This window comes from Enterobacter cloacae complex sp. P13B, from assembly GCF_014895915.1.
In the GTDB taxonomy this organism is placed as follows: Bacteria; Pseudomonadota; Gammaproteobacteria; order Enterobacterales; family Enterobacteriaceae; genus Enterobacter; species Enterobacter bugandensis.
This window is the reverse complement of the sequence record NZ_JADBQN010000001.1, coordinates 1-57,671: the sequence shown is the minus strand read 5'-3', so window position 1 is coordinate 57,671 and position 57,671 is coordinate 1. Positions and strand designations below refer to the sequence as shown.

Here is a 57,671-nt window from a genome sequence, read left to right as displayed (position 1 = left end):
TCAGGAACAAATCAAGGATATTCATGTCAGTCACTGCTTAAACTCCGCGACAATAGACTTAGGAAGCGCACGAGGCTTCATTATGGTTGGATCAACACAAACAATCAGTACTTCAGCTGAGTTCAGTACGGTGTTCTCTGCGTTGACTATCCGCTGCGTGAAAACCAGTGAGGTCCCGCGCATTGATGTAATTTCAGTTTGGACTTCGAGCATATCGTCGAGTCTGGCAGGCGCAAAATACTCAAGCGTCATCTTGCGTACCACGAAGGCAACTCGCTCAGCCAACAGCACCTGTTGACTAAAGTGATGATGGCGCAGCATCTCTGTGCGTGCCCGTTCATAAAAAGCAACGTAGCTGGCGTGGTAAACCACACCACCGGCATCGGTATCTTCGTAATAGACACGAACCGGCCATCGAAACAGCGTTGTATTCACTTTACATCCCAGTAATGCAACAAAAGTTAGAGCTTTTAAACTTCGCTACTATACGCGCGGGAAAGATGGTTTGGAATGGGGGAAAGTAAACGGAGAGTAAATTTTTATGGGCTCGGGTAAGCCCATAACGTTAACGGACATTTCTTATTCAGAAGAAGAAGAAAATCAAACCGGCGAGAAGCACCAGATCGGCAATCAGCGGGCAAAAAATTCCCTGCCAGTGAACGGCTTTCGGACGAAAGCCCACGCCGTGGATCACCCCGGCACACACTGCCCACATGATGAGGAAGCCGTGCCAAATCTCAAGCTCGCTGGTCTTTGCCGCAAAGCGCGACGGGTCCCAGAAGATACAGCCTGCCAGCAGTAATGCCATCACTAAAGAAAGCGCCCGTAACGGGCGCTTATCCATTACCGCGTAAAGCTTCGCGATAATATTCATCAGTGTTTTTCTTCACCCGCTTTGGTCGCTTCGACGTGCTCAAGCGCCAGGGCAGTGATGACACCAAATGCACAGGCAAGAAGCGTCCCTAAAATCCATGCGAAATACCACATATTCAGCTCCTTACTTAGTACATAGAGTGGGTGTTGCTTTCGATATGTTCTTTGGTGATACGACCGAACATTTTCCAGTAACACCAGATGGTGTAGGCCAGAACGATCGGAACGAACACGCAAGCAACATACGTCATCAGGTTCAGCGTCATATGGCTGGACGTTGCATCCCACATGGTCAGGCTAGCATTCAGCATGGTGCTGGATGGCATGACGAATGGGAACATGGCAATACCCGCCGTCAGGATGATGCACGCCAGCGTCAGTGAAGAGAACACGAATGCCAGAGCACCTTTCTCCAGACGAGACGTCAGCACGGTCAGCAGCGGCAGCAGCACGCCCAGAGCCGGGATCGCCCACAGCACAGGGGTAGTGTTGAAGTTCACCAGCCATGCACCAGCCTGACGCGCCACTTCTTTGGTCAGCGGGTTAGACGGTGCCGAGTGGTTAATCGCAGACGTCACCACGTAGCCATCAATACCGTACACCACCCACACGCCTGCCAGAGCGAAGCAAACCAGCGTCACCAGTGCCGCCACCTGAGCAGTAGCACGGGAACGCAGGTGCAGTTCACCCACAGTACGCATCTGCAGGTAAGTTGCGCCCTGAGTGATGATCATCGCCACGCTCACCACACCGGCCAGCAGGCCAAACGGATTCAGCAGCTGGAAGAAGTTGCCGGTGTAGTAAAGACGCATGTATTCATCGAGGTGGAACGGTACGCCCTGCAGCAGGTTACCGAATGCCACACCAATCACCAGCGGTGGAACGAAGCTACCAATGAAGATGCCCCAGTCCCACATGTTGCGCCAGCGGGTATCTTCAATCTTGGAACGGTAGTCGAAACCGACCGGACGGAAGAATAAAGAGGCCAGCACCAGAATCATCGCCACATAGAAGCCGGAGAACGCAGCCGCGTAGACCATCGGCCAGGCAGCGAACAGCGCGCCGCCTGCGGTGATCAGCCACACCTGGTTACCGTCCCAGTGAGGGGCGATGGAGTTAATCATGATTCGACGCTCGGTGTCATTACGACCGAGGAAACGGGTGAGCATCCCCACCCCCATGTCGAAACCATCCGTGACGGCGAAACCGATCAGCAGAACGCCAACCAGCAGCCACCAGATAAAACGCAATACTTCATAATCGATCATTTGATGACTCCTGTCTTAGCGTGCCGGCTGAGTAGTCGCAGTGGACTGCTCGTAGTGATAGCGACCGGTTTTCAGGCTGCTTGGGCCAAGGCGCGCGAACTTGAACATCAGGAACAGTTCAGCCACCAGGAATAGGGTGTACAGACCACAGATCAGCAGCATGGAGAAGATCAGGTCGCCTGCCGTCAGGGAAGAGTTCGCTACCGCCGTTGGCAGTACCTCACCAATCGCCCATGGCTGACGGCCATACTCCGCTACAAACCAGCCGGATTCAATCGCGATCCACGGCAGTGGAATACCGTACAGCGCGGTGCGCAGCAGCCATTTTTTCTCGCCGATGCGGTTACGAATCACGGACCAGAAGGACGCCGCAATGATCAGCAGCATGATGATGCCGCAGCCCACCATGATGCGGAATGCGAAGTACAGTGGCGCAACGCGTGGAATCGAGTCTTTGGTCGCCATCTGAATCTGTGCTTCCGTCGCATCAGAAACGTTCGGGGTATAACGTTTCAGCAACAAACCGTAGCCCAGGTCTTTCTTCACGTCGTTAAATTGATCGCGAACGGCCTGATCGGTAGAGCCGGCACGCAGCTGTTCCAGCAGCGAGTAAGCCTTCATACCGTTACGGATACGCTCTTCGTGCTGAACCATCAGCTCCTTCAGACCCGTTACCTGCTTATCGACAGAACGGGTTGCGATGATACCCAGCGCGTAAGGAATTTGGATGGCGAAGCGGTTTTCCTGCGCGTCCTGATCGGGAATACCGAACAGCGTAAAGGCAGCAGGCGCCGGTTGGGTTTCCCATTCGGCTTCGATAGCGGCCAGTTTGGTTTTCTGCACGTCACCCATTTCGTAACCGGATTCATCACCCAGAACGATAACGGAGAGGATTGCAGCCATACCGAAGCTTGCAGCGATAGCAAAGGAGCGCTTGGCAAACGCGAAGTCACGACCGCGCAGCATATAGTAGGAGCTGATACCCAACACGAACATCGCGCCGCACACGTAGCCAGATGCCACGGTGTGAACAAATTTAACCTGAGCAACCGGGTTCAGGACCAGCTCGGCAAAGCTGACCATCTCCATACGCATGGTTTCGAAGTTGAAGTCAGACGCGATCGGGTTCTGCATCCAGCCGTTCGCCACCAGGATCCACAGCGCGGACAGGTTCGAACCTAATGCCACCAGCCAGGTTACGGCCATGTGCTGGACTTTACCCAGACGGTCCCAACCGAAGAAGAACAGACCTACAAAGGTGGATTCGAGGAAGAAGGCCATCAGGCCTTCAATGGCCAGCGGCGCACCGAAGATATCCCCTACATAGTGGGAATAGTAAGACCAGTTAGTCCCGAACTGGAACTCCATGGTCAAACCGGTTGCCACGCCCAGCGCGAAGTTGATACCGAACAACTTGCCCCAGAACTTGGTCATATCTTTATAAATCTGTTTGCCGGAGAGGACGTAAACCGTTTCCATAATTGCCAGCAGGAACGCCATACCGAGCGTCAGCGGCACAAACAGGAAGTGGTACATCGCGGTCAAGGCAAACTGTAAGCGCGACAGTTCGACTACGTCTAACATTATGACTCCTTGCTCATCGCATGAAGACTCCGAGAGTGAACCCCGTCAGAAAGAGATTCACACGCATGCCCCAATACAAATTATTCGCATCCTGGTCGTCGTTATTACCCTGGAGAAGGATAAAAACGATGACGACAGGTTACAAATAGGTTAATAAAAAACTCAAATTGATCCCGCAAATATAATACGCTGCAAAACCCTTACAATAAACAGGTTTTTATTGAATCACATTTACGTTTTTCGACGGCGATCAATTTATAGCAAAATTACCACTTTTCGGCCATTTTGATCGGGGACAATTTAGCGCTTTTCGGCATCTTTTTCCAAGCATTAAACTTTGATTTAAATCAAAAACCAGTCTTGATGTTAATCATGTTTAGCTGCGGTGAGAATGGTAAAAACCATGTTAATGATATGTGCATGCAAAGATGCGATTGGTTATCGAAGACCAAAAAAAATATAAACAGAAGTGATTTTAATTAACGCGAGAGAAAAATGCCCTGTCGAAGCGGGACAAACAATAAGCGTAGCTGGGCCAGTTTATTTTTCCATTCTGTTTTTGCAACCCTTAGAAATTACATTTAATTTACTTTTATTATCCTGGAAGTTAACACCGAAGCGTGACTATTTAATGAAAAAAGGCCGCAAACTCTGCGGCCTTTTGATCGTGTCAGCGGTTTTCAGGCAAGAAGAATGCTGAAGGTTCGTGACTGTCCCGGTCTGAACGCCCCGACGATGCCCTCTTCTTCACGATTGTCTATTATCCGTTCATTCATGTCCGTTTCGCAGCACCGTTTCACGGTCGGATCCACGGATAACGTCGCGTCACATGCGCTGGACTCGGAAGGGTTGAACAGACGAAGAATGAGCTCGTCTCGATCTTCAGCCTTTTTGAGCGTACTGAGTACGCATCCCGTGGGCGAAAGCGCCAGCAGGCTGTAACTTTCCGGCGTGGTAAACGACGAGCGATTGAGCTTCATCGCGTCCCAGGGAATTTTGTTATAGCACTGCACCGGCGTTAACCACGATTTAGCCTGCTGCGCGACGCCCGCGTTTTCCGGCGTTCCACTGAAGCTGAAAAGGCTAAAGCGACAGCTTAACGAACCGCGCACCTGGGAGTCAGGAACAGGCATTTTGATTCCTGAAGGCCTACCGGGGCGCAACAGCAAATCTTCTTTGCCGAGTAACCCCACGCCGCGCAGCAGGGTCAGGGCAAAGGCTTTTTTATCCTCGCCTACTACTTCAAACTCGCGTAGTCCTTCGGTGAACAGCGCAAGCCCGTTTCGTTTTTCCTGCAGGACGGCATAGTTGAGTAAATTCCAGACGGGAACCGGCGCTTCTTTCCACCCCTCCTCCTGCCAGTTTTCCATCGCCGCGTCCTGCACCGGACGAGTGAGGGTGCCAAACTGGGTATCCGCTAACACGTCCTCTGTCATAAACGGCGTAGGGATCAGCACGCGGACGCGGTGGTCGTCAGCCTGATTATCCAGACGCACCGCCACATCAATACGCCTGCTGTGGTGGCTAAGCGTGATTTCAACCTCAGCGCCGAGAGACCCGCTTCGCTGACGCGCCGCGCGTTCGGCCAGATTAGCCGGTACCGCGATCTGATGGCGAATCACCGCCCTGCTCTGCCAGCCTTCGTGTATAACCTCGACCTGATGCTCGCCCTGCGCTGAAGTGAGTCTCCACTCTTCCCGCGAAGGCGAGTAGTCGTACTCATCGCCATCATCCGAACTCTCTTCGATTTCCAGCACCCGGTCATAAATCAGCCCGGTTTCTTTGTCGCGCAGGCGCAGCGTACCGTCGTTATTTAAATCAATCTGCCAGAAGGCGTTTTCGAGCAAGGATTCGGTGTTTATCACCGGAGAGATCACCTTCCCGGCCACGTTTGGCTCGATAAACAGCGTACGGTAGCCCATCGACGGCAGTATCTGGCTGAGCTGAATATCAAACTCCATAAACGGCTCATAATTACCGTAATGGACAATCTGCCGGTCAATGAGACCAGGGTCCAGCTCGCGCGCGCTGCGAATGAAATACGGGATTTCGTTGCCTTTATCATCCAACAGACGGAACTGGCTGGCGCGCAGTCGAATCGTGGTGTTCAACACCTCTTCACGCGGCCAGGGCATCAGGTTGAACACCACCAGTTTATCGGCGTCGCTTTGCGGCATGTTGTCGACAATCTTGCGCATATAGAAACGCACCAGGTTATCTGCCATGTCTTCAGCCAGTTCAAAACGAGAGACAATCTCACGATGCACCTTGTCGCTGCAGCAGCAGCCGATGCTGTCGTGAGCGTGGTTTTTAAGGATCTCTTTCCACATCTTCTCCAGCAGGCCGTGGTGATAATCGAAGCCCAGCGTCCATGCAAGCGTCGCCAGCGGTTCGAGGATGTTGACAATTTTGTTTTCAATACGCGCATGGGCAATTTTGATATCCATGCGCGTGGAGCCGATTGTCCGGTGCACGCGCATGTATTTCCCGTCGATAAACTCCCCTTTCAGGGTCGCCAGTTCATCGCGGCGTGCCTCAATGTGGTCAAACACCTCTTCAAAGCGGCTCATTACAAATTGACGCTGCGGATAGATTTCACGCAGCTTATCCATCACGGAGAAAATGTTCTGCTGCAGCGGCATCTGATCGTGACCGTTGGGCAGCAAAATCTCTTTGGTCACGGAGGCCTTTTCCAGAACGTCGAAATAGCTGTCGAGCCGTTTTCGCAGCCCGGCTTCGTCCTCCGGTAAGTACTTACCAATCGCGTAGCCCAGCGGCAGCACCTGCGCCGTGACTTCACTGCCGTCCTGGCTCTGCCAGAGAAATTCGGTTTTATCGGTCCCGTGTCGTTCCGAGCAGCCGCGCCAGAACATCGTCCGGGTAATGCCAAATCCGTTATAGATATGCGGAAGCTGGCCGGACATACCAAACGAATCCGGCAGATAGCCGATCTTCATCGGCTCGCCGAACGCCATACAGTCCCGGATGCCGTACATCAGGTTGCGGACAATCGACTCGCCGCTGACAATCGTGGTATCGGTCTGGGTATACCAGGGGCCGATAATCAGTTTTCCGCGCTCCACAAGCGCCTTTACCCGCGCGCGGTTTTCGGGCACGACGGCAAAATAATCTTCCAGCACCGCCGTCTGGCCATCAAGGACGTAATATTTATACTCGTCGTCCTGCTCCAGACGGGTCAGGATCTCTTCCATATTATTGACCAGAAGAATGCGCGACTCTTCAGTGGTGAAGTACCACTCACGGTCCCAGTGCATATGCGGCGTGATATGAACGCGAGATACAGCTTTCATCTTCGTTTCCTGTTTTGTGAGTTTTTACGGTATGGCGTCTTCTGTGAGGTACTTGCCCTTTTTTACCGCCTGACGTCGCCAGAGCAGCAGAACAAACGTGGAGACAGCGGTCCCCGCCAGCGCCGCGCCAAACCAGCCCGCCGCCGCAACCACACCGCCCAACCCGGCATCGTGAAGTAAAAAGAGAGAGAAAATCCCGGCCCCCGGGGTAGACAAACCGATTCCCATCGCACCGACAGCCGCGCCTGTTACCATGGAGCCGAGCACAAATGAGCCAATGACGCGAAGCGGATCTTCAATCGCCATCGGGATCGCCCCTTCGGTAATGCCCGCCAGGCCGAGCAGCCACGTTGATTTACCGGTTTCAATTTCAAACGGTTTAAACAGCTTCGGCGCCAGCATCGTCGACGCCGTGACGGTGAAGGCTGAGACCATTTTGACGGAGGCAAAGATTGCGTAAGGACCATAAACGCCGTTCGCCATCGCCCCCAGGCAAAACGCGTAAGAGGCTTTGTTGACCGGGCCACCCAAATCGAATGAGCACATAAACCCGAGGATTGCCCCCAGAAGCAGCGCATTCGCGCCGGAGAGACCGTTAAGCCAGACGGTGAGCGTGTTATTGAGCCAGGCCACCGGTTCGCCAATCACAAACAGCATCAGGCTGCCCGCGCCGAGCACGCCAATCACCGGATAGAGATAAAAGGTCAGAAAGCCGTTGTAGCGGCTACTGAGCCGGATGTGGTTTTTCACCCAGCGCATCAGATAGCCCGCGATCAGCCCACCGACAATAGCGCCAAGAAAACCGGAGCCGATCATATTGGCAGCAAGACCGGCCGCAAAGCCCGGCGTCAGCGCAGGTTTATCCGCCAGCGAATACGCGGTATAGGCCGCCAGAACAGGTACCATCAGAATGCCGAGCATGCCACCGCCAAGCTTGCGGTACATCCACAGCCACGAGTTTTCCTGGTCAAACAGGTGCTGCAGACCCAGGATTTGCGCCAGCAGTACCGACACGGCCAGCACCGTACCGCCAGCGACGATCAGCGGCACCGCAAAAGAGATACCGCTGAGAAGTGCCTGCTTGAGTTCAGTTTTAACGCTCTTTTTCGTTTCGGTATCGACATGCGCAGGACGCGCATCGGATGCAGGCTGCAGCGCCAGCGCGCGCTCAATCAGCGCTTCAGCATGGCGCAGAGGCTCCGCGACGGGCACGGAGATAGCGGGGATCCCCTGAAAACGCTCGCTCTCTTTGATCGCCACTTCTGCGGCAAAAATGCACGCTTTGGCCTCACGAAGCTGCTGCGCGGTGATGCGCCCCTCAATGCCGTTCGCCCCCTGCTTTTCGACCACCACGTTGACGCCAAGCTTGCGTCCCGCTTTTTCCAGGTACTCTGCGGCCATATAGGTATGCGCGATCCCGGCCGGACAGGCGGTCACACAGACGATTGTCGGGGCATTCAGCGCGACGGCTGTCTCTTCCGTGTCAGGGGCAGCTTCAAGCGCAGCAAGCACGTCTTCCGCCGTGGTAGCAGCCATCACGCGCGCCCTGAGATCGTCATCCGCCAGGCGAGACGTCAGCTCCGTCAGCACCTGAATATGGGTCGAACCCGCTTCTGCTGGCGGAATGGCGAGCAGAAAAACCAGCTCAACCTCTTCCGGCCCGTCCACGCCTTCCCATGCAAGCGGTTCTCGCAGAGTTGCCACGGCAAAAGCCGCCTCCTTCACGACGGCTGATTTACCGTGAGGAACGGCCAGTCCTTCACCCAGCGCGGTCGGCCCAAGCGATTCCCGATGAAACACCTCCTCCAGAAACGCATCGGCATCAGCGATTTTGCCCAGCGCCACCAGCCGCGCCGTAAGCTGACGGATTGCCTCATCCCGGCGGGTAAACTGCGCCTGAACGCAAACAGCACGCGGATCGGTCAGAGTCGTCAGGTTCATAAAGATCCTCACCTATACAGAGTTATTGTCTGGGGAGGATTCTGGCAGACCTAATAATACATTTATGTGATCACTTTCACTAAAAGCCAAATTTGTATTTTAATTGTATTATTTACAAATCATCAGTTGAATGCATAATTCCCTGAAAAGGTATTAAGCAGGCGCGATATAATGGGCAACAAACCAATGTACCGGCAGATAGCCGATGCGTTCCGCGAGAAAATCAACGCCGGGGAATTAAAACCCGGAGACGCGCTGCCGACGGAGTCCAGTCTTCAGGAGGCGTTTCGCGTCAGCCGCGTCACCGTGCGGCAGGCCCTGAAACTGCTCGCCGATGAGCAGATCATCGAAAGTATTCAGGGCAGCGGCTCTTATGTAAAAAAAGAGGAGCGCGTCAATTACGATATTTATCAGCTCACCGGCTTTTACGAAAAGCTGGCGGATCGTCATGTCGATACGCACAGTGATGTCAAAATCTTTGAAGTGGTGAAAGCCGATGCGCGGCTGGCGGCAACATTAGCGGTTGGCTTGGAAGATAAGGTCTGGCACGTTAAGCGCGTGCGTTTCATCAAGCAGAAGCCGGTGAACCTGGAGGAGACATGGATGCCGCTGGCCATGTTTCCCGACCTCACCTGGGAAGTGATGGAGAATTCGAAATATCACTACGTTGAGCAGATCAAAAAACTAGTTATCGATCGCAGCGAGCAGGAGCTGATGCCGATCATGCCGTCAGAGGAGGCGATCGCCGCGCTGTCGCTCGATCCGGCAAAGCCGATCCTGGAAAAAGTCTCCCGCGGGTTCCTGAAGGACGGACGGGTGTTTGAATACAGCCGCAACGTGTTCAATACCGACGACTACAAGTTCACTCTCGTCGCCAGACGCAGGCAATAAAAAAGGCCGCTTTACAGCGGCCAACCATGTCGAAACGGACATTTTTATACTTCATCGCTCCCCATCCGGGGAGCAGAGAGGACTTACTTAATGATGGATTTCAGTGCTTCGCCGATATCCGCCAGGCTGCGAACGGTCTTCACGCCTGCGGCTTCCAGCGCAGCAAACTTCTCATCAGCCGTACCTTTACCACCGGCGATGATCGCGCCCGCGTGGCCCATACGCTTGCCTTTCGGCGCAGTCACACCCGCGATGTAGCCGACAACAGGCTTGGTTACGTGTTCTTTGATATAAGCAGCCGCTTCTTCTTCCGCGCTACCGCCGATCTCACCGATCATCACGATCGCTTCGGTCTGCGGATCTTCCTGGAACAGCTTCAGGATGTCGATGAAGTTAGATCCCGGGATTGGGTCACCGCCGATGCCCACGCAGGTGGACTGGCCGAAGCCGTAGTCGGTGGTCTGCTTAACCGCTTCATAGGTCAGGGTACCGGAACGGGAAACGATGCCCACTTTGCCCGGCTTGTGAATGTGGCCAGGCATGATGCCGATTTTGCATTCGCCCGGAGTGATCACGCCTGGGCAGTTCGGGCCGATCATGCGCACGCCTGCTTCGTCCAGCTTCACCTTCACGGTCAGCATATCCAGGGTCGGGATGCCTTCGGTGATAGTGATGATCAGCTTGATGCCTGCGTCGATCGCTTCCAGAATGGAGTCTTTGCAGAACGGTGCCGGAACGTAGATCACGGTCGCGGTTGCGCCCGTCGCTTCTACCGCTTCACGCACGGTGTTGAACACCGGCAGGCCGAGGTGCGTGGTGCCGCCTTTACCTGGCGTTACGCCGCCAACCATCTGCGTGCCGTAGGCAATCGCCTGTTCGGAGTGGAAAGTCCCCTGGCTACCGGTGAAGCCCTGGCAGATAACCTTGGTATCTTTATTAATTAAAACTGACATTATTTCCCCTCCACTGCGGCAACAACCTGCTGAGCTGCATCCGTCAGACTTTTCGCTGCAATAATATTCAGGCCGCTGTCAGCCAGTTTTTTCGCGCCGAGTTCAGCGTTGTTACCTTCCAGACGCACAACCACCGGAACGTTAACACCCACTTCTTCTACCGCACCGATGATGCCGTCTGCAATCAGGTCGCAACGGACGATGCCGCCGAAGATGTTAACCAGTACCGCTTTAACGTTGTCGTCAGAGAGGATGATTTTGAACGCTTCGGTTACGCGCTCTTTGGTTGCGCCACCGCCCACGTCGAGGAAGTTTGCCGGCTCACCGCCGTGCAGCTTAACGATGTCCATGGTGCCCATCGCCAGGCCCGCACCGTTAACCATGCAGCCGATGTTGCCATCCAGCGCCACGTAGTTCAGCTCCCACTGAGCAGCCTGTGCTTCACGCGGATCTTCCTGAGACTGGTCGCGCATTTCGCGCAGATCCGGCTGGCGGAACAGGGCATTGCCGTCAGCGCCCAGCTTGCCGTCGAGGCAGATCAGGTCGCCCTGGGTGGTGATCACCAGCGGGTTGATCTCGATCAGCGCCAGATCGCGCTCAAGGAAGATAGTCGCCAGGCCCATGAAGATCTTGGTGAACTGCTGAACCAGCTTGCCTTCCAGACCCAGCTTGAACGCCAGCTCGCGACCCTGATAAGGCATTGGACCCGCCAGCGGATCGATAGCCACTTTGTGGATCAGGTGCGGGGTCTCTTCCGCCACTTTTTCAATTTCCACGCCGCCTTCGGTAGACGCCATGAACACCACGCGACGGGAGCTACGGTCAACCACCGCGCCCAGGTACAGCTCTTTCGCGATGTCGGTCGCCGCTTCGACCAGGATCTGGTTGACCGGCTGGCCATTCGCATCTGTTTGGTAGGTCACCAGACGCTTGCCGAGCCAATGTTCAGCAAACGCACGAATCTCTTCTTTGCTCTTAACAACCTTCACACCGCCCGCTTTACCACGGCCACCAGCGTGAACCTGACATTTAACTACCCACGGGCCGGAACCGATTTTAGATGCGGCTTCTTCTGCTTCACGCGGGGTAGTACAGGCATAACCCACCGGAGCCGGTAAGCCATACCGGGCAAACAGCTGTTTGGCCTGATATTCATGTAAGTTCATGTGTTCTATCCATCCTTCAGGGTAATCGTTATCTTCAAACCTGTAGACCGGCGCAGCGTGTGCCGGTCCACGGGGCAGGTGATGCTAAATCGTTACTAGACGTCCAGCAGCAGACGCGTTGGATCTTCCAGCAGCTCTTTAATAGCTACCAGGAAGCCCACGGACTCGCGGCCGTCGATCAGGCGGTGATCGTAAGAGAGCGCCAGGTACATCATCGGCAGGATCTCAACTTTACCGTCAACCGCCATCGGGCGATCTTTAATGGCATGCATACCCAGGATCGCGCTCTGCGGCGGGTTAATGATCGGGGTAGACATCAGCGAGCCGAATACGCCGCCGTTGGTAATGGTGAAGTTACCGCCGGTCAGATCGTCTACGGTCAGCTTGCCGTCGCGGCCTTTCACGGCCAGCTCTTTAATGTTCTTCTCGATGTCAGCCATACCCAGGGTATCCACATCACGCAGAACCGGGGTCACCAGGCCGCGTGGGGTAGAAACCGCCATGCTGACGTCGAAGTAGTTGTGGTAAACCACGTCATCGCCATCGATAGACGCGTTCACTTCCGGGTAGCGTTTCAGCGCTTCAACCACCGCCTTCACGTAGAAGGACATAAAGCCCAGACGGATACCGTGACGTTTTTCAAACGCGTCACCGTACTGCTTACGCAGATCCATGATTGGCTTCATGTTCACTTCGTTGAAGGTGGTCAGCATCGCGGTGGAGTTTTTCGCTTCCAGCAGACGCTCGGCCACGCGCTTGCGCAGGCGGGTCATTGGCACGCGTTTTTCGCTGCGGGCACCCAGCGCAGGCTGAGCTGCCGGAGCTGCCGCAGGGGCTTTCGCTTCTGCCTGAGCAGGCGCTTTCGCCAGGTGCTTGTCAATGTCTTCGCGGGTCAGACGACCGCCCACACCGGTGCCTTTGATGGCTGCCGGGTCAAGGCTGTGTTCAGCCAGCAGGCGACGGATCGCCGGGCTGAGGGCGTCGTTAGACTGTTCTTCCAGAGAAGCCTGCTGGCGCTGAGCCGGCGTAGAAGCTTTCTCTTCAGACTTCGCGCTGGACTCTTTGCCCGCGCTGTTGCCTTCACGCAGGCGCCCCAGGATCTGACGAGAGGTGACGGTGGTGCCTTCATCTTCCAGCACCGCGTCCAGAACGCCATCCGCCGAAGCCGGTACTTCCAGTACCACTTTGTCAGTTTCGATTTCTACCAGCACTTCATCGCGCTTAACGGCATCGCCTGGTTTTTTGTGCCAGGTAGCGACGGTCGCATCTGCTACGGATTCAGGCAGGTCGGGAACAAGAATATCTACGCTACTCATTATGTATCCTTTAATTAATCGACGTTCAGCGCGTCATTGACCAGATCTTGTTGCTGCTTCTGGTGAACGGACATATACCCTACCGCCGGAGAGGCGGAGGCCGGGCGACCTGCATAGCGCAGGGCTGACCCAAATGGAATCACTTCACGGAAATGATGCTGGCTGCAGTACCATGCGCCCTGGTTGAGCGGCTCTTCCTGGCACCAGACAAAATCATGTACGTGAGCGTACTGTTTCAGCACTTCCTGCATCGCCTGATGCGGGAACGGATAAAGCTGTTCGATACGCACGATGGCGACATCTTTCTGATCGTTCTTGCGGCGCTGTTCCAGCAGGTCGTAATAAACCTTACCAGAACACATTACGACACGCTTAACGGCCTGCGGATCCAGCTCGTCAATTTCACCGATGGCCGGCAGGAAGGTACCGTTCGCCAGCTCTTCCAGGCTGGAGACCGCCAGCGGATGACGCAGCAGGGATTTCGGCGACATCACCACCAGCGGACGGCGCATACCGCGCAGCGCCTGACGACGCAGCATGTGGTACACCTGAGCCGGGGTGGACGGCACGCAGACCTGCATGTTCTGCTCGGCGCAGAGCTGCAGATAACGTTCCAGACGCGCGGAGGAGTGCTCCGGACCCTGGCCTTCATAACCGTGCGGCAGGAGCATCACCAGGCCACACATGCGGCCCCACTTCTGCTCGCCGGAGGAGATGAACTGGTCGATAACGACCTGCGCACCGTTGGCGAAGTCACCGAACTGCGCTTCCCAGATGGTCAGGGTGCGCGGTTCCGCCGTGGCGTAGCCGTATTCGAATGCCAGGACCGCTTCTTCAGACAGCACGGAGTCCCAGACCTTGAACTGGCCCTGACCGTTATGCACGTGCTGCAGCGGAGTGTAGGTTGAACCGTTAGACTGGTTGTGAACCACTGCGTGACGGTGGAAGAAGGTCCCACGGCCCGCATCTTCACCGGACAGACGAACAGGGATCCCTTCGTCAACCAGCGTTGCGTAGGCCAGCGTTTCCGCCCCGCCCCAGTCGAACAGCTTCTCGCCTGCCGCCATGGACTGACGGTCGGCGTAGATTTTCGCCACGCGAGACTGCATCTCGATAGCGTCCGGCACGGTGCTGATGCGTTTAGCCAGCTCCTGCAGGCGCTTCATCTCAACCTTGTTCGGGTAGCTCTCATCCCACTCGTGGTTGAGGTACGGCGACCAGGTAAAGGAGTGCATGTTCATCGGACGCAGCTCTTTCACCACGCATTCACCCGCGTCCAGCGCGTCGCGGTAGAGGTTGACCATTTCGGTCGCATCTTCCAGCGTCGCCACCTTGTCGCTTTCCAGCTTGTCAGCATAGATTTTGCGCGGGGTCGGGTGTTTTTTGATTTTCTGGTACATCAGCGGCTGGGTTGCACTTGGCTCATCCGCTTCGTTGTGGCCGTGACGGCGGTAGCAGAAGAGGTCAATGAACACATCGCGCTTAAAGGTATTACGGAAGTCCAGCGCCAGACGGGTCACGAAAGCCACGGCTTCCGGGTCATCCGCATTAACGTGGAAGATCGGCGCCTGGACCATCTTACCGATGTCGGTGCAGTACGGGGTAGAACGGGCATCCAGCGGGTTAGAGGTGGTGAAGCCCACCTGATTGTTGATCACGATGCGAACGGTACCGCCCACTTCATAACCACGCGCTTTCGACATGTTCAGGGTTTCCTGAACCACGCCCTGCCCTGTGACCGCCGCATCACCGTGGATGGTGATTGGCAGCACTTTATTGCTGCTCGGCTCGTCCAGACGATCCAGACGCGCGCGCACGGAACCGATAACCACCGGGCTGACGATTTCCAGGTGTGACGGGTTAAACGCCAGCGCCAGGTGAACCAGACCGCCTTCGGTTTCGATATCTGACGAGAAGCCCATGTGGTACTTCACGTCGCCGGTGCCGAGGTGTTCTTTATGTTTTCCCGCGAATTCGTCGAACAGGTCCTGCGGTTTTTTACCCAGCACGTTGACCAGCACGTTCAGACGACCACGGTGCGCCATGCCGAGCACCACTTCACGGGTGCCGCTCTTGCCTGCGTGGCGAATCAGCTCTTTCAGCATCGGCACCAGCGCGTCGCCGCCTTCCAGCGAGAAGCGTTTTGCGCCCGGGAACTTCGCGCCCAGATAGCGCTCAAGCCCTTCCGCTGCGGTCAGTTCACTGAGGAAGCGTTTCTTCTCGTCGGCCGAGAAGGTCGCGTGGCCCGCTACGGATTCGATGCGCTGCTGGATCCAGCGTTTCTCTTCGGTAGAGGTAATGTGCATATATTCCGCGCCGATGGAGCCGCAGTAGGTTTGCTTGAGCGCGTCAATCAGATCGCCCAGCTTCATCGTGTCTTTGCCGATGGCAAAGGAACCTACGTTAAAGCTTTCCTGGAAATCGGCCTCGGTCAGATCGTGATACGCCGGATCGAGATCGGCCACACGTTCCTGCTGCCACAGTCCCAGCGGATCGAGATTCGCATGCTGGTGACCGCGGAAGCGATAAGCGTTGATAAGCTGCAGGACTTTAACCTGCTTCGCATTGGTGTCAGGGTCGGAAATCGCAGAAGAGTAACGTGAGGCATCCTTCGCCAGACGACGGAAATAATCACGTGTTTTGGAATGGAATTGATCCGGTTTGACCCCTGTACCAGGCAACTGCTGGAACATGGAACGCCAGTTTGCGTCCACTGAGTCAGGATCGGTTAAGAAGTCTTCATAGAGCTGTTCTATCCAGCTCTGGTTGGCACCAGAGAGGTAAGAAGAGTCCAGCCAGGCTTTCATTGCGCCGTTCTGCATCGTGATCCCTTAAGCATTTTTATGCTTACTTTCGCCGTAGAAACTACCACGCACACCGCGTGTACGTGCCGGGGTTCACCTGCGAGCTCTTTTCATTTGGCCCGCGAAGGAACCTTTAGAAACTGTCTAGACTTCAGGGCAGTTTTTAAAGGTTTCTGCAATTTATTCCCTCTCCCTTTGGGAGAGGGTTAGGGTGAGAGGAACAGCGCTCCCCTCTCACTACTTACGCACTGCGCTGCAGCAGCATCGACTTAATATGGCCGATGGCGCGCGTCGGGTTCAGCCCCTTCGGACACACACTGACGCAGTTCATGATGCTATGGCAGCGGAATACGCTGAAAGCGTCACTTAATCCTTCCAGACGGCTGTCGGTTTCGGTGTCGCGGCTGTCGATCAGGAAGCGATAGGCAGCCAGCAGACCCGCAGGGCCGATAAACTTGTCCGGGTTCCACCAGAACGACGGGCAGGACGTTGAACAGCATGCGCAGAGAATACACTCGTACAGACCATCGAGTTTTTCACGCTGCTCAGGAGACTGTAAGTGCTCACGAGCGGGTGGATTTTGCCCATTATTCAATAAGTAAGGCTTAATCTTCTCATATTGTGCATAGAATTGCCCCATGTCTACCACCAAATCACGCACGACCGGCAGGCCTGGCAGAGGACGGATAACAATTTTTTGACCAGGACGCTGCAGCGCTGAAATTGGCGTGATGCAGGCCAGGCCGTTTTTGCCGTTCATGTTCACACCGTCAGAGCCACATACCCCTTCACGGCAGGAGCGGCGGAACGACAGCGTAGGATCTTTCTCTTTCAGCTGGATTAAGGCATCCAGCAGCATCATGTCACGACCTTCTTCCGCTTCGAGGGTGTAGTCCTGCATGCGCGGAGCGTCATCAACATCCGGGTTATAACGATAAACTGAGAATTCGAGTTTCATTATCCTGTCTCCGCATTAGTAAGTACGAATCTTCGGCGGGAACGCCGGACGCAGTTTCGGTTCCATGTTGACGTTACGACGCGTCATGGTTTCCGACTCTGGCAGATACAGGGAATGGCACAGCCAGTTTTCATCGTCACGATCCGGGAAGTCGAAGCGGCTATGGGCGCCACGGCTTTCGGTACGGAAGTTTGCCGACATGGCGGTTGCGAATGCGGTTTCCATCAGGTTATCCAGCTCCAGGCACTCAACGCGCTGGGTGTTGAACTCGCTGGAGGTGTCGTCCAGACGGGCATTTTTCAGACGCTCGCGGATCGCCTTCAACTGCTCAAGGCCTTTGGCCATCGCATCGCCTTCGCGGAATACCGAGAAGTTGTGCTGCATGCACTCCTGCAGCGCTTTACGAATTTCCACCGGATCTTCGCCGTTACGGTTACCGTTCCAGCGGTTGAGGCGTTCAAGAGAGGCGTCGATTTCGTCGTCGGTTGCATCACGCAGCGCGCCCTGCTCGGCAATGGACTCCTGCAGATGCAGACCCACCGCACGACCAAATACCACCAGGTCCAGCAGCGAGTTGCCGCCCAGACGGTTGGCGCCGTGTACGGATACGCAGGCGATTTCGCCTACCGCGAACAGGCCAGGAATGACCACGTCTTCGCCCTGCTCGTTCACGGTCAGCGCCTGACCGGTCACTTTGGTCGGAATACCGCCCATCATATAGTGGCAGGTTGGGATAACCGGGATCGGCTCTTTCACCGGATCGACGTGCGCGAAGGTACGGGACAGTTCCAGGATGCCCGGCAGACGGGATTCCAGCACTTCTTTACCCAGATGGTCGAGCTTCAGCTTCGCGTGTGGACCCCATGGGCCATCGCAGCCGCGGCCTTCACGGATTTCGATCATGATGGAACGCGCCACCACGTCACGACCCGCCAGGTCTTTCGCATTCGGGGCATAACGCTCCATGAAGCGCTCGCCGTGTTTGTTCAGCAGGTAGCCACCTTCACCGCGGCAGCCTTCGGTGACCAGCACGCCCGCACCGGCGATACCGGTTGGGTGGAACTGCCACATCTCCATGTCCTGCACCGGTACGCCGGCGCGAATAGCCATACCGACGCCGTCACCGGTGTTGATGTGGGCGTTGGTGGTGGATTGGTAAATACGGCCTGCACCGCCGGTCGCCAGCACGGTCGCGCGGGCTTTGAAGTAAACCACTTCACCGGTTTCGATGCACAGCGCGGTACAGCCAACAATTGCGCCATCGGCGTTTTTCACCAGATCCAGCGCATACCACTCGGAGAAGATGGTGGTATGGTTTTTCAGGTTCTGCTGATACAGGGTGTGCAGCAGCGCGTGACCAGTACGGTCAGCCGCCGCCGCGGTGCGTGCCGCCTGCTCGCCGCCGAAGTTTTTCGACTGGCCGCCAAACGGACGCTGATAGATGGTGCCATTTTCCAGACGGGAGAACGGCAGACCCATGTGATCCAGCTCCAGAATCGCTTCCGGGCCGGTTTTACACATATATTCGATGGCATCCTGGTCGCCGATGTAATCGGAACCTTTTACCGTGTCGTACATGTGCCATTCCCAGTTATCTTCATGGGAGTTACCCAGCGCAACGGTAATACCGCCCTGCGCGGACACAGTGTGGGAACGGGTCGGGAATACTTTAGAGAGCAGCGCACAGGTCTGGCCGCTCTGGGAAATTTGCAGTGCGGCGCGCATACCTGCGCCACCCGCACCAATCACAACAGCATCAAATTCTCTGACTGGCAGTTTCATTACACACCCCACACCACAACAAATCCATAAATGACGTAAACCAGCAGCGCAACAACAATAATCAGTTGCAGCGGAAGGCGAATCGCCAGCGGTTTAACGTAATCGGTCAACACCTGCCACATGCCGATCCAGGCATGGATAAGGATGGAGAACAGGGCCAGCAGGGTGAACACTTTGGTGAAGGCCGATCCGAAGAAACCACTCCAGATTTCCCACGTCAGCGTGCCGCTGGTCGCGAAGAAACCGATCATATAGATGATGTAAAGCGTGAGGACGATGGCGGTAGCGCGGACCAGAATGAAGTCATGTACGCCGTTGCGTCCTAATGCGGAGGCGTTGCTTACCATACGAGAACTCCTGCGAGAAGTGAAAGCACGACAGTGATCACAAATGAAATGTTCGCGGTACGTTTCCCGGCCTCGAACGTCTCTTCCAGATAGCCAAAGTCCATCAGCATGTGGCGTACGCCGCCAACAACGTGATAGGCCAGCGCGGTGAGAATGCCCCACATGATAAATTTCACGAAGAAGCTATTCATGATGGCCGAGGCCTGGAGGAATCCTTCAGGGGAAGAGAGGCTGGTGCCCAGTAACCACAGCAAAATACCGACCGCCACAAACGTAATCACACCAGAAACACGGTGCAGAATGGACGCTATTGCTGTTACGGGGAACCGGATCGTTTTGAGATCCAGATTGACAGGTCTTTGTTTTTTCACATTTCTTATCATGAATAACGCCCACATGCTGTTCTTATTGTTTCCTTCCTCCGGACTGCGATGCGGGTCAAGCAGCGTTCCTTTTCTATAACTGCGCGTCATGCAAAACATTGCTTCCAAATGCTAAAACGACACGTTACAACGCTGGGTGGCTCGGGATTGCAGGGTGTTCCGGAGACCTGGCGGCAGTATAGGCCGTTCACAAAATCATTACAATTAACCTACATACAGTTTGTTGGGTTTTCTCTGGAACAGTGATCAGGGTCACGATAACAACATCTTTTTAATTTTTAATCATCTGATTTGACAAATGTTAAACAATATTGTTACAAACGTCATCAGAAAAGGCATATAATGCGCAAAAGTTATGAGGTCTCTCTTTCACCTGACAAATAGTTATGTAACAGTGTGATGGTATTGACCGAAGTTATCAGGACAGTTATTAGTGATATACAGGTTTGAATAATTCGGACTGCAAAAACGCTGATTTGCTGTTGTTTCACTGATATTTCATTCGTTTACCTGCAAGGCGCCATAGCTCTGTACCCTGGTTACTCCTCGTGAGCTGAGCGGTAAGCCAAATAACAATCTGGTAACGGTGATTAACAGCTGAAGGCAAATCCGGTAAAAGCAGTCTTAAGCATAAGGCGCTAAGGAGACCGTAAATGGCTGATACAAAGGCAAAACTCACCCTAAATGGTGATGATGCTATTGAACTGGATGTGCTAAAAGGCACGCTCGGTCAGGATGTTATTGATATCCGTACGCTGGGTTCCAAAGGAGTATTTACCTTTGACCCTGGATTTACCTCTACCGCATCTTGCGAATCCAAAATCACCTACATTGACGGTGACGAAGGTATCCTGCTCCATCGCGGCTTCCCCATCGATCAGTTAGCCACCGAATCCAACTACCTGGAAGTGTGCTACATCCTGCTGAACGGCGAAAAGCCGACGCAGGCACAGTACGATGAATTCAAAACCACCGTCACCCGTCACACCATGATCCATGAGCAGATTACCCGTCTGTTCCATGCGTTCCGTCGTGACTCTCACCCAATGGCGGTGATGTGCGGGATTACCGGTGCGCTGGCGGCGTTCTACCACGACTCACTTGACGTGAATAACCCGCGTCACCGTGATATCGCGGCGTTCCGCCTGCTGTCCAAAATGCCGACCATGGCGGCGATGTGCTACAAATACTCCATCGGCCAGCCGTTTGTGTACCCACGTAACGACCTCTCCTACGCCGGCAACTTCCTGCGCATGATGTTCTCCACGCCGTGCGAAGAGTATGAAGTAAATCCGGTGCTGGAACGCGCGATGGACCGTATTTTGATCCTGCACGCTGACCACGAGCAGAACGCCTCTACCTCTACTGTCCGTACCGCAGGCTCTTCAGGCGCGAACCCGTTCGCCTGTATCGCTGCGGGCATCGCCTCCCTGTGGGGACCGGCGCACGGCGGCGCGAACGAAGCGGCGCTGAAGATGCTGGAAGAGATCAGCACCGTTGAGCACATTCCAGAGTTCGTGCGTCGTGCGAAAGACAAGAATGACTCCTTCCGCCTGATGGGCTTCGGTCATCGTGTTTACAAAAACTACGACCCGCGCGCAACCGTTATGCGTGAGACCTGCCACGAAGTGCTGAAAGAGCTGGGCACCAAAGACGATCTGCTGGAAGTGGCGATGGAGCTGGAACACATCGCGCTGAACGACCCGTACTTCATCGAGAAGAAACTCTACCCGAACGTCGATTTCTACTCTGGCATTATTCTGAAAGCGATGGGCATTCCGTCTTCCATGTTCACCGTGATCTTCGCCATGGCGCGTACCGTGGGCTGGATTGCGCACTGGAACGAAATGCACAGCGAAGGCATGAAAATCGCTCGTCCTCGTCAGCTGTACACCGGCTACGAGCAGCGTGATTTTAAGTCTGACCTGAAGCGCTAAAAAACGTTGGGTGCGGCCTGATGCCCTCCCCCACAGGGAGAGGGTGAAAACATTAAAAACGGCAACTTTCGTTGCCGTTTTGCTTTTACCTCCGCCACCCGGCTTTTTTACATCTGGCACCGAGGGCACCAGTAAAACGGTCTGGAAGAGATCGTAGCCTTCTCAATCAACCCACCACAACGCTCGCACTTTTTCCCCGCCCGATGGAATACCTTAAAGCGGAACAGTGCCCCATGATGTTTGTTCTCATCCACCAGGCCGCGCGTGTTGTACGACAGCCGCGGAATGTCCAGCAGCGCGTGCGACAGCGCGTCCAGCTGTTCCTCGCTAAGCTGAGAGGCCTTGCGCTGCGGCGCCAGCCCCACTTGCCAAAGGATTTCCACCCGCAGATAGTTGCCTAATCCCGCAAGAAAAGCCTGATCGAGCAACAATCCGGAAAACTGGCGGTTGCGGAATTTGGGCGATAACAGTCGGGCCTTCACATCGCTCGCCGTCAGGCGCATGTCCAGCACATCCGGCCCGACGCGCTGTAAGAACGGATGCGTCAGCAGCTGCTCCGGCGTTAACATTTCGATATCAGAGGCACTGTAGAGCAGGATCGCCTTATCCGCCGTTTGTAACCGGACGCGCAGCACGCGCGTCGTTTGCGGCTGCTCGTCCGCATCGACGACGCGCCACACACCGTAGAGCTGGTTATGGCTATATAACGTCAGGTTATGGGAAAAATGCGTGAGCAACGCTTTGCCGCGCGTTTCAATATGGGTCACCGTCTGTCCCACCAGCTCTGTTTCAAACGGCTTAAGTTGAGGAAAGGCAAACCAGACATCGGTCAGGGGTTTGCCCTTTATCGCCGCCTCCAGGCTATCCGCCGCGCGGCGGATCTCCGGACCTTCAGGCATGTCATTGTCCTTTTATAATCAATCTGCGCTGACGAGAATGCCCTCTTCAGAGAACGCCGCCCGCAGGCGTCGCGCAAACTGGAGCGCATGCTCCCCGTCGCCGTGTAAACACACCGTATCGGCCTGAACATTTGCGGATGTTCCATCCACGGCGGTCACCCGCCCGAAGCGCACCATCGCCAGCGTCTGCGCCAGCGCTTTATTTTCGTCAGTGATCAGCGCACCGGCCTGCGTGCGCGGCACCAGGCTGCCGTCCGGCATGTATCCCCGATCGGCAAAGACTTCCTGCCGCGTCGTCAGCCCCAGCCGTTCTCCGGCACGAATAAGCTCGCTACCCGCCAGGCCAACCAGAATCAGCTGCGGATTGCAGTCCCGCACCGCGCGGGCAATCGCCTCCGCCAGCGCCGGATCTTTCGCTGCCTGGTTATAGAGCATGCCGTGCGGTTTGACGTGACGCAGCACGCCATGCTCAGCGCGCACTATCGCCTCCAGCGCGCCGATCTGGTAGAGCACCTGAGCGTAGACCGTCTCAGGGGGCAGATCCATCGCCGTACGGCCAAAGTTGTCCCGGTCCGGGAAGCTCGGGTGAGCGCCAATCGCCACGCCGTTTTTAATGGCATTACGCACGCTCTCCAGCATGGTTTGCGCATCGCCCGCGTGAAAACCGCAGGCGATGTTGACCGAGGAGACCAGGGTCATCAGTTCCGCATCGGCGCTGCTGCCCTCCCCCAGATCGGCGTTTAAATCAATCTTTAGCATCAAGCCTCCACGCCAGCTGTTCGAGATAGCGCTGCCGATCCTGCCGCGCCTTTAGCGCATCCTCCAGCGTACACTGCACGAAATGAATCGGCTGACCGAGGGGGATTTGCGCCAGATGGTAGCGATCCGCTTCAATAATGCAGGCAATACGCGGATAGCCGCCGGTAGTTTGCGCGTCGTTCATCAGTACGATGGGCTGCCCGTTGCCCGGCACCTGAATAACCCCCGGCAGCAGCCCGTGGGAAAGCAGCTCCCGGTCAGTCGTGCGGGTCAGCGGCTGCCCCTGAAGCCGGTAACCCATACGGTTACTCTGCGGGCTGATTTTCCACGGCGAACGCCAGAAAGACTCTTTCGAGGCTTCATCAAACTCCTGATATTCCGGTCCCGGCAAGGCGCGGATCACGTTCCCCCAGAGCAGCTGCTTCACGCCCTGCGTGGTGGTGAAATGGCGCGCTGATGGCTTAATCGCAAGACGATCGCCGTCGCGCAGCAGCCGTCCTTCATGGCCGCCCATTCCCGCTTTCTGGTCGGTGCTGGACGACCCCAACACCTCCGGCACGTCGATGCCCCCCGCCACGGCAAGATAGCTGCGCACGCCGTGCAGAGGACGCTTAAGCGTCAGACGCTGCCCGGCTTTCGCCCGCAATCGCCAGCCGGTCCACACCGCTTTGCCGTCCAGCGTCGCGTCACAGCCCGCGCCGGTTAAGGCGAACCAGGTCTCCTCACCAAATTCAATAACGCACTGACCCAGCGTAATTTCTAACGCCGCCGTGCTGCCCGCGTTGCCTACCAGCAGGTTGGCAATCTCCAGCGAAGGACGATCGAGCGCACCGCAGTAGCTCACGCCGGACTGGCGCATGCCAAAGCGTCCGGCATCCTGAACGGAGGTATAAAGCCCCGCGCGAATAAGCGTTAACATACCCCCTCCTTCTGCGGGATAAAGCGCAGGGTATCACCCGGACGCAGGAGTATTGGCGCGTCATGGCCGGGTTCAAATAACGGCGTGGATGTGTGCCCGATAAGCTGCCAGCCGCCCGGTGAAGTAAGCGGATAAATTCCGGTTTGTTCACCGCCAATCGCCACCGTTCCTGCGGGAACGCTCAGGCGCGGCTCAGCCCGACGCGGGGTATGCAGCCGGGGAGATAATCCGCCCAGATACGGAAAGCCCGGCTGAAAACCCAGAAACCAGACGACGTAATCCACCGAGCTGTGCAGCTCCACAACCTGCTTTGCTGTTAATCCACAGTGTTCGGCCACCACGCCAAGGTCAGGGCCACCTTTGCCGCCATAGACAACCGGGATCTCAATCGCCCGCGATTCTGGCTCCAGCGCCTCGCTCTCTTCCCACCAGCGCTGCAGACGCTCAATGGCATCCAGCGCCCCGGTGTGCGGATCGCGCAGCACCACGGTGATATTATTCATACCCGGAATAGCTTCAACCACGCCGGGTAGCTCGGGCAGTCGCTGAGCCAGGCGCCAGATACGCTTTTGCGTGGCAAGCGTCACGGGAGGCTCAAGCTCCAGAACTACCGCGGTTTCACCCAGAAGATAACAACGCGCTCGCTGCACTTAACTACCTCTCATCAGGCCGGATTAGGGATATCAATAAAGGTCACATCCAGATCGGTATTTTCCGTCAGCCACTCGGTGAGGGCGCGAATACCGCCGCGCTCGGTAGCGTGGTGGCCTGCCGCGTAAAAATGCAGCCCCTGCTCGCGGGCAGAGTGAACCGTCTGCTCGGAGACTTCGCCGGTAATAAACGCATCAACACCAAAGCGCGCGGCGCTGTCGATAAAGCCCTGGCCGCCGCCGGTGCACCACGCCACGCGCTTCACGGTATCCGGCCCGGTATCTCCGCACCACAGCGGACGACGCCCCAGCCGCGCTTCGATCCACGATGCCAGCTCCAGCCCCGGTACCGGCATCGACAGTTCGCCCCACGGCACCAGCGGCTCGATTTCACCCATCACGGTAATCCCCAACAGTTGCGCCAGCTGAACGTTATTTCCCAGTTCAGGATGCGCATCCAGCGGCAAATGGTAACCGTACAGGTTGATATCATTCGACAGCAGCGTTTTGAGGCGGTTGCGCTTCATGCCGCGGATAATCGGCGATTCGTTTTTCCAGAAGTAACCGTGATGGACAATCACCGCGTCGGCTTCCTGACGCACCGCCTCATCCAGCAGCGCCTGGCTTGCCGTCACGCCGGTGATGATTTTCTGCACCGTTTCGCGCCCTTCGACCTGCAGGCCATTCGGGCCATAGTCGCTAAAGGAGGCGGTATTAAGTTTTTCGTTAATCAGGCGTTCCAGTTCACTGTTTTTCATCATCATTCTCTCAAACTTTTCGTGCGGCTTCGTACGCCGCCAGCGTGGCGACGCGCGCCTGTTTATGGTCGACAATCGGGCGGGGATAATCGAGCTTTACGCCCTGTTTATCCGCCCATGCCCACGGGTCATGGATCGCTTTTTCAGGAACGTTCCTGAGCGCGGGCAACCAGCGGCGAATAAAGTCGCCGTTGGCATCAAATTTTTGCCCCTGAGTGGTCGGATTAAAAATCCTGAAATAGGGAGCCGCATCGGTGCCGGTAGAGGCCGCCCACTGCCAGCCACCGTTATTCGCTGCCAGATCGCCATCGATCAGCTGAGAAATAAAATAGCGCTCTCCGATTCGCCAGTCGATAAGCAGATCTTTCACCAGGAAGCTCGCGGTAATCATTCGCAGACGATTGTGCATCCACCCGGTTTCATTTAGCTGGCGCATAGCGGCGTCCACAATCGGATAGCCCGTCTCCCCTTTTTGCCAGGCCTGTAAAAGTACCTCATCGTGCTGCCATTTTACGCTGTCGGTCCACGGAATGAACGGACGATGCTTACAGAGATTGGGGTGGTACGTCATCAGATGGCGGTAGAATTCACGCCAGATAAGTTCGTTCAGCCACACCGAGCCCGCACCACCGTCCAGCGCCTGCGGCTGTTCGGCCAGAAGACGATGCAAACACTGGCGAGGAGAGAGCACGCCCAGCGCCAGGCAGGCCGATAACCGGCTTGTCCCTTCAATTGCCGGGAAATCCCTGCGCGCGTCGTATTCTCCCGCGCCCTGCTTGCAAAACTGGCGCAGCTTCGCAATAGCGGCCTTCTCACTGGCAGGGAACAGAAGTTCATCAAATGCCCGTTGGGGATAGTTGAACGTTAATTCGGGGAGATCGGTTATAGCCTCTCCTCTGGCGGCGGGCGCGGGTACGCACTCCGGCAGCGCCTCTTTCAGGCGCTTAACAAAAGCATTTTTAAACGGCGTAAACACTTTATACATTTCGTGACCGCCGGTCATAACGCTGCCCGGTGCCAGCATCACGCTGTCATCAAATCCCTCACATACCACCTCTCCCAGCATTTTCTCCAGCTGGCGGTCCCGTTGTTGTTCGTTCAGTTCGTACTGGTAGTTATAAAAAAGATGCGTGACGCCGTTCTGCTGGCATATCTCCTGCAGCATATGAAGCTGCGCGGTAAAATCGCTGACCTCTTTGTAGATCAGCGGAATGCCTTTCTCGGCAAGCGCGTGCTGCAGTTCGTTCAGGTGTGATTTGAGGTAAGCCGCCTGCCGCGGAGCCATATCATGCTGCTGCCACTGCTCAGGCGTGGCGATAAATAGCGCCAGTACGCTGGCGTCATCAGAGCGGCAGGCTGCCGCGAGAGCGATGTTGTCATGTACGCGCAAATCCGCGCGAAACCAAACCAGATGGGTGGGCATAAAACTCCAGGCTATTGTCCATTATGTCCATAAGGGCATGCCGTACAAGGAAAAAGCATGCATTGAACTACTTTGCCATGAAGTGTAGACGGGATGAAATAAAAAAGGCCGCCCGGGGCGGCCTTAACGCTACTTGTCCTGCGCTATCGTGGTTAAAGCGACAAACGCATTAGGTTCATCACTCTTTACAACGAGTACGCTGGCGACAATGAACGCGATGCATATATAGCGTTTCACTATGCGGTCCCTGCTGCTAACCGCTCCACCGTTCACCACCGGTGATAAGTCGGTGGACACAAGCCCGGGTAGGCGGGCTGCTTTACGGCTGAAAATACACCTTTCCCAGGACCGATGCCCATTTGCGAGATGGCGGAAAGGGACGCAGCATCATAATTACTATCCGCTGCAAAGGTAAGATACCCGAATAAAATTAGGAATTTATAAAGGCTTCGAGGGATTGCCATCTTCTTACAGAAGGGTATGATAAAAATCCCGGGTAGGGGCTGCAAGACCACCCAACGGACCGCGAATCCCGAGGGACAAAAAAACCGCCATATTGCTATTGGCGGTTTTTTTATAGCTACGCGTCAGCGTTGTATCAATAGAAATCGCAGGTCGCTTTCTCCGCCTGATCCATCCACACCGGCTTCTCGCTGGTTTTCGCCCAGACGCGGTGCAGATAGCTATAAAAACGCGCGCGATCTTTCCAGAACAGCATCACCGGCAGGGCCAGCACGCCAGCCACTACGGCGAAAGTGCGACGCATGAACACGATATGAGCCGGATACTCTTTATAAAGATCCATATTTTTCTCCCCTGTAGTTGGCCGGAAACCTTCTCCGGAAAATGTGAAATCTGTGACCTGGATAAAATAATATCGCTTTGCGTGTAATTTTACTACTCATCCGACCACTTATTTTTATTCATTTAGCGAATATTTACATTCGCGCCGTAATTAAGTTACAAAAAAGTTAATGATTTACTTATCAATAGTTAAATTATGGTCTTTCCATTTTTATACTTTTTTTACACCCACCCTTCTGATTTTTGCGAAATCTTTGCGCCATAAATCCTACCGTTAGCACAACAACAAAAGTCACCCGGAGGTGGATTGTGAGTGCAGGTCTTATTGCCGGCATCGTGCTGGTGTTCCTGTTATTGGGTTATCTGGTCTATGCCCTGATTAACGCGGAGGCATTCTGATGGCTGCTCAGGCGTTTTTGCTTATTGCCAGCTTCTTAGTGGTATTGTTCGTTCTGGCAAGGCCGCTGGGAACGGGACTGGCGCGATTGATCAACAACGTCCCCCTGCCCGGCACGGGAAGCGTTGAAAAAGGGATCTGGCGCGTGCTGGGAATCGACGATCGGGAGATGAACTGGCGTGAATATCTGTTCGCTATTCTGCTGCTGAATATCGTTGGGCTTTTTGCACTTTTTGCCATGCTGATGCTGCAGGGTAGCCTGCCGCTGAATCCGCAAGAGTTACCGGGCCTGTCCTGGCACCTGGCGCTGAATACGGCAGTCAGTTTTGTTACCAACACCAACTGGCAGTCCTATGCCGGTGAAACCACGCTCAGCTACTTCAGCCAGATGGTCGGGTTAACCGTGCAGAACTTCCTCTCTGCCGCCAGCGGTATCGCAGTAATTTTCGCGCTGACGCGCGCGTTTGCACGTCAGAAAATCGGTACCCTGGGTAACGCCTGGGTGGATTTGACGCGCATTACGCTGTGGATCCTGCTGCCGATTGCGCTGCTCATCGCGCTGTTCTTTATTCAGCAGGGCACCCTGCAAAACCTGCTGCCTTACGCGCCTTATACCTCGCTTGAAGGAGCAAAACAGATCCTGCCGATGGGGCCAGTGGCGTCGCAGGAAGCCATCAAGATGCTCGGCACCAACGGCGGCGGATTCTTCAACGCCAACTCGTCGCATCCGTTTGAAAACCCTACCGCCCTGACCAATTTTGTGCAGATGCTGGCGATCTTCCTGATCCCCGCCGCGCTCTGTTTCGCCTTTGGTGATGTGGTCAACGATCGCCGTCAGGGCCGCACACTGCTCTGGACCATGTCGCTGATCTTCGTGGTCTGCGTGGCGCTGGTGATGTGGGCTGAATGGAGCGGCAACCCCCATTTCATGCAGCTGGGGGCTGACAGCAATATCAACATGGAAGGTAAAGAGAGCCGCTTTGGCATTCTCGCCAGCAGCCTTTATGCAGTCGTCACCACAGCAGCCTCGTGCGGGGCGGTGAACGCCATGCATGACTCTTTCACCGCGCTGGGCGGCATGATCCCGATGTGGCTGATGCAGATCGGCGAGGTGGTGTTTGGCGGCGTGGGCTCCGGTCTTTACGGCATGCTCCTGTTCGTGCTGCTGGCGGTGTTTATTGCCGGTTTGATGATTGGCCGCACCCCGGAATACCTCGGTAAAAAAATCGACGTTCGCGAGATGAAATTAACCGCGCTGGCGATTCTGGTCACCCCGGCGCTTGTGCTGCTCGGCACCGCGCTGGCCCTGATGACCGAGGCCGGACGCAGCGGCATCTTTAACCCGGGCATTCACGGCTTTAGCGAAGTGCTGTATGCCGTCTCCTCGGCCGCCAACAACAACGGTAGCGCCTTTGCAGGCTTAAGCGCCAACTCTCCGTTCTGGAACTGTCTGCTGGCGTTCTGCATGTTCGTGGGCCGCTTCGGGATCATTGTGCCGGTTATGGCGATTGCCGGATCGCTGGTGAATAAAAAAATCCAACCGACCACCACCGGGACGTTACCGACCCACGGCGCGCTGTTTATCGGCCTGCTGACGGGCACCGTGTTGCTGGTCGGCGCCCTGACCTTTATCCCCGCCCTCGCGTTAGGCCCGGTCGCGGAAACTCTCTCTTTACGCTGATTTTGCGGAGTATTTGTCATGAGTCGTAAACAACTGGCCCTGCTCGAACCGACGTTAGTTCGTCAGGCGCTTATGGATGCGGTCAAAAAGCTGAGCCCGCGCGTGCAATGGCACAACCCGGTGATGTTTATCGTCTGGGCCGGCAGCGTCCTGACCACCGTACTGGCGATTGCCATGGGGACGGGTCACATGCCGGGAAACGCGATGTTTACCGGGGCCATCAGCCTGTGGCTGTGGTTTACCGTGCTATTCGCCAACTTTGCCGAAGCGCTGGCGGAAGGCCGGAGTAAAGCGCAGGCCAACAGCCTGAAAGGGGTGAAAAAAACGGCGTTTGCGCGGAAATTACGTGAACCGAAATACGGCGCGCAGATGGACCACGTTCCGGCGGATGAACTACGTAAAGGTGATGTGGTGCTGGTGGAAGCTGGCGACATCATCCCGTGCGACGGAGAAGTCATCGCAGGGGGCGCATCGGTAGATGAAAGCGCCATTACCGGGGAATCCGCACCTGTGATCCGTGAATCCGGCGGTGATTTTGCCTCCGTAACGGGTGGGACGCGCATTCTTTCCGACTGGCTGGTGATCCAGTGCAGCGTCAACCCGGGCGAAACCTTCCTCGACCGGATGATCGCCATGGTGGAAGGCGCTCAACGCCGTAAAACACCGAACGAAATTGCCCTGACCATCCTGCTGGTCGCCCTGACCATTGTCTTCCTGCTGGCAACCGCGACGCTGTGGCCGTTCTCCACCTATGGCGGTACCGCGGTCACCGTCACGGTGCTGGTGGCGCTGCTGGTCTGCCTGATCCCTACCACCATCGGCGGCCTGCTGTCGGCCATCGGCGTGGCCGGCATGAGCCGTATGCTCGGTGCCAACGTTATCGCCACCAGCGGGCGCGCGGTTGAAGCCGCCGGTGACGTGGATGTCTTGCTGCTGGATAAAACCGGGACCATTACCCTCGGTAACCGCCAGGCATCCGAATTCTTACCCGCCCCGGGCGTGGATGAAAAAACGCTGGCGGATGCGGCACAGCTCTCCTCGCTTGCCGATGAAACCCCGGAAGGCCGCAGTATCGTGATCCTCGCCAAGCAGCGCTTTAACCTGCGCCAGCGCGACGTTCAGAGCCTGCATGCCACTTTCGTGCCGTTTACGGCGCAAACCCGAATGAGCGGGATTAACATTCAGGATCGCATGATCCGTAAAGGCTCTGTTGACGCCATCCGTCGCCACATTGAGGCCAACAATGGCCACTTCCCACCTGAAGTGGACAACCTGGTCGAAAGCGTAGCCCGTCAGGGGGCCACGCCGCTGGTGGTGGCAGAAGGCGCGAACGTGCTGGGCGTAATTGCCCTGAAAGATATCGTCAAAGGCGGCATTAAAGAGCGCTTTGCCCAGCTGCGTAAAATGGGCATTAAAACGGTGATGATCACCGGGGATAACCGTCTTACCGCCGCGGCGATTGCCGCCGAAGCGGGCGTGGATGATTTCCTTTCCGAAGCCACGCCGGAAGCGAAACTGGCGTTGATTCGTCAGTATCAGGCGGAAGGTCGTCTGGTGGCGATGACGGGTGACGGTACCAACGATGCCCCTGCCCTGGCGCAGGCCGACGTGGCGGTGGCGATGAACTCCGGTACCCAGGCGGCAAAAGAGGCGGGCAACATGGTCGACCTCGACTCTAACCCGACCAAGCTGATTGAAGTGGTGCACATCGGCAAGCAGATGCTGATGACGCGCGGTTCGCTGACCACCTTCAGTATCGCCAACGACGTGGCGAAGTATTTCGCCATTATCCCGGCGGCCTTTGCGGCCACCTATCCGCAGCTCAATGCGCTGAACGTGATGCACCTGCACTCTCCGGCATCGGCCATTCTGAGCGCGGTGATTTTCAACGCCCTGATCATTGTCTTTCTTATTCCGCTGGCGCTGAAGGGCGTGAGCTATAAGCCGCTGACCGCCGCCGCCATGCTGCGCCGCAACCTGTGGATATACGGCCTGGGCGGGCTGGTGGTGCCTTTCATCGGTATTAAGGCTATCGACCTGCTGTTGACCCTGTTCGGGCTGGTTTAAAAGGTGAATCAAATGACGATGTTACGCCCCGCTATACTTTTGTTTATTCTGCTGTCTCTCATTACCGGCGGGCTGTACCCGCTGGTAACCACCGCGCTGGGCCAGTGGTGGTTTAAGGATCAGGCCAACGGTTCGCTGATTATACAAAACGGCGAAAACCGCGGTTCACGCCTGATTGGTCAGAACTTTACGGATGCTCGCTACTTCCAGGGACGCCCTTCCGCCACTGCCGAAAGCCCGTATAATCCGATGGCATCCGGCGGCAGTAACCTGGCGGGCAGCAACCCGGAGCTGGACAAAGCCGTCGCTGAACGCGTGGCAACCCTGCGTGCCGCCAATCCTCAGGCCAGCCGCGAGGTGCCCGTAGAGCTGGTGACCGCCTCGGCCAGCGGGCTGGACTACAGCCTGACGCCGGCAGCGGTGGCCTGGCAGATCCCGCGCGTCGCCGCCGCCCGTCAGTTGACCGTCGAACAGGTGAGCAAGCTGGTGGCAGAGCACACGCAAAAGCCGCTGGTCAGCTTCATCGGCATGCCCGTGGTAAATATTGTTGAGCTGAATCTGGCGCTGGACGCGCTAAGGAAAAACTAAATGACCGACGAGCCCATGCGCCCGGATCCGGACAGGCTGCTTGAACAGACGGCTGAAGCCCATCGCGGCAAACTGAAAATTTTCTTTGGCGCCTGCGCGGGCGTCGGGAAAACCTTCGCCATGCTGACGGAAGCCCAGCGGCTTCGGGCGCAGGGGCTCGATATTCTGATCGGCGTGGTTGAAACCCACGGACGCAAAGAGACGGCGTCGCTGCTGAAGGGGCTGGCTACCCAGCCGCCCCGCCGCATCAGCCACCGTGGTCGTTTAGTTACGGAGTTTGATATTGATGCCGCCCTCGCCCGCCGTCCCGCCCTTATCCTGATGGACGAACTGGCGCACAGCAATGCGCCAGGCTCACGCCATCCCAAACGCTGGCAGGATGTTGAAGAGCTGCTCGAGGCCGGCATTGATGTGTTCACGACGGTTAACGTTCAGCATCTTGAAAGTCTGAACGACGTAGTCAGCGGCGTGACCGGCATTCAGGTGCGCGAGACGGTGCCCGACCCGTTCTTTGATTCTGCCGATGAGGTGGTGCTGGTTGACCTGCCTCCTGACGATTTGCGCCAGCGCCTGCACGAAGGCAAGGTTTATATTGCCGGCCAGGCCGAGCGCGCCATCGAACATTTCTTCCGCAAAGGTAACCTGATTGCCCTGCGCGAGCTGGCCCTGCGTCGTACTGCCGATCGCGTTGACGATCAGATGCGCGCCTGGCGCGACCTGCAGGGACAGGAGCGCGTCTGGCATACGCGGGATGCCATTCTGCTGTGCGTGGGGCACGGCAGCGGCAATGAAAAACTGGTCCGCACCGCCGCGCGCCTGGCGGCCAAATTTGGCAGCGTCTGGCATGCGGTGTATGTCGAAACGCCGCAGCTGCACGCTCTGCCCGAAAACCAGCGCCGCGCGATCCTGAGCTCGCTGCGCCTTGCGCAGGAGCTGGGTGCCGAAACCGCTACCCTTTCCGATCCGCAGGAAGATAAGGCCATTCTGCGCTACGCGCGGGAGCATAACCTGGGGAAAATTGTCATTGGCCGCCGCCAGCATCGCCGCTGGTTTAGCCGCGAATCCTTTGCCGACAAACTGGCCCGCCGCGCGCCGGATCTGGACCTGGTGATCGTGGCGCTGGATGATAAACCTGCTCCCCTCCCCAGCCGCGCGCCGGACAGCCGGGCCTTCAGCGATAAATGGCGCATTCAGCTCCGCGGCTGCCTTGTCGCCATCGTGCTCTGCGCCCTGATCACTATAATCGCCAGCAAATGGCTGATTGCCTTCGACGCGGCCAACCTGGTGATGATCTACCTGCTGGGCGTGGTAGTGGTGGCGCTATTTTACGGACGCTGGCCGTCAGTACTGGCGACGGTTATTAACGTCATCAGCTTCGATCTGTTCTTTATTGCCCCCCGCGGGACGCTCGCCGTCTCGGACGTACAGTACATCCTCACCTTCGCCGTGATGCTCACCGTCGGGCTGGTGATAGGGAACTTAACGGCTGGCGTGCGCTACCAGGCGCGTATCGCCCGCTATCGCGAACAGCGCACGCGGCATCTTTATGAGATGTCGAAATCGCTGGCGGTAGGCCGCACGCCGCTGGATATTGTGCAGACCAGCGAGCAGTTTATTCGCTCGACCTTTCATGCCAGCAACCTGATTTTACTCCCGGACGATCACGGCAAGCTGCGCCCGCTGACGTCGGCCTCGGGCATGACGCCCTGGGACGAAGCCATCGCCCGCTGGAGCTTTGATAAAGGGCTACCGGCGGGTGCAGGGACCGACACCCTGCCCGGCGTGCCCTATCAAATTCTGCCCCTGCGCAGCGCCGATAAAAACCTGGGGCTGGTTATCGTGGAGCCCTCCAATCTGCGCCAGCTGATGATCCCCGAACAGCAGCGACTGCTGGAGACCTTTACGCTGCTGGTTGCCAGCGCGCTGGAACGGCTGGCCCTCACCGCCAGCGAAGAGCAGGCCCGGCTGGCAAGCGAGCGCGAAAGCATTCGTAACTCGCTGCTGGCGGCGCTATCACACGACCTGCGCACACCTCTTACCGTCCTGTTTGGCCAGTCGGAAATCCTGACGCTGGACCTGGCAGCGGAAGGTTCAAAACACGCCATGCAGGCCAGCGAAATCCGTCAGCACGTGCTCAATACCACGCGTCTGGTGAATAACCTGCTCGATATGGCGCGGATCCAGTCGGGAGGTTTTAACCTCAAAAAAGAGTGGCTCACGCTTGAAGAGGTGGTGGGCAGCGCGCTGAAAATGCTCGAACCCGGCCTCGGTGGGCGGCATATTGCGCTGAACATGCCCGAGCCCCTGACGTTAATTCACGTCGACGGTCCGCTGTTTGAACGAGTGTTGATTAACCTGCTGGAAAACGCCGGCAAATATGCGGGTGCCAGCGCACGGATTGGGGTGGATGCGACGGTGGTCGATGGCACGCTTCGTCTTGACGTCTGGGATACCGGACCAGGCATTCCTGCCGGACAGGAGATGGCTATTTTCGAAAAATTCGCACGCGGCAATAAGGAGTCTGCCATCCCGGGCGTGGGGCTGGGGCTGGCGATTTGTCAGGCAATAATTGATGTTCATGGCGGAACCATTTTCGCGGAGAATCGTCCGGAAGGCGGCGCGCGTTTTTGTGTTACACTTCCTCTGGAAACCCCGCCGGAACTGAATGAATTACCAGAGGATTTGTGATCAACGTTCTGATTGTTGAAGATGAGATCGCCATTAGCCGGTTTCTGCGCGCAGCGCTGGAAGGCGATGGTCTGCGCGTTCATGATGCGGGTACGCTTCAGCGGGGGTTAATTGAAGCCGCAACCCGCAAGCCGGACCTGGTGATCCTCGATCTTGGCCTGCCGGACGGTGACGGCATCGATTTTATCCGCGAGGTACGTCAGTGGAGCCAGATGCCGATTCTGGTGCTCTCCGCCCGTACTGAAGAGACGGATAAAATCGCCGCGCTGGATGCCGGGGCGGACGACTATCTGATAAAACCTTTTGGTATCGGCGAGCTACAGGCCCGCCTTCGCGTGGCACTGCGTCGCCACAGCGCAACCACGCCTGCTGACCCAACCTACACGTTTGGGGATATCCGGGTTGATCTGGCCGCGCGACGTATTGTGCGCGGTGAAGAAGAAATCCATCTCACGCCAATCGAGTTTCGCCTGCTCGCCGTGCTGCTTAATAATCACGGTAAAGTACTCACCCAGCGCCAGCTGTTAAGTCAGGTGTGGGGACCCAACGCGGTGGAGCATAGTCACTATTTACGCATATATATGGGACATCTTCGCCAGAAACTTGAAGTTGACCCCGCGCGTCCCCGTCATTTATTAACTGAAACCGGTATCGGTTATCGGTTTATGCTTTGAATAACTATTCAATTTATTTTAAATAAAAACGAAACCTCTCAGAAAATATTTCACAAATATCCCAACCTTTATTTTTTTGATTATTTACGCTCACATTAAACAATCACAACACAATATATTAACATAACACAAACAATTCAGAATTTTGATCTGCATTATTCATCAAAAGCGACTAATTATTTCTGAAATGATCGGTTAATGGTGATCTGCTTCACGGTTAATCGCCTTTGCCTGGATAAAATGACCATGCTTTCAATTACTGAAAGGAAAATGAAACATGGAAAACAACAATCGCTTAATGCCCCATATAAGGCGGACAACGCATATTATGATGTTTGCCCACCGAAACTGCTTTGACTTTCATCTCTTTAATGCCCGGTAGTCCTTCGACTTCTGGCGCACTCGCTTACAGGTTATCCTGAAAAACCTTAACTTACAGGCAATTGCCTGTGAACTCGTGCGCTCATTCATCTTGATTCAGACTCATCCGCACCGGGCGGACTGAATTTCAATCATCAAAAAAGCAATTCACTGATTTTAATCAGCGGCTACCCTTTGCTTTTTTTCCGGAAAATTATCGATTTCTTTCTTGCAAGAAATCGAGGGACGCTTATTACCTAAAATAAAGAGAGAAAGATGAAAAATTTAAAAATCGCAGCCAGCCGTGCATGCCCGGACTGCTTTACTACCCAGCGTGAAGTGGTGGATGTCCGCGCTTCTGATTATATTGATGTTGCCGCCATTGTTCTGGCGGTCACGGATATTGCCAGCGGTATCCTGGAAGAAATAGAAGCTACCGGTTTTGGCATTCCCGTATTTGTCGCGACGCACAAAGAAGAGATCATCCCGGCAGATTATTTATCGCGCATTCACGGCGTATTTGAGCATTCAGACACCAGCAAAGACTTTTATGGACGCCAGCTGGAAGCGGCCGCGCAGAAGTATGAAACCCAGCTGCGCCCGCCGTTTTTCCGGGCCCTTGTCGACTACGTGAAGCAGGGCAACAGCGCGTTTGACTGCCCGGGGCATCAGGGCGGGCAGTTTTTCCGCCGTCATCCTGCCGGCAATCAGTTTGTCGATTTCTTTGGCGAGACGTTATTCCGCTCCGATCTGTGCAACGCCGACGTGGCGATGGGGGATCTGCTGATCCACGAAGGCGCACCGTGCATTGCCCAGCAGCATGCGGCAAAAGTCTTTAACGCCGATAAGACCTACTTCGTGCTGAACGGCACCTCGTCGTCCAACAAAGTGGTGTTGAACGCCCTGCTCACTCCGGGCGACCTGGTGCTGTTCGACCGTAACAACCACAAATCTAACCATCACGGTGCCCTCCTCCAGGCTGGCGCAACGCCGGTCTATCTGGAAACCGCGCGCAACCCGTACGGCTTTATCGGCGGCATTGACGCGCACTGCTTTGAGGAGAGCTACCTGCGTGAACAGGTGGCAGAGGTGGCGCCTGGCCGTGCACGCGATGCGCGTCCGTTCCGTCTGGCGGTGATCCAGCTGGGCACCTACGATGGCACCATCTACAACGCCCGTCAGGTGGTGGATAAGATTGGGCACCTGTGTGATTACATCCTGTTTGACTCGGCCTGGGTGGGTTACGAGCAGTTTATTCCGATGATGGCCGACTGCTCGCCGCTGCTGCTGGTGCTGAACGAAAACGATCCGGGGATTCTGGTCACCCAGTCCGTGCATAAACAGCAGGCTGGCTTCTCGCAGACCTCGCAAATTCACAAGAAGGACAGCCACATCAAAGGCCAGCAGCGCTATGTCCCACATAAGCGGCTCAACAATGCCTTTATGATGCACGCCTCCACCAGCCCGTTTTATCCGCTGTTTGCCGCGCTGGACATTAACGCCCGCATGCATGAGGGGCAAAGCGGCCGCAACATGTGGATGGACTGCGTGGTGACGGGCATTGAGGCGCGCAAGCTGATCCTGGAGAACTGCCGATTTATTCGTCCATTTGTGCCCGAGACGGTGGATGGCCGCGCGTGGGAAAGCTGGGACACGGCAGAGATTGCAACCGATCTGCGCTTCTTCCATTTCGTACCGGGTGAACGCTGGCACGCTTTTGAAGGCTACGCTGCGCATCAGTATTTTATCGACCCGTGCAAGCTCCTCCTGACTACGCCGGGCATTAACGCCCGCACCGGGGAGTATGACGACTTCGGCGTGCCCGCCACCATTCTCGCCAATTTCCTGCGTGAAAACGGCATCGTGCCGGAAAAATGCGATCTCAACTCGATCCTGTTCCTGCTCACCCCTGCGGAGAACATGGGCAAGCTGCAGCAGCTGGTCGCCCAGCTGGTGCGCTTCGAAAAACTGCTTGAGAGCGATGTGCCGCTGAAAGACGTCCTGCCCTCCCTCTACAAACAGCATCCGGAACGTTACGCGGATTACACCCTGCGCCAGATCTGCCAGGAGATGCACGACCTGTACGCCCGTCACAACGTGAAGCAGCTGCAAAAAGAGATGTTCCGCAAGTCTCACTTCCCGCGCGTGATGATGAACCCGCAAGAGGCGAACTACGCCTACCTGCGCGGTGAGGTCGAGCTGGTCTCCCTGCGCGACGCGGAAGGCCGCATCGCCGCCGAAGGTGCGCTCCCTTACCCGCCGGGGGTACTGTGCGTGGTTCCAGGGGAAGTCTGGGGCGGTTCCGTGCTGCGCTACTTTGCCGCGCTGGAAGAAGGCATCAACCTGCTGCCGGGCTTCGCGCCGGAGCTGCAGGGCGTGTACGTCGAGGAGTGTGACGGTCGCAAACAGGTTCGCTGCTACGTCATCAAACAATCCGCTGCTCAGCCATCGCTGCTGAAAGGAGAAAAATTATGAGCAAGTCCAATAAGATGGGCGTGGTGCAGCTGACTATCCTCACCATGGTTAACATGATGGGCTCCGGGATTATCATGCTGCCCACCAAGCTTGCCGAGGTGGGGACCATCTCTATCATCTCCTGGCTGGTGACGGCTGTCGGATCGATGGCGCTGGCGTGGGCGTTTGCCAAGTGCGGGATGTTCAGCCGCAAGTCAGGCGGCATGGGCGGCTATGCCGAGTACGCCTTCGGCAAGTCCGGCAACTTTATGGCGAACTATACCTATGGGGTGTCGCTGCTGATCGCCAACGTGGCGATTGCCATCTCCGCCGTGGGCTACGGTACGGAGCTGTTTGGCGCGACGCTCAGCCCGGTGCAAATTGGGCTGGCGACCATCGGCGTGCTGTGGATCTGTACCGTCGCCAACTTTGGCGGCGCGCGCATCACCGGACAGCTCAGCAGCATCACCGTCTGGGGCGTGATCATCCCGGTGGTCGGTCTGTGCATCATCGGCTGGTTCTGGTTTAGCCCGACGCTGTACGTCAACTCCTGGAACCCGCACCATGTGCCGTTCTTCACCGCCGTGGGCTCGTCTATCGCCATGACGCTCTGGGCTTTCCTGGGCCTGGAATCCGCCTGCGCAAATGCGGAAGTGGTGGAAAATCCGGAGAAGAACGTGCCGATTGCGGTTCTCGGCGGGACGCTGGGAGCGGCGGTGATCTATATCGTTTCAACCAACGTGATAGCGGGGATCGTGCCAAACATGGATCTGGCTAACTCCACGGCACCGTTCGGACTGGCCTTTGCGCAGATGTTCACCCCGGAAGTCGGGAAAGTGATCATGGGGTTGATGGTGATGTCCTGCTGCGGATCGCTGCTTGGCTGGCAGTTCACCATTGCACAGGTTTTTAAATCTTCGGCAGATGAAGGCTATTTCCCGAAAATCTTCTCCCGCGTGACCAAAGCCGATGCGCCGGTGCAGGGGATGCTGGCAATTGTCATCTTCCAGAGCGGATTATCGCTAATGACCATCAGCCCGTCGCTGAACAGCCAGTTCAACGTGCTGGTCAACCTGGCGGTGGTGACGAACATCATCCCGTATATTCTGTCGATGGCGGCGCTGGCGATCATTCAGAAGGTGGCGAAGGTGGATCCGCACAAAGCGCGAGTAGCGAATATCGTGGCGCTGGTTGGGGCGATATACAGCTTCTATGCGCTCTACTCGTCCGGACAGGAGGCGATGCTGTACGGGGCGATAGTGACCTTTATGGGCTGGACGCTGTACGGTCTGGTGTCGCCGAGATTTGAATTGAAGAACAAACATAGCTAAAAAAAAGCCCGGTGGCGCTAACGCTTACCGGGCCTACGATCGCTGTTGTAGGCCGGGCAAACGCAGTGCCGCCCGGCATACAAACCGCAGTTATGCGTTTTTCAGCACTTCGCTGACAATCTCTACCGCTTCTTTCTCAATCTGCTGGCGATGCTCTGCGCCGAGGAAGCTTTCGCAATAGATCTTGTACGCATCTTCCGTACCGGACGGACGCGCGGCGAACCAGCCATTTTCGGTCATCACTTTCAGGCCGCCGATAGACGCACCGTTACCCGGTGCCGCCGTCAGACGCGCGGTGATCGGATCGCCTGCCAGAGTGCTTGCGCTCACCATCTCCGGAGAGAGTTTGGACAAAGCCGCTTTTTGCGCAGAGGTCGCGCCAGCCTGAATACGGTTATAGCTTGGTGCACCAAAGCGTGCAGCCAGCTCGTTGTAATGTTCCTGCGGGTTTTTACCGGTAACCGCGGTAATCTCCGCCGCCAGCAGGCACATGATGATGCCGTCTTTATCGGTTGACCACGGGGTGCCGTCGAAACGCAGGAAGGACGCGCCTGCGCTCTCTTCGCCGCCGAAGCCAAAGCTGCCGTCGTGCAGACCGTCAACGAACCACTTGAAGCCTACCGGCACTTCCACCAGCTTGCGGCCCAGCGCGTCCACCACGCGGTCGATCATCGCAGAAGAGACCAGCGTTTTACCGACAGCCACCTCTTTGCCCCACTGCGGACGGTGCTGGAACAGGTAGTTGATTGCAACAGCCAGATAGTGGTTCGGATTCATCAGCCCGGCAGGGGTGACGATACCGTGACGGTCATAGTCCGGGTCGTTAGCAAACGCCAGGTCGAATTTATCGCGCAGCGCCAGCAGGCCCGCCATCGCGCATTCGGAGGAGCAGTCCATACGGATCGCGCCGTCTTTGTCCAGGTGCATAAAGCGGAAGGTCTGATCGACGTGATCGTTCACGATGGTCAGATCCAGCTTGTAGTGCTCGGCGATGCGCTTCCAGTAGTCAATACCGGAGCCGCCCAGCGGATCCACGCCCAGCTTCAGGCCGGCTTTCTGAATCGCCGCCATATCGACGATATCCGCCAGCCCTTCCACAAACGGCTGAACCAGATCTTGCTCTTTCACGTGGCCGGAAGCCATCGCCTCATCAAGAGAAATACGTTTAACGCCTTTCAGACCGTCGGCCAGCAGCGCGTTTGCACGATCTTCCACCACTTTGGTGACGTTAGTGTCAGCAGGGCCGCCGTTAGGCGGGTTGTATTTGATACCACCGTCTTCCGGCGGGTTGTGGGATGGCGTGATGACGATACCGTCAGCCTGCGCGCCACCTTTTTTGTTGTGCACAAGGATCGCGTTTGATACTGCTGGTGTTGGAGTAAACCCATTGTTCTCCTGAACAATCACGTCCACACCGTTCGCCGCCAGCACTTCCAGCACGGAAATAAACGCCGGTTCAGACAGCGCATGGGTATCTTTGCCCACGTAGCACGGACCGGTAACGCCGTTTTTAGCGCGCTCTTCCGCAATGGCCTGAGCAATGGCCAGAATGTGCGGTTCGTTAAAGCTGTGGCGCGCCGCGCTGCCGCGGTGACCAGATGTACCAAACTTCACTGCGTGTTCTGCGTTGCCCACGACCGGTTTCAGCACGTAATACTGCGCGGTCAGCTGAGCGACGTTAATCAAATCGCTTTGTTGTGCAGGTTGGCCTGCACGGCTGTGATTTGCCATTACCGGGTCCTTATGATGCAAGGGTTAAATTGTACCGCAAACCTTTTCAATCAATTCCGCCGGGAACTGCATGGACTGCATGATGTGTTCAATCATGCTGCACTTGCGGCCCGTATTGGTATTGGTGATCACCCAGTACGGAGTGCCAGGGACATGTTTAGGTTTGGTTTGATTGCCATTTTGCAGCAGCGTCTGCTCGTCGCCCGCGAAATAGACGCGGGTACGGCCGTGCAGCGACTCGGTCGCTTCAGCAAACGCTTTGTTATCCAGGGAGTAAAGTGTAGACAGCACCAGCATAAAACGGTTAACCGCCTTTTTCTGCTCCGCATATTCGTCGGAGAGCAGCAGTTCGCGCATCGCGCGCACTTTATCTTTTACCGGCGTCACGGCAGGTTTTGCTTGTGCAGCAACGCTCGGCTGAGACACGACATCTTTGGTAACTGGGGTGGCAGGCTGTGAAGCGGCGGAAATTTTAAGCATGCGCCGTAAAATGTCGGACGCGCTCTCCCCGATATGCCGCGTCTGGCTGGCAATATACTGATAGAGTTCGTCATCAACTTCGATTGTTTTCATCTTAATCCAGTGCGATATCTTATCTGAATACAAGTCATTGGGATTATAAGGTCAAATCCCAACAGCGGATAGCGTCAAACCAGGTTGGCGGCAAAAGTCAGATTAAACTGGAACCTTGCAGCCGGGCGGCAGAATGGTCAACATGATACCCTAACCTGACATACGTAAAAAAAGAACTTTGCCATGAAATTGAATACCCGAGCGCAAACTGCACAATCGCCGAACAATAATTCCCCCATCGTGCTGGTTCATGGACTTTTTGGCAGCCTGGATAACCTGGGCGTGCTGGCCCGCGATTTGGTTACCGATCACGATATTTTACAGGTCGATATGCGCAACCACGGGCTTTCCGGCCGCTCAGACGAAATGACCTATGCGGCAATGGCGCAGGATCTGCTGGATACGCTGGACGCGCACAACCTGCAGAAGGTGACCCTCATCGGGCATTCAATGGGCGGTAAAGCGGTTATGGCGCTCACCGCGCTGGCGCCAGAGCGAATTTCCGGGCTTGTCGTGATTGACGTTGCGCCTGTGGATTACGACGTTCGCCGTCACGATGAGATTTTCGCGGCGATCAATGCCGTAACCGAAGCTGGCGTTTCCACTCGTCAGCAGGCGGCAGCGGTTATGCGTGAGCATCTTGATGAAGAAGGCGTGGTGCAGTTCCTTTTGAAGTCGTTTGTTGACGGGCAGTGGCGTTTTAACGTGCCGGTGCTGTGGGACCAGTACAACAACATCGTGGGCTGGGAAACCGTTCCCACCTGGCCACACCCTGCCCTCTTTATTCGCGGCGGTAACTCTCCTTATATTACCGACGCGTACCGCGACACGCTGCTGGCACAATTCCCGCAGGCGCGCGCCCACGTCATTGCCGGTGCCGGACACTGGGTGCATGCGGAAAAACCTGATGCTGTACTGCGCGCCATTCGCCGCTATCTCGCTGATACTGCAAATTGATTAAAAAGAGAGCGACTGGAAGATGACGGGCTTCCAGTCATTGGCGTGCCGTTTTTGGTGATGTATGATGGCGCGCTTATCGCCCGGGCTTTAGCAGGGCGGCGTGTTTCCCCCGAAGTCTCATAATCATGGCCAAAGAACAAACGGACCGTACGACACTAGATCTGTTCGCGAATGAGCGTCGACCGGGACGACCGAAAACGAATCCGCTTTCGCGCGATGAACAGCTGCGTATCAATAAACGCAATCAGCTTAAACGCGATAAAAATCGTGGGCTTAAGCGTGTCGAACTGAAGCTCAACGCCGACGCGGTCGATGCGCTTAACGAGCTGGCAGAGGCGCGTAATATCAGCCGCAGCGAGCTTATTGAAGAGATGCTCATCGCCCAACTTGAGACGCTGCGCAGCCAGGCATAAGTCTGAAAAACCCCTTTATCGCCCTTTTCATGTAGCACAGAGTGCAGTCCTGCGCGATAGCGGTTTCCGCAGGGTTGCCAGTTCTGCTATTATTGCCCTTATCCGTGGCCGAATTGCGCCACCATACCATTAAGTTTCAAGAGGTTATTTTACTCATGGCAATCATCGGCATTTTCTTCGGCAGTGATACCGGCAATACCGAAAATATCGCAAAAAACATTCAGAAACAGCTCGGTAAAGACGTTGCTGATGTGCATGACATCGCCAAGAGCAGCAAAGAAGATCTCGAGGGCTATGACATTCTGCTGCTGGGTATTCCAACCTGGTACTACGGTGAAGCCCAGTGCGACTGGGACGATTTCTTCCCGACGCTGGAAGAGGTGGACTTCAACGGCAAGCTGGTTGCCCTGTTCGGTTGTGGCGATCAGGAAGATTACGCCGAGTACTTCTGTGATGCGCTGGGGACGATTCGCGACATCATTGAGCCTAATGGCGCGGTTATTGTGGGCCACTGGCCGACTGCCGGTTACCACTTCGAAGCCTCTAAAGGCCTGGCCGATGACGATCATTTTGTCGGACTTGCCATTGACGAAGACCGTCAGCCAGAACTGACCGCAGAGCGTGTAGAGAAGTGGGTTAAGCAGATCCGCGAAGAACTGCATCTGGACGATATTCTCAACGCCTGATTTTTACGGCGCAACGCGGGTTGCGCCCCTTTTCCAGGTAAAACCGATTAAATTAATTGCTACAAACTTTTAACTTTTTCGCCCAGACCTGTACAATGTCTCCCTGGCAAAATGTGGTTTCCTTTGAGCAAGTTTGTAGGTGATACCACGTTTTTATAAGCATACTTTGCCTGAGACTTGCAGTTTTCATTTAGGCATGGCAGTTCTATAATGAGACGCATTATCCCAGGTGCATTTTCTGTCACTTCCCAGAGAAGTGAATCGTTTAGCAACAGGACAGATTCCGCATGACTGACAACAATACCGCATTAAAGAAGGCTGGCCTGAAAGTAACGCTTCCTCGGTTAAAAATCCTGGAAGTGCTTCAGGGTCCAGACAATCACCATGTCAGTGCGGAAGACCTTTATAAACGTCTTATCGACATGGGTGAAGAGATTGGGCTGGCCACCGTATATCGCGTGCTGAACCAGTTTGATGACGCGGGCATTGTTACCCGTCATAATTTCGAAGGCGGTAAATCTGTATTCGAACTGACCCAGCAGCATCACCACGATCACCTGATCTGCCTCGATTGCGGCAAGGTCATTGAATTTAGCGATGATTCCATCGAAGCGCGTCAGCGTGAAATCGCAGCTCGTCATGGCATTCGCCTGACCAACCACAGCCTGTACCTTTACGGTCACTGCGCTGAAGGGGATTGCCGCGAGAATGAACACGCTCACGACACAAAATAAGTTAGCGTTCATACTCTGAGCCAGCCGTAAGGTTGGCTTTTTTTTGCATTAAAAAAGCCCGGTCAGCAAAGTGCCACCGGGCGTAGATCAACTCATTTGTTGTTATTGCGTATCTCGTTCCAGATTTTATCGCAACGCTTCGCCACTTCCTGATCGTTACCGGTTTTACGTGCCTGGATGCAGGCCTGATAATCCATCACGCGAACATTCTCCTGCGTCGCGAACGCCTCATGCGCTTTCTCTTTCTTTAACACATTTAGCACGCTCTGGCAGGCTTCAATTTTCTCAGGCGATCCTTCCGCGGTATTAATACAGGCGCTATACGCCTCCTTCAGACGGGCGTCCTCTTTCGGCGCCTGAGTCTGAACACACGCCACCAGCCCTGATGCCATCAGCGCGACGATTACGATTTTTTTCATCATATGCAGTCTCCAGACCGGCGGGACTCAGCCCGCCGGTGTGATCATCAGAAGATGGTGAATGGGGCGATAACCATGAATTTGACGTCACGTTCATCCTGGAAGATGTTGCCGTAACCGCCCGCATAGCTTGGGATATCGGAGTGGTTGTCATACTGCGTAAAGTGCAGCTTGAACATCGTGCCTTTCGCGCGGCCATCCTGCAGGGTGTAGATAGCATCCAGGCTGTAGGAGGACTCTTTCAGGCGATAGTTTGGATCGTAGTACGCATCCGGCGTCGCCATGTCTGCTGGTTTTGCATCCCAGGCGTAAGCGTAAGAAGCGCCCACAGCCCAGCCCGGCAGGTTCCAGTTTTTCAGGTCATACATGGCGCCGAAGAAGACCGCTTTCTCGCCGTCGGCGTTGAAGTCTGAGCGGTTATCCCACCAGATATCCAGACGACCGTTGGATGAGGCATAGGTCGGCGTCATACGCTGCAGGAAGTAGCCCTGCTGCCCTTCCGCCTTCACCCATGTCCCTTCCAGGCGCAAATCAACCTGGCCAACCTTGTAGCCGAAGGTTAACGCCTGCAGCCACGCGGTACCGTTATAAATGTCATTTACGCTGCCATCGCTGACCTTATCGCGCGTACCGTAGAACTGGTAGCTGGTGCTCAGCGGACTACCGGCGATATCAAATTTGTAGCTGGCTTTAGCAAAATACTGATCGATATAGCCTTCCGCCTGACCAAATGCAGCTTCCAGAACCAGATCGTTTTTGAAATCGTACTTCGCGCCCAGCGAGTGGAGGTAATCGACTTTGGTTTTCTTATCGTTCTGGTAGAACTTGTCCATCTCAATGTGCCACGGCGCTTTGTACTCGTTGGTCCACATATAGGAGAAGCTCAACGCACCTGCATCACCATAGTCAAAGTTAGCCCCGGCTTCTGCCCCCTGATAGGTACCAGGCATAAAGCTCCAGTGCGGTGCTAACAGCGTCTGGCCGGTTGGCTGAATATAGCCCCCACGCGCCCATACCGGGCCGTATTTGAATTTCGCTGCGGCCTTATAAAGGCTGATACCGCTTTTATCCCCTGACCAGTCTTCGTCATAGGCTTTATTGCTGGAGGAGAAGGCAATTTCGTTCGGGTGGCCGCTGTCGCCATTTTCAGCCATTTCAATCGCCGTAAACGCGGCAATATCCAGACCGAACATATCGGCGGCGTAGCCTGACTGGAAGTCCAGGTTGGCGTTCCAGGTGGAGTGAGAGAGGTTGGTTTTGTATTTATCTTCTGTGACATCTTTACGGTCACGTTCACGCTGCCAGTAATAAATACCGCCAGTGAGGGTAGAATCTTCGATGAAACCTGCTGCTTTTGCCTCTGGTGTCACCACCAGGCCCGACATTGCTGTCACACCGGCAATAGCCAGCGCCAGCGCACTACGTTTGCCACTGAACGTACGCATAGATTATTCCTCTTTGACGAATTAAAACGCCTTAAACGGCGAAAATATAAAAGACCAAAAGGCCAGGGGTAGTTATAAATACCCTCGAATTAACTACCGTCTTTAGGTTATTTTTCGCGACGCGAATTATCAATGCTTTTCAGTGGGCAAAAGTCAGGATTATGACGAAGTGCACATAATTGGTAGTGCTTTGTAACATTTGGCCGAATGCGAGGTGTGGCGGGGGTAGAGCAGGTAATTTCGGCGTATTAGATCGTAATAAAACCCGTATTTGTCTTAATTCTCTTTTTTATGAAACAGACAAACTTTTTTTAGAAAAATAAGTAGCACCGCATTGACCAAAAATTTTATCTGGCCTAATTACGGGCCTACTTTAACGATATGATCATTAAATAAAAAAACGCCGCTATAAGCGGCGTTTGTTTCTCATTGACCAGTGCAGCGTTATTATTCGCCGATCTTGGTCCAGGTATCACGCAGACCTACGGTACGGTTAAATACCGGTTTTTCTGTCGTGCTATAACGACTGTCCAGGCAGAAGTAACCTTCACGCTCGAACTGGAACGCTTTGCCCGCTTCAGCGGCTTTCAGCGATGGCTCCGCATAACCTTGCTTGATCACCAGAGATTCCGGGTTGATGGTCGCCAGGAAGTCTTCAGCCGCACCCGGGTTAGGCACGCTGAACAGACGATCGTACAGACGAATTTCTACCGGCAGCGCGTGGGAAGCGCTCACCCAGTGGATCACGCCTTTCACCTTGCGGCCGTCTGCCGGATCTTTGCTCAGCGTCTTAGCATCGTACGAACAGAAGATGGTGGTAATGTTACCTTCAGCATCCTTCTCTACGCGCTCGGCTTTGATGACGTAGGCGTTACGCAGACGAACTTCTTTACCCAACACCAGACGCTTGTACTGCTTATTGGCTTCTTCACGGAAGTCAGCACGGTCGATCCAGATCTCACCGCTGAACGGCACGTCGCGGCTTCCCATTTCCGGTTTATTCGGATGGTTAGGCATAGAGACCAGCTCGCTTCCACCCTGCGGGTAATTTTCAATAACCAGTTTCACCGGATCGATAACAGCCATCGCGCGCGGGGCGTTTTCGTTAAGATCTTCACGAATGCAGGATTCCAGAGACGCCATTTCGATGGTGTTGTCCTGCTTGGTCACGCCGATACGTTTGCAGAACTCACGAATAGAAGCGGCAGTGTAACCACGACGACGCAGGCCGGAGATGGTCGGCATGCGCGGGTCGTCCCAGCCTTCAACGTGCTTGTCGGTCACCAGCAGGTTCAGCTTACGCTTGGACATCACGGTGTATTCCAGATTCAGACGAGAGAACTCGTACTGACGCGGATGCACATGAATGGTGATGTTATCCAGCACCCAGTCGTACAGACGACGGTTATCCTGGAACTCCAGCGTACACAGCGAGTGCGTAATCCCTTCCAGCGCATCGCTGATGCAGTGGGTGAAGTCGTACATCGGGTAGATGCACCACTTGTTGCCGGTCTGGTGGTGTTCTGCGAACTTAATGCGGTACAGCACCGGATCGCGCATCACGATAAACGGCGACGCCATATCGATTTTGGCACGCAGGCACGCTTTACCTTCTTCGAAGCCACCGGCACGCATTTTTTCAAACAGCGCCAGGTTCTCTTCCACGCTGCGATCGCGGAACGGGCTGTTTTTGCCTGGTGCAGTCAGCGTACCGCGATACTCGCGGATTTCGTCCGCAGACAGCTCGTCAACGTATGCCAGACCTTTGTTGATCAGCTCCACCGCGTAGGCATACAGCTGATCAAAATAGTCAGAGGAGTAGCAGATATCGCCAGACCAGTTGAAGCCCAGCCATTGAACGTCGTTTTTAATGGACTCAACGTATTCGATGTCTTCTTTTACTGGGTTGGTGTCATCGAAACGCAGGTTGCACTGCCCCTGGTAGTCTTGCGCAATGCCAAAGTTCAGGCAGATCGATTTCGCGTGACCAATGTGCAGGTAGCCGTTCGGCTCCGGCGGGAAACGCGTATGTACCGTGGTGTGCTTACCACTGGCCAGATCTTCATCGATGATCTGACGAATAAAGTTACTCGGGCGGGCTTCTGCCTCACTCATCGTGGATTCCTCAAAGCGTAAACAACGTATAACGACATATGATCTTATAAGCCGGACGAAGAGACAACCTTTATGTCACGGAAAAAACGTTACCCATAAAAAAAGCGGCGGAGGATATCCCCCGCCGCTTAAGGCATGACTCTACTCAGGAGCGATTACTTGCCTTTAATCTCATACAGCGGTGTCTGACCCGCAACCACCTGACCTTTCGCCTGGAGTACCAGACCGCTAAAGTCGTCGATGTTGCTGCACACGACCGGACTAATCATCGAGCGCGCGTTGGCGTTCAGGAAGTCCAGATCCATTTCCAGAATCGGCTGACCTGCCACCACTTCGGCCCCCTCTTCCACCAGGCGAGTAAAGCCCTGACCGTTCAGCGCAACGGTATCGATCCCCATATGGACAACGATCTCCGCGCCTTTTTCGGTTTCGAGGCAGAACGCGTGGTTGGTGTTGAAGATTTTCACGATGGTACCTGCCGCCGGAGACACAACGGTTTTGTCCGTTGGTTTCACCGCCACGCCGTCACCGACCGCTTTGCTGGCGAACGCTTCGTCAGGCACCTGCTCAAGGTCAACCACGTCACCCGTTACCGGAGAGACCAGCGCGGCCACCGTCACGGCGTTAGGCACGGCCTGCGGCTTCGCTACCGGGGCAGCCGTCGACGCAGGTGCGCTGTCGGCTGATGCCGCCGCGACCGGGCCACGGGCAACCACTTTCTTCATTTCGTCGCCAATGGATTCCGCTTTGGCGCCTACGATAACCTGGATAGTTTGTTTGTTCAGTTTAACCACGCCCGATGCACCAAGGCGTTTACACATTGCGTCGCTTACGCGCGCCGAGTCACCCACCGTCAGACGCAGACGGGTGATACAGGCATCAATCGCTTTCAGGTTGTCAGTCCCACCGACGGCAGCGATATAGCTGGTCGCCAGCTGAGTCAGCCCCTCTTCGGTATTGCTGTTGGCTTCGTTGGTGACCACTTCGTCTTTGGTATCTTCGCGGCCTGGTGTTTTGAGGTTAAACATACGAATAACCGCAGTGAACAGCACGAAGTAGATGACGAAGAAGACCAGACCCATTACCACCAGCATCCAGACGTTCTTGCTTGCCGCCGGCAGGTTGTACATCAACACGTAGTCGATCGCGCCTGCAGAGAAGGAGAAGCCAGCATGGATGCCCAGCAGGGTCGCCACAAACAGGCTGATACCGGTAAGCACCGCATGCATGAGGTACAGCACTGGCGCCAGGAACATGAACAGGAATTCCAGCGGCTCGGTTACACCGGTCAGGAACGCGGTAATCGCAACGGACAGCAGCATGCCGCCAACCATTGGGCGACGCGCTTTTGGCGCAGCCAGGTACATTGCCAGTGCAGCGCCCGGCAGACCAAACATCATGATTGGGAAGAAGCCAGACATGAACATACCCGCGGTGCCGTCACCCGCATAGAAGCGGTTGATGTCGCCGTGGAATACGGTGCCCGCAGCATTGGTGAACTCACCAATCTGGAACCAGGCGATGGTGTTCAGCACCTGATGCAGACCGGTTGGGATCAGCAGACGGTTGATAAAGCCAAAGATACCTGAGCCCACTGCACCCGCAGAAACAATCCACTCGCCGCCCGCATGGATAGCATGCTGCACCGGCGGCCAGACGTAGCCAAAGATAGCTGCCAGGATCAGACAGAAAAAGCCCGTCGCAATTGGCACAAAACGTTTACCGCCGAAGAAGCTCAGGAAGTCAGGCAGTTTGATACCCGCCCAGCGGTTGTACACGGCACCACCGACCAGACCGGTAATGATACCCGCCAGTACACCCATGTTGATTTCCGGGTTGATGGTTACCATCGCTTTCGTGAGGATGAAGTAACCTACCGCCCCTGCCAGTGCCGCAGCACCGGCGCTGTCTTTTGACCAGCTTGACGCCACGCCGATGGCGAAGATCAGCGCAAGGTTGTCAAAAATGGCGCCGCCTGCCTGGGCAATAAACGGCACGTTAAGAAGATCGGGTTGCCCGAATCGCAGCAGCAACGCTGCAACCGGTAGCACGGCGATAGGGAGCTGCAAAGCCCTACCGAGGCGCTGGAAAAAACCTAAAATATTCATCCTATTCCCCCTACGAGACCCATTATTAAGACTCGCGCATAAACTATGTTTTTATTGTGTCACGAACGATAGATACAGTTGATGATTCACTGGCAGTCTGAGTGTGTGAAAAATTAATTCGTATCGCAAATTAAACACCTATTTTTTGTGATTTTTGTCACCAAATATCGTATTCCTCCCTCCCTTTCACTGGCTAACAGCCAAAACTTATTTTATCATTCAAAAAATCAAGACGGATTGATCCGGCCTGAAAGGTTCCAGGTTACGCTTAAGCATCAGGTTCCGATACCCATCCGCCCACTCTTCTACTTAAACTTTGAGGTGAACAATGAGACTGATTCCCCTGGCAACTGCTGAACAAGTCGGTAAATGGGCCGCTCGCCATATCGTTAACCGTATTAATGCCTTCAAGCCTACTGCCGATCGTCCCTTCGTTCTTGGCCTTCCAACGGGTGGTACCCCACTGACCGCGTACAAAGCGCTGGTTGAAATGCATAAAGCGGGCCAGGTTAGCTTTAAACACGTTGTGACCTTCAACATGGACGAATATGTCGGCCTGCCAAAGGAGCATCCTGAAAGCTACCATAGCTTCATGCACCGCAATTTCTTTGATCACGTTGATATCCCAGCTGAAAATATTAACCTGCTGAATGGAAATGCGCCTGATATTGACGCAGAATGCCGTCAGTACGAAGAAAAAATCCGTTCTTACGGTAAAATCCACCTGTTCATGGGTGGCGTGGGCAACGATGGTCATATCGCGTTCAACGAACCAGCTTCTTCTCTGGCTTCCCGTACCCGTATTAAAACGCTGACCCATGACACCCGCGTGGCAAACTCCCGCTTCTTTGACGGTGATGTGAACCAGGTTCCAAAATACGCCCTGACCGTTGGCGTAGGCACCCTGCTGGATGCCGAAGAGGTGATGATTCTGGTACTGGGCGGCGTGAAAGCGCAGGCGCTCCAGGCAGCCGTTGAAGGCAACGTTAACCACATGTGGACCATCAGCTGCCTGCAGCTGCATCCAAAATCAGTCATCGTCTGCGACGAACCGTCCACGATGGAGCTGAAGGTGAAAACGCTGAAATACTTCAACGAGTTAGAAGCTGAGAACATCAAAGGTCTGTAATTGAATAACCGCCTCTTCTGTCAGAGGCGGTCGCTTTTTTTAACCGGGGGTCGATATGTACGCTTTAACCCACGGTCGGATTTATACCGGCCATGAAATTCTGGATGACCATGCGATTGTTATCGCCAATGGCCTGATTGAACGTGTTTGCCCGCTGGCGGAACTGCCGCCGGAGATAGAACAGCGCTCACTCAATGGAGCAGTAATCTCCCCCGGTTTCATCGACGTACAGCTTAACGGCTGCGGCGGTGTGCAGTTCAATGACACCGCCGAGGCGGTGACGGTTGAAACGCTGGAAATCATGCAGAAAGCTAACGAGAAATCAGGCTGCACCAGCTATCTGCCGACGCTCATCACCAGCAGTGATGACCTGATGAAACAGGGTATCCGCGTGATGCGCGAATACCTGGCCAAACACCCGAATCAGGCGCTGGGTCTGCATCTGGAAGGGCCATGGCTGAACATAGTGAAAAAAGGCACGCATAACCCGGATTACGTGCGCAAGCCGGATGCTGAACTGGTCGACTACATGTGTGCCAATGCTGATGTGATCGCTAAAGTGACGCTGGCGCCAGAAATGACCGGTACTGAGGTCATCAGCAAACTGGCTGCCGCCGGGATTGTGGTTTCAGCAGGTCACTCAAACGCCACACTGAAAGAAGCCAAAGCGGGCTTCCGTGCCGGCATTACCTTTGCGACCCACCTTTACAACGCCATGCCGTATATTACCGGCCGTGAACCGGGTCTGGTCGGGGCGATTCTCGACGAACCAGACGTCTACTGCGGCATTATCGCTGATGGCATGCACGTTGATTACACCAACATTCGCAACGCCAAACGGCTGAAAGGTGACAAGCTCTGCCTGGTCACCGATGCCACCGCGCCAGCAGGTGCAAATATTGAGCAGTTCATTTTTGCTGGTAAAACAATATACTACCGCAATGGACTGTGTGTGGATGAAAACGGTACGCTGAGTGGCTCCTCTTTGACCATGATTGAAGGGGTGCGTAATCTGGTGGAGCATTGTGGGATTGCGCTTGATGAAGTCCTGCGTATGGCCACCCTTTATCCAGCTCGCGCTATCGGCGTGGATAAACAGCTCGGCGGAATTGCACCAGGTATGGTTGCAAACCTGACGGCATTCACACACGATTATAAAATTATTAAGACCATCGTTAATGGTAACGAGGTCGTCACTGAGTAAGTAAAAGTATGACACCAGGCGGACAAGCTCAAATCGGTAATGTCGATCTCGTTAAACAACTTAACAGTGCGGCGGTTTATCGCCTGATTGACCAACATGGTCCAATCTCGCGGATCCAGATAGCCGAACAAAGCCAGCTTGCTCCCGCCAGCGTGACAAAAATTACCCGCCAGCTCATTGAGCGCGGTTTGATCAAAGAAGTCGATCAGCAGGCCTCCACCGGGGGCCGCCGCGCCATCTCCATCATTACCGAAACCCGCAACTTTCAGGCCATTGGCGTCCGGCTTGGTCGTCATGACACCACGCTCACGCTGTACGATTTGAGCAGCAAAGCCATTGCGGAAGAGCACTACCCGCTGCCCGAGCGCACCCAGGAGACGCTGGAACACGCGCTGCTGAATACTATCGCGCACTTTATTGAAAGCTGTCAGCGCAAGATCCGCGAACTGATCGCCATCTCCGTCATTCTGCCGGGCCTGGTCGACCCGGAAAGCGGTGTGATCCGATACATGCCGCATATTCAGGTTGAAAACTGGGCGCTGGTCGACGCGCTGGAAAAACGCTTTAAGGTGACCTGCTTTGTCGGCCATGATATTCGATCTTTAGCGCTGGCTGAGCACTACTTTGGTGCGAGTCAGGACTGTGAAGACTCTATTCTGGTGCGCGTACACCGCGGTACGGGCGCAGGCATTATCTCCAATGGCCGTATTTTTATTGGTCGTAACGGTAACGTTGGCGAGATCGGCCACATCCAGGTTGAACCGCTCGGCGAACGCTGCCACTGCGGCAACTTCGGCTGCCTTGAAACCATCGCCGCCAACACGGCCATCGAGCAGCGCGTTCGCCACCTGCTTGAGCAGGGTTATCAAAGCCGCGTCACGCTGGACGATTGCAAGATAGGCACCATCTGCAAAGCCGCCAATAAAGGCGACGCGCTGGCCTGTGAGGTGATCGAGCAGGTAGGTCGCCATCTGGGGAAAACCATCGCCATCGCCATTAACCTGTTTAACCCGCAGAAAGTGGTGATCGCCGGAGAGATTGTTGAAGCGGAAAAGGTACTGCTGCCCGCCATCGAAGGCTGTATCAACACCCAGGCGCTGAAAGCATTCCGACAGAACCTCCCGGTGGTTCGTTCGAAGCTTGACCATCGCTCGGCGATTGGCGCGTTTGCGCTGGTCAAGCGCGCCATGCTCAACGGGATCCTGCTCCAGCATTTGCTGGAATCCTGATCGGACCTTATAGTAACGCCTTCTTTTTTTGATGTCGGAATGTCCATGACCATTAAGAATGTAATTTGTGATATCGACGGCGTGCTGATGCACGACAACGTTGCCGTGCCGGGTGCTGCGGAGTTTCTTCACCGCATCATCGACAAAGGAATGCCACTGGTTCTACTCACGAACTACCCTTCCCAAACCGGTCAGGATCTGGCGAACCGCTTTGCCACCGCAGGCGTCGACGTGCCGGACAGCGTGTTTTATACCTCCGCAATGGCAACGGCGGATTTCCTGAAGCGTCAGGAAGGAAAAAAAGCCTACGTGGTCGGTGAAGGCGCGCTGATCCACGAACTGTATAAAGCAGGCTTTACCATTACCGATGTGAACCCGGACTTTGTGATCGTGGGTGAAACGCGTTCCTTTAACTGGGAGATGATGCATAAAGCAGCCTACTTTGTCGCCAACGGTGCGCGCTTTATCGCCACCAACCCGGATACGCACGGCCGTGGTTTCTATCCGGCCTGCGGCGCGCTGTGCGCCGGTATTGAAAAAATCTCCGGCCGTAAGCCTTTTGTTGTCGGCAAACCGAGCCCGTGGATCATCCGCGCCGCGCTGAATACGATGCAGGCACACTCAGAAGAAACCGTCATTGTTGGCGACAACCTGCGCACCGATATTCTGGCTGGCTTCCAGGCAGGGCTTGAAACCATCCTGGTACTTTCTGGCGTCTCGCAGCTTGATGACATCGATACGATGCCCTTCCGACCTAGCTGGATTTACCCCTCTGTCGACGAAATCGACGTTATTTGATTCTGAACCACGTCCCAGGGCGTGGTTTTTCATTTTCAGCTTATATAAACAAAACACCATCTAACAAAAAACCATTTTCATTGCATAATCATCAATAAAAGGATTCGTGACGTACTCTTTTTTCACTATTCCGCAATCACTATTGCACTATTTCCGTTTTGGCCCGTAAAACCCTTGCGCCCCTCCCCTCTTTTGCGGCATTTTCATAAGCAAGCAACATCACAATGCAACAGAGTTAACGGAGAAGGTTATGTGTTCAATTTTTGGCGTACTGGATATTAAAACTGACGCGGGCGAACTGCGTAAAAAAGCACTCGAATTGTCCCGCCTGATGCGCCATCGCGGACCGGACTGGTCAGGCGTTTACGCCAGTGACAAAGCGATTCTGGCTCACGAACGTCTGTCTATTGTTGACGTCAACGCCGGTGCACAGCCGCTGTATAACGAGAAAAAAACGCACGCGCTGGCTGTCAACGGTGAGATCTACAACCATCAGGCGCTGCGCGCCGAGTACGGCGACCGCTACGCCTTCCAGACCGGCTCTGACTGTGAAGTGATCCTGGCGCTGTATCAGGAGAAAGGTCCCGAGTTTCTCGACGACCTGCAGGGTATGTTTGCCTTTGCCCTGTACGACAGCGAAAAAGACGCTTACCTGATTGGCCGTGACCATATCGGCATTATCCCGCTGTACATGGGGCACGATGAACACGGCAACTTCTACGTTGCTTCAGAGATGAAAGCGCTGGTACCGGTCTGCCGTACCATCAAAGAGTTCCCGGCGGGCAGCTATCTGTGGAGTAAAGACGGTGAAATCCGTTCGTACTACCAGCGCGACTGGTTTGACTATGACGCGGTGAAAGACAACGTGACGGATAAAGCCGAGCTGCGTCAGGCGCTGGAAGATTCCGTGAAAAGCCACCTGATGTCAGACGTGCCTTACGGCGTACTGCTCTCCGGCGGTCTGGACTCCTCCGTGATCTCCGCGATCACCAAGAAATTCGCGGCTCGTCGCGTGGAAGATCAGGAGCGCTCCGAGGCCTGGTGGCCGCAGCTGCACTCCTTTGCCGTGGGCCTGGAAGGGGCACCGGATCTGAAAGCCGCGCAGGAAGTGGCAAACCACCTCGGCACCGTGCACCATGAAATTCACTTTACCGTGCAGGAAGGCCTGGATGCGATCCGCGATGTGATCTATCACATTGAAACCTATGACGTGACCACCATTCGCGCCTCCACGCCGATGTACCTGATGTCGCGTAAGATCAAGGCGATGGGCATCAAGATGGTGCTCTCCGGCGAAGGTTCTGACGAAGTGTTTGGCGGCTACCTGTACTTCCACAAAGCGCCAAACGCAAAAGAGCTTCATGAAGAGACCGTGCGTAAGCTGCAGGCGCTGCATATGTTCGACTGTGCGCGTGCCAACAAAGCGATGTCGGCCTGGGGCGTGGAAGCGCGCGTGCCGTTCCTGGATAAGAAATTCCTCGACGTGGCGATGCGCATCAACCCGCAGGATAAAATGTGCGGCAACGGCAAAATGGAAAAACATATCCTGCGTGAATGTTTTGAATCTTACCTGCCGGCGAGCGTGGCATGGCGTCAGAAAGAGCAGTTCTCTGATGGCGTTGGCTACAGCTGGATCGACACCCTGAAAGAGGTGGCGGCGAAGCAGATTTCTGACCAAAAGCTGGAAACCGCAAGCTTCCGCTTCCCGTACAACACGCCGGGCTCGAAAGAAGCGTACCTCTACCGTGAGATCTTTGAAGAACTGTTCCCGGTGCCGAGCGCTGCCGAGTGTGTTCCTGGCGGTCCGTCAGTGGCCTGTTCATCCGCAAAAGCCATTGAATGGGATGAATCTTTCAAGGCGATGAACGATCCATCGGGGCGTGCGGTAGGCGTTCACCAGTCCGCCTACAAATAATCACAACGATTTCAAACAGGCCCCTCAGGGGCCTGTTTTTTTTGCCTCACATTTCACCACCAAAAACCGATTAATAACCAATAATTGCCGAATATTCGGCCACGCTGTTCGCAACCTAACCAAACAGTCACATTCCGGCTATTTTCGTTGAAAAAGGTGTTGACGCTGCAAGGGTCTATACGCATAATGCGCCCCGCAACGCCGATAAGGTAACGCGAAAAAAAGATGGCTACGTAGCTCAGTTGG

49 protein-coding genes and 1 pseudogene (1 of these 50 running past the window's edge) are annotated in these 57,671 nt (G+C 55.3%); 20 read left to right on the top strand and 30 right to left on the bottom strand.

Annotated features, from left to right (window positions below; all coding sequences use genetic code 11):
- From tolQ to mngA, 8 genes are all read right to left on the bottom strand, one after another.
- Positions 1 to 34, bottom strand: the 5' portion of a protein-coding gene (tolQ, locus tag IM273_RS00245) for a Tol-Pal system protein TolQ (protein WP_008501101.1). The gene continues 659 nt to the left of window position 1, outside the view; 34 of the gene's 693 nt are visible here — the first part of the coding sequence; the start codon lies at positions 32 to 34; its stop codon lies off the left edge, out of view.
- Positions 31 to 435 (bottom strand): tol-pal system-associated acyl-CoA thioesterase, encoded by a 405-nt coding sequence (gene ybgC / locus IM273_RS00240; protein ID WP_003858593.1) that lies wholly within the window; start codon positions 433 to 435, stop codon positions 31 to 33. The genes tolQ and ybgC overlap by 4 nt, the downstream gene beginning before the upstream one ends.
- Positions 436 to 583: 148 nt before the next feature.
- Positions 584 to 874: a cyd operon protein YbgE gene (gene ybgE / locus IM273_RS00235; RefSeq protein WP_008501100.1), complete on the bottom strand. Its 291-nt coding sequence runs from the start codon at positions 872 to 874 to the stop codon at positions 584 to 586.
- Complete coding sequence (gene cydX / locus IM273_RS00230; protein WP_003858598.1) at positions 874 to 987, bottom strand: cytochrome bd-I oxidase subunit CydX; 114 nt, start codon at positions 985 to 987, stop codon at positions 874 to 876. The genes ybgE and cydX overlap by 1 nt, the downstream gene beginning before the upstream one ends.
- A 14-nt stretch (positions 988 to 1,001) precedes the next feature.
- Positions 1,002 to 2,141: a cytochrome d ubiquinol oxidase subunit II gene (gene cydB, locus IM273_RS00225; protein ID WP_193051187.1), complete on the bottom strand. Its 1,140-nt coding sequence runs from the start codon at positions 2,139 to 2,141 to the stop codon at positions 1,002 to 1,004.
- Positions 2,142 to 2,156: 15 nt separating this feature from the next.
- Positions 2,157 to 3,725, bottom strand: a complete 1,569-nt coding sequence (gene cydA, locus IM273_RS00220) for a cytochrome ubiquinol oxidase subunit I (RefSeq protein WP_045261075.1) — start codon at positions 3,723 to 3,725, stop codon at positions 2,157 to 2,159.
- A gap of 680 nt (positions 3,726 to 4,405) precedes the next feature.
- On the bottom strand, positions 4,406 to 7,036 hold the full coding sequence (gene mngB / locus IM273_RS00215) for a mannosylglycerate hydrolase (RefSeq protein WP_193051185.1): 2,631 nt from the start codon (positions 7,034 to 7,036) through the stop codon (positions 4,406 to 4,408).
- 24 nt (positions 7,037 to 7,060) lie between these two features.
- On the bottom strand, positions 7,061 to 8,977 hold the full coding sequence (gene mngA, locus IM273_RS00210; protein WP_069733572.1) for a PTS 2-O-a-mannosyl-D-glycerate transporter subunit IIABC: 1,917 nt from the start codon (positions 8,975 to 8,977) through the stop codon (positions 7,061 to 7,063).
- 171 nt (positions 8,978 to 9,148) lie between these two features.
- Between mngA and IM273_RS00205 the strand changes: the two genes are divergently transcribed.
- Entirely contained in the window at positions 9,149 to 9,868 is a 720-nt protein-coding gene (locus IM273_RS00205; RefSeq protein WP_193051183.1) for a GntR family transcriptional regulator, read from the top strand.
- Between the two features lie 83 nt (positions 9,869 to 9,951).
- Here the strand turns inward: IM273_RS00205 and sucD are convergent, their stop codons facing one another.
- From sucD to sdhC, 8 genes are all read right to left on the bottom strand, one after another.
- Positions 9,952 to 10,821, bottom strand: a complete 870-nt coding sequence (sucD, locus tag IM273_RS00200) for a succinate--CoA ligase subunit alpha (RefSeq protein WP_008501094.1) — start codon at positions 10,819 to 10,821, stop codon at positions 9,952 to 9,954.
- On the bottom strand, positions 10,821 to 11,987 hold the full coding sequence (gene sucC, locus IM273_RS00195; protein WP_006809579.1) for an ADP-forming succinate--CoA ligase subunit beta: 1,167 nt from the start codon (positions 11,985 to 11,987) through the stop codon (positions 10,821 to 10,823). The genes sucD and sucC overlap by 1 nt, the downstream gene beginning before the upstream one ends.
- 95 nt (positions 11,988 to 12,082) lie before the next feature.
- A complete protein-coding gene (gene odhB, locus IM273_RS00190) occupies positions 12,083 to 13,303 on the bottom strand; it encodes a 2-oxoglutarate dehydrogenase complex dihydrolipoyllysine-residue succinyltransferase (protein WP_008501093.1) in 1,221 nt (406 codons plus the stop codon).
- A gap of 14 nt (positions 13,304 to 13,317) precedes the next feature.
- Positions 13,318 to 16,125, bottom strand: a complete 2,808-nt coding sequence (gene sucA / locus IM273_RS00185) for a 2-oxoglutarate dehydrogenase E1 component (protein ID WP_045261080.1) — start codon at positions 16,123 to 16,125, stop codon at positions 13,318 to 13,320.
- Positions 16,126 to 16,348: 223 nt separating this feature from the next.
- Positions 16,349 to 17,065, bottom strand: coding sequence for a succinate dehydrogenase iron-sulfur subunit SdhB (gene sdhB, locus IM273_RS00180; protein WP_008501090.1), 717 nt, complete (start codon positions 17,063 to 17,065; stop codon positions 16,349 to 16,351).
- 15 nt (positions 17,066 to 17,080) lie between these two features.
- A complete protein-coding gene (gene sdhA, locus IM273_RS00175) occupies positions 17,081 to 18,847 on the bottom strand; it encodes a succinate dehydrogenase flavoprotein subunit (RefSeq protein ID WP_041910764.1) in 1,767 nt (588 codons plus the stop codon).
- On the bottom strand, positions 18,847 to 19,194 hold the full coding sequence (sdhD, locus tag IM273_RS00170) for a succinate dehydrogenase membrane anchor subunit (protein WP_003858621.1): 348 nt from the start codon (positions 19,192 to 19,194) through the stop codon (positions 18,847 to 18,849). The genes sdhA and sdhD overlap by 1 nt, the downstream gene beginning before the upstream one ends.
- Entirely contained in the window at positions 19,188 to 19,592 is a 405-nt protein-coding gene (gene sdhC / locus IM273_RS00165) for a succinate dehydrogenase cytochrome b556 subunit (protein ID WP_026080740.1), read from the bottom strand. The genes sdhD and sdhC overlap by 7 nt, the downstream gene beginning before the upstream one ends.
- A 638-nt stretch (positions 19,593 to 20,230) precedes the next feature.
- Between sdhC and IM273_RS00160 the strand changes: the two genes are divergently transcribed.
- Positions 20,231 to 21,514 carry a citrate synthase gene (locus tag IM273_RS00160; protein ID WP_028012378.1) on the top strand — a complete coding sequence of 428 codons (1,284 nt, stop codon included), beginning with the start codon at positions 20,231 to 20,233 and terminating at the stop codon, positions 21,512 to 21,514.
- 107 nt (positions 21,515 to 21,621) lie between these two features.
- Here IM273_RS00160 and nei read toward each other — a convergent pair whose 3' ends face one another.
- From nei to IM273_RS00125, 7 genes are all read right to left on the bottom strand, one after another.
- Complete coding sequence (nei, locus tag IM273_RS00155; RefSeq protein ID WP_193051181.1) at positions 21,622 to 22,413, bottom strand: endonuclease VIII; 792 nt, start codon at positions 22,411 to 22,413, stop codon at positions 21,622 to 21,624.
- 18 nt (positions 22,414 to 22,431) lie between these two features.
- A complete protein-coding gene (pxpA, locus tag IM273_RS00150; protein ID WP_193051179.1) occupies positions 22,432 to 23,172 on the bottom strand; it encodes a 5-oxoprolinase subunit PxpA in 741 nt (246 codons plus the stop codon).
- On the bottom strand, positions 23,159 to 24,091 hold the full coding sequence (gene pxpC / locus IM273_RS00145) for a 5-oxoprolinase subunit PxpC (protein WP_193051177.1): 933 nt from the start codon (positions 24,089 to 24,091) through the stop codon (positions 23,159 to 23,161). The genes pxpA and pxpC overlap by 14 nt, the downstream gene beginning before the upstream one ends.
- Positions 24,085 to 24,741 (bottom strand): 5-oxoprolinase subunit PxpB, encoded by a 657-nt coding sequence (gene pxpB / locus IM273_RS00140; RefSeq protein ID WP_063942827.1) that lies wholly within the window; start codon positions 24,739 to 24,741, stop codon positions 24,085 to 24,087. The genes pxpC and pxpB overlap by 7 nt, the downstream gene beginning before the upstream one ends.
- A 14-nt stretch (positions 24,742 to 24,755) precedes the next feature.
- Positions 24,756 to 25,499: a type 2 GTP cyclohydrolase I gene (locus IM273_RS00135; RefSeq protein ID WP_193051189.1), complete on the bottom strand. Its 744-nt coding sequence runs from the start codon at positions 25,497 to 25,499 to the stop codon at positions 24,756 to 24,758.
- Between the two features lie 10 nt (positions 25,500 to 25,509).
- Complete coding sequence (gene phrB, locus IM273_RS00130; protein WP_193051175.1) at positions 25,510 to 26,922, bottom strand: deoxyribodipyrimidine photo-lyase; 1,413 nt, start codon at positions 26,920 to 26,922, stop codon at positions 25,510 to 25,512.
- 598 nt (positions 26,923 to 27,520) lie between these two features.
- Positions 27,521 to 27,727: a YbfA family protein gene (locus tag IM273_RS00125; protein WP_014069366.1), complete on the bottom strand. Its 207-nt coding sequence runs from the start codon at positions 27,725 to 27,727 to the stop codon at positions 27,521 to 27,523.
- Positions 27,728 to 28,035: 308 nt separating this feature from the next.
- Here IM273_RS00125 and kdpF point away from each other — a divergent pair, with 308 nt between their 5' ends.
- The 9 genes from kdpF (at position 28,036) to potE (ending at position 39,966) form a co-directional block, all read left to right on the top strand.
- Positions 28,036 to 28,125, top strand: coding sequence for a K(+)-transporting ATPase subunit F (kdpF, locus tag IM273_RS00120; RefSeq protein ID WP_014069365.1), 90 nt, complete (start codon positions 28,036 to 28,038; stop codon positions 28,123 to 28,125).
- On the top strand, positions 28,125 to 29,804 hold the full coding sequence (gene kdpA, locus IM273_RS00115) for a potassium-transporting ATPase subunit KdpA (protein WP_193051173.1): 1,680 nt from the start codon (positions 28,125 to 28,127) through the stop codon (positions 29,802 to 29,804). Before kdpF ends, kdpA begins: the two co-directional genes overlap by 1 nt.
- A gap of 18 nt (positions 29,805 to 29,822) precedes the next feature.
- Positions 29,823 to 31,871: a potassium-transporting ATPase subunit KdpB gene (kdpB, locus tag IM273_RS00110; RefSeq protein ID WP_193051171.1), complete on the top strand. Its 2,049-nt coding sequence runs from the start codon at positions 29,823 to 29,825 to the stop codon at positions 31,869 to 31,871.
- 12 nt (positions 31,872 to 31,883) lie between these two features.
- The gene (gene kdpC / locus IM273_RS00105; RefSeq protein ID WP_045261086.1) at positions 31,884 to 32,459 is read left to right on the top strand and encodes a potassium-transporting ATPase subunit KdpC; all 576 of its coding nucleotides are present in this window, start codon (positions 31,884 to 31,886) and stop codon (positions 32,457 to 32,459) included.
- Entirely contained in the window at positions 32,460 to 35,147 is a 2,688-nt protein-coding gene (gene kdpD / locus IM273_RS00100; RefSeq protein ID WP_193051169.1) for a two-component system sensor histidine kinase KdpD, read from the top strand.
- Positions 35,144 to 35,821, top strand: a complete 678-nt coding sequence (gene kdpE, locus IM273_RS00095; RefSeq protein ID WP_008501074.1) for a two-component system response regulator KdpE — start codon at positions 35,144 to 35,146, stop codon at positions 35,819 to 35,821. The genes kdpD and kdpE overlap by 4 nt, the downstream gene beginning before the upstream one ends.
- A 277-nt stretch (positions 35,822 to 36,098) precedes the next feature.
- The gene (gene speFL, locus IM273_RS00090; protein ID WP_003858645.1) at positions 36,099 to 36,203 is read left to right on the top strand and encodes a leader peptide SpeFL; all 105 of its coding nucleotides are present in this window, start codon (positions 36,099 to 36,101) and stop codon (positions 36,201 to 36,203) included.
- Positions 36,204 to 36,457: 254 nt separating this feature from the next.
- Positions 36,458 to 38,656, top strand: coding sequence for an ornithine decarboxylase SpeF (gene speF / locus IM273_RS00085; protein ID WP_193051167.1), 2,199 nt, complete (start codon positions 36,458 to 36,460; stop codon positions 38,654 to 38,656).
- Positions 38,653 to 39,966, top strand: a complete 1,314-nt coding sequence (potE, locus tag IM273_RS00080) for a putrescine-ornithine antiporter (RefSeq protein ID WP_045261089.1) — start codon at positions 38,653 to 38,655, stop codon at positions 39,964 to 39,966. Before speF ends, potE begins: the two co-directional genes overlap by 4 nt.
- Before the next feature lie 90 nt (positions 39,967 to 40,056).
- Here potE and pgm read toward each other — a convergent pair whose 3' ends face one another.
- Complete coding sequence (pgm, locus tag IM273_RS00075) at positions 40,057 to 41,697, bottom strand: phosphoglucomutase (alpha-D-glucose-1,6-bisphosphate-dependent) (RefSeq protein WP_193051165.1); 1,641 nt, start codon at positions 41,695 to 41,697, stop codon at positions 40,057 to 40,059.
- A gap of 24 nt (positions 41,698 to 41,721) precedes the next feature.
- Positions 41,722 to 42,270, bottom strand: a complete 549-nt coding sequence (gene seqA, locus IM273_RS00070; protein ID WP_028012363.1) for a replication initiation negative regulator SeqA — start codon at positions 42,268 to 42,270, stop codon at positions 41,722 to 41,724.
- Between the two features lie 183 nt (positions 42,271 to 42,453).
- On the opposite strand from seqA, the gene ybfF reads away from it, so the two are divergent.
- The 4 genes from ybfF to fur all read left to right on the top strand — a co-directional run bounded on the left by ybfF (position 42,454) and on the right by fur (position 45,063).
- Positions 42,454 to 43,227, top strand: coding sequence for an esterase (gene ybfF / locus IM273_RS00065; RefSeq protein ID WP_193051163.1), 774 nt, complete (start codon positions 42,454 to 42,456; stop codon positions 43,225 to 43,227).
- Positions 43,228 to 43,355: 128 nt separating this feature from the next.
- Positions 43,356 to 43,643, top strand: coding sequence for a LexA regulated protein (gene ybfE, locus IM273_RS00060; RefSeq protein WP_014883017.1), 288 nt, complete (start codon positions 43,356 to 43,358; stop codon positions 43,641 to 43,643).
- Positions 43,644 to 43,798: 155 nt separating this feature from the next.
- Positions 43,799 to 44,329, top strand: a complete 531-nt coding sequence (fldA, locus tag IM273_RS00055; protein WP_008501067.1) for a flavodoxin FldA — start codon at positions 43,799 to 43,801, stop codon at positions 44,327 to 44,329.
- A 287-nt stretch (positions 44,330 to 44,616) separates the two neighbouring features.
- The gene (gene fur, locus IM273_RS00050) at positions 44,617 to 45,063 is read left to right on the top strand and encodes a ferric iron uptake transcriptional regulator (RefSeq protein ID WP_028012361.1); all 447 of its coding nucleotides are present in this window, start codon (positions 44,617 to 44,619) and stop codon (positions 45,061 to 45,063) included.
- 92 nt (positions 45,064 to 45,155) lie between these two features.
- Here the strand turns inward: fur and chiQ are convergent, their stop codons facing one another.
- The 4 genes from chiQ to nagE all read right to left on the bottom strand — a co-directional run bounded on the left by chiQ (position 45,156) and on the right by nagE (position 51,150).
- Entirely contained in the window at positions 45,156 to 45,482 is a 327-nt protein-coding gene (gene chiQ / locus IM273_RS00045; RefSeq protein WP_028012360.1) for a ChiQ/YbfN family lipoprotein, read from the bottom strand.
- Positions 45,483 to 45,529: 47 nt separating this feature from the next.
- A complete protein-coding gene (chiP, locus tag IM273_RS00040) occupies positions 45,530 to 46,927 on the bottom strand; it encodes a chitoporin (protein ID WP_028012359.1) in 1,398 nt (465 codons plus the stop codon).
- Between the two features lie 447 nt (positions 46,928 to 47,374).
- Entirely contained in the window at positions 47,375 to 49,042 is a 1,668-nt protein-coding gene (glnS, locus tag IM273_RS00035; protein ID WP_193051161.1) for a glutamine--tRNA ligase, read from the bottom strand.
- A 155-nt stretch (positions 49,043 to 49,197) separates the two neighbouring features.
- Positions 49,198 to 51,150 carry a PTS N-acetyl glucosamine transporter subunit IIABC gene (gene nagE, locus IM273_RS00030; protein WP_028012357.1) on the bottom strand — a complete coding sequence of 651 codons (1,953 nt, stop codon included), beginning with the start codon at positions 51,148 to 51,150 and terminating at the stop codon, positions 49,198 to 49,200.
- A 328-nt stretch (positions 51,151 to 51,478) separates the two neighbouring features.
- Here nagE and nagB point away from each other — a divergent pair, with 328 nt between their 5' ends.
- The 5 genes from nagB to asnB all read left to right on the top strand — a co-directional run bounded on the left by nagB (position 51,479) and on the right by asnB (position 57,425).
- Entirely contained in the window at positions 51,479 to 52,279 is an 801-nt protein-coding gene (gene nagB, locus IM273_RS00025; RefSeq protein ID WP_028012356.1) for a glucosamine-6-phosphate deaminase, read from the top strand.
- A 55-nt stretch (positions 52,280 to 52,334) separates the two neighbouring features.
- Complete coding sequence (gene nagA, locus IM273_RS00020; RefSeq protein WP_028012355.1) at positions 52,335 to 53,483, top strand: N-acetylglucosamine-6-phosphate deacetylase; 1,149 nt, start codon at positions 52,335 to 52,337, stop codon at positions 53,481 to 53,483.
- Positions 53,484 to 53,491: 8 nt separating this feature from the next.
- Positions 53,492 to 54,712: an N-acetylglucosamine repressor gene (locus tag IM273_RS00015; protein WP_028012354.1), complete on the top strand. Its 1,221-nt coding sequence runs from the start codon at positions 53,492 to 53,494 to the stop codon at positions 54,710 to 54,712.
- A gap of 45 nt (positions 54,713 to 54,757) precedes the next feature.
- Positions 54,758 to 55,510 carry a ribonucleotide monophosphatase NagD gene (nagD, locus tag IM273_RS00010; protein ID WP_028012353.1) on the top strand — a complete coding sequence of 251 codons (753 nt, stop codon included), beginning with the start codon at positions 54,758 to 54,760 and terminating at the stop codon, positions 55,508 to 55,510.
- 250 nt (positions 55,511 to 55,760) lie between these two features.
- Positions 55,761 to 57,425: an asparagine synthase B gene (gene asnB, locus IM273_RS00005; RefSeq protein WP_155026403.1), complete on the top strand. Its 1,665-nt coding sequence runs from the start codon at positions 55,761 to 55,763 to the stop codon at positions 57,423 to 57,425.
- A gap of 53 nt (positions 57,426 to 57,478) precedes the next feature.
- On the opposite strand, the pseudogene IM273_RS22360 reads toward asnB, so the two are convergent.
- Positions 57,479 to 57,671: pseudogene (locus tag IM273_RS22360) on the bottom strand (hypothetical protein); the annotation flags it as partial.

Excerpts from the sequence above, each read along its gene's own strand:
- odhB (WP_008501093.1), bottom strand. The coding sequence starts at position 13,303 with ATGAGTAGCGTAGATATTCTTGTTCCCGACCTGCCTGAATCCGTAGCA.
- pgm (WP_193051165.1), bottom strand. The coding sequence starts at position 41,697 with ATGGCAAATCACAGCCGTGCAGGCCAACCTGCACAACAAAGCGATTTG.
- ybfE (WP_014883017.1), top strand. The coding sequence starts at position 43,356 with ATGGCCAAAGAACAAACGGACCGTACGACACTAGATCTGTTCGCGAAT.
- mngA (WP_069733572.1), bottom strand. The coding sequence starts at position 8,977 with ATGAACCTGACGACTCTGACCGATCCGCGTGCTGTTTGCGTTCAGGCG.
- IM273_RS00160 (WP_028012378.1), top strand. The coding sequence starts at position 20,231 with ATGGCTGATACAAAGGCAAAACTCACCCTAAATGGTGATGATGCTATT.
- chiP (WP_028012359.1), bottom strand. The coding sequence starts at position 46,927 with ATGCGTACGTTCAGTGGCAAACGTAGTGCGCTGGCGCTGGCTATTGCC.
- fur (WP_028012361.1), top strand. The coding sequence starts at position 44,617 with ATGACTGACAACAATACCGCATTAAAGAAGGCTGGCCTGAAAGTAACG.
- sucD (WP_008501094.1), bottom strand. The coding sequence starts at position 10,821 with ATGTCAGTTTTAATTAATAAAGATACCAAGGTTATCTGCCAGGGCTTC.
- IM273_RS00015 (WP_028012354.1), top strand. The coding sequence starts at position 53,492 with ATGACACCAGGCGGACAAGCTCAAATCGGTAATGTCGATCTCGTTAAA.
- cydX (WP_003858598.1), bottom strand. The coding sequence starts at position 987 with ATGTGGTATTTCGCATGGATTTTAGGGACGCTTCTTGCCTGTGCATTT.
- IM273_RS00135 (WP_193051189.1), bottom strand. The coding sequence starts at position 25,499 with ATGAAAAACAGTGAACTGGAACGCCTGATTAACGAAAAACTTAATACC.
- IM273_RS00205 (WP_193051183.1), top strand. The coding sequence starts at position 9,149 with ATGGGCAACAAACCAATGTACCGGCAGATAGCCGATGCGTTCCGCGAG.
- ybfF (WP_193051163.1), top strand. The coding sequence starts at position 42,454 with ATGAAATTGAATACCCGAGCGCAAACTGCACAATCGCCGAACAATAAT.
- ybgE (WP_008501100.1), bottom strand. The coding sequence starts at position 874 with ATGAATATTATCGCGAAGCTTTACGCGGTAATGGATAAGCGCCCGTTA.
- pxpA (WP_193051179.1), bottom strand. The coding sequence starts at position 23,172 with ATGCTAAAGATTGATTTAAACGCCGATCTGGGGGAGGGCAGCAGCGCC.
- asnB (WP_155026403.1), top strand. The coding sequence starts at position 55,761 with ATGTGTTCAATTTTTGGCGTACTGGATATTAAAACTGACGCGGGCGAA.
- potE (WP_045261089.1), top strand. The coding sequence starts at position 38,653 with ATGAGCAAGTCCAATAAGATGGGCGTGGTGCAGCTGACTATCCTCACC.
- nei (WP_193051181.1), bottom strand. The coding sequence starts at position 22,413 with ATGCCTGAAGGTCCGGAGATCCGCCGCGCGGCGGATAGCCTGGAGGCG.
- seqA (WP_028012363.1), bottom strand. The coding sequence starts at position 42,270 with ATGAAAACAATCGAAGTTGATGACGAACTCTATCAGTATATTGCCAGC.
- pxpC (WP_193051177.1), bottom strand. The coding sequence starts at position 24,091 with ATGTTAACGCTTATTCGCGCGGGGCTTTATACCTCCGTTCAGGATGCC.
- glnS (WP_193051161.1), bottom strand. The coding sequence starts at position 49,042 with ATGAGTGAGGCAGAAGCCCGCCCGAGTAACTTTATTCGTCAGATCATC.
- sdhB (WP_008501090.1), bottom strand. The coding sequence starts at position 17,065 with ATGAAACTCGAATTCTCAGTTTATCGTTATAACCCGGATGTTGATGAC.
- nagE (WP_028012357.1), bottom strand. The coding sequence starts at position 51,150 with ATGAATATTTTAGGTTTTTTCCAGCGCCTCGGTAGGGCTTTGCAGCTC.
- mngB (WP_193051185.1), bottom strand. The coding sequence starts at position 7,036 with ATGAAAGCTGTATCTCGCGTTCATATCACGCCGCATATGCACTGGGAC.
- sucA (WP_045261080.1), bottom strand. The coding sequence starts at position 16,125 with ATGCAGAACGGCGCAATGAAAGCCTGGCTGGACTCTTCTTACCTCTCT.
- cydB (WP_193051187.1), bottom strand. The coding sequence starts at position 2,141 with ATGATCGATTATGAAGTATTGCGTTTTATCTGGTGGCTGCTGGTTGGC.
- kdpD (WP_193051169.1), top strand. The coding sequence starts at position 32,460 with ATGACCGACGAGCCCATGCGCCCGGATCCGGACAGGCTGCTTGAACAG.
- phrB (WP_193051175.1), bottom strand. The coding sequence starts at position 26,922 with ATGCCCACCCATCTGGTTTGGTTTCGCGCGGATTTGCGCGTACATGAC.
- nagD (WP_028012353.1), top strand. The coding sequence starts at position 54,758 with ATGACCATTAAGAATGTAATTTGTGATATCGACGGCGTGCTGATGCAC.
- kdpB (WP_193051171.1), top strand. The coding sequence starts at position 29,823 with ATGAGTCGTAAACAACTGGCCCTGCTCGAACCGACGTTAGTTCGTCAG.
- chiQ (WP_028012360.1), bottom strand. The coding sequence starts at position 45,482 with ATGAAAAAAATCGTAATCGTCGCGCTGATGGCATCAGGGCTGGTGGCG.
- nagB (WP_028012356.1), top strand. The coding sequence starts at position 51,479 with ATGAGACTGATTCCCCTGGCAACTGCTGAACAAGTCGGTAAATGGGCC.
- cydA (WP_045261075.1), bottom strand. The coding sequence starts at position 3,725 with ATGTTAGACGTAGTCGAACTGTCGCGCTTACAGTTTGCCTTGACCGCG.
- fldA (WP_008501067.1), top strand. The coding sequence starts at position 43,799 with ATGGCAATCATCGGCATTTTCTTCGGCAGTGATACCGGCAATACCGAA.
- IM273_RS00125 (WP_014069366.1), bottom strand. The coding sequence starts at position 27,727 with ATGGATCTTTATAAAGAGTATCCGGCTCATATCGTGTTCATGCGTCGC.
- sdhD (WP_003858621.1), bottom strand. The coding sequence starts at position 19,194 with ATGGTAAGCAACGCCTCCGCATTAGGACGCAACGGCGTACATGACTTC.
- sdhC (WP_026080740.1), bottom strand. The coding sequence starts at position 19,592 with ATGTGGGCGTTATTCATGATAAGAAATGTGAAAAAACAAAGACCTGTC.
- speF (WP_193051167.1), top strand. The coding sequence starts at position 36,458 with ATGAAAAATTTAAAAATCGCAGCCAGCCGTGCATGCCCGGACTGCTTT.
- sdhA (WP_041910764.1), bottom strand. The coding sequence starts at position 18,847 with ATGAAACTGCCAGTCAGAGAATTTGATGCTGTTGTGATTGGTGCGGGT.
- kdpC (WP_045261086.1), top strand. The coding sequence starts at position 31,884 with ATGACGATGTTACGCCCCGCTATACTTTTGTTTATTCTGCTGTCTCTC.
- kdpA (WP_193051173.1), top strand. The coding sequence starts at position 28,125 with ATGGCTGCTCAGGCGTTTTTGCTTATTGCCAGCTTCTTAGTGGTATTG.
- sucC (WP_006809579.1), bottom strand. The coding sequence starts at position 11,987 with ATGAACTTACATGAATATCAGGCCAAACAGCTGTTTGCCCGGTATGGC.
- speFL (WP_003858645.1), top strand. The coding sequence starts at position 36,099 with ATGGAAAACAACAATCGCTTAATGCCCCATATAAGGCGGACAACGCAT.
- nagA (WP_028012355.1), top strand. The coding sequence starts at position 52,335 with ATGTACGCTTTAACCCACGGTCGGATTTATACCGGCCATGAAATTCTG.